The sequence below is a fragment of the Leifsonia sp. HAY1-4F genome, assembly GCF_056755275.1.
On record NZ_JBNDHX010000021.1, the window covers coordinates 1 to 42,994 of the forward strand.

At 69.5% G+C, this 42,994-nt stretch carries 39 protein-coding genes and 1 tRNA gene; 20 read left to right on the top strand and 20 right to left on the bottom strand.

Translation table 11 applies throughout. The features are described 5' to 3' along the window. Positions 1–26: 26 nt before the first annotated feature. The 4 genes from ACPYOG_RS06500 to ACPYOG_RS06515 all read left to right on the top strand — a co-directional run bounded on the left by ACPYOG_RS06500 (position 27) and on the right by ACPYOG_RS06515 (position 2,716). Positions 27–524, top strand: coding sequence for an NfeD family protein (locus ACPYOG_RS06500; protein ID WP_481293431.1), 498 nt, complete (start codon positions 27–29; stop codon positions 522–524). Next, the gene (locus ACPYOG_RS06505; protein WP_481293432.1) at positions 521–1,471 is read left to right on the top strand and encodes an SPFH domain-containing protein; all 951 of its coding nucleotides are present in this window, start codon (positions 521–523) and stop codon (positions 1,469–1,471) included. Before ACPYOG_RS06500 ends, ACPYOG_RS06505 begins: the two co-directional genes overlap by 4 nt. Further along, the gene (locus tag ACPYOG_RS06510; protein WP_481293433.1) at positions 1,468–2,217 is read left to right on the top strand and encodes a glycerophosphodiester phosphodiesterase family protein; all 750 of its coding nucleotides are present in this window, start codon (positions 1,468–1,470) and stop codon (positions 2,215–2,217) included. Before ACPYOG_RS06505 ends, ACPYOG_RS06510 begins: the two co-directional genes overlap by 4 nt. Positions 2,218–2,344: 127 nt before the next feature. Beyond that, on the top strand, positions 2,345–2,716 hold the full coding sequence (locus ACPYOG_RS06515; RefSeq protein ID WP_481293434.1) for an RNA polymerase-binding protein RbpA: 372 nt from the start codon (positions 2,345–2,347) through the stop codon (positions 2,714–2,716). A gap of 39 nt (positions 2,717–2,755) precedes the next feature. On the opposite strand, the gene lnt is transcribed toward ACPYOG_RS06515, so the two are convergent. The 10 genes from lnt to ACPYOG_RS06565 all read right to left on the bottom strand — a co-directional run bounded on the left by lnt (position 2,756) and on the right by ACPYOG_RS06565 (position 13,135). Beyond that, positions 2,756–4,336, bottom strand: a complete 1,581-nt coding sequence (gene lnt / locus ACPYOG_RS06520; protein ID WP_481293435.1) for an apolipoprotein N-acyltransferase — start codon at positions 4,334–4,336, stop codon at positions 2,756–2,758. Positions 4,337–4,412: 76 nt separating this feature from the next. Continuing rightward, the gene (locus tag ACPYOG_RS06525) at positions 4,413–6,845 is read right to left on the bottom strand and encodes a DEAD/DEAH box helicase (protein WP_481293436.1); all 2,433 of its coding nucleotides are present in this window, start codon (positions 6,843–6,845) and stop codon (positions 4,413–4,415) included. 48 nt (positions 6,846–6,893) lie between these two features. Then, positions 6,894–7,646 carry a twin-arginine translocase subunit TatC gene (gene tatC, locus ACPYOG_RS06530; RefSeq protein WP_481293463.1) on the bottom strand — a complete coding sequence of 251 codons (753 nt, stop codon included), beginning with the start codon at positions 7,644–7,646 and terminating at the stop codon, positions 6,894–6,896. A gap of 43 nt (positions 7,647–7,689) precedes the next feature. Next, the gene (gene tatA, locus ACPYOG_RS06535) at positions 7,690–7,911 is read right to left on the bottom strand and encodes a twin-arginine translocase TatA/TatE family subunit (RefSeq protein ID WP_481293437.1); all 222 of its coding nucleotides are present in this window, start codon (positions 7,909–7,911) and stop codon (positions 7,690–7,692) included. A gap of 4 nt (positions 7,912–7,915) precedes the next feature. Continuing rightward, on the bottom strand, positions 7,916–8,275 hold the full coding sequence (locus ACPYOG_RS06540) for a hypothetical protein (RefSeq protein ID WP_481293438.1): 360 nt from the start codon (positions 8,273–8,275) through the stop codon (positions 7,916–7,918). Between the two features lie 41 nt (positions 8,276–8,316). Next, positions 8,317–9,291 carry a helix-turn-helix transcriptional regulator gene (locus ACPYOG_RS06545; protein ID WP_481293439.1) on the bottom strand — a complete coding sequence of 325 codons (975 nt, stop codon included), beginning with the start codon at positions 9,289–9,291 and terminating at the stop codon, positions 8,317–8,319. Beyond that, the gene (locus tag ACPYOG_RS06550; RefSeq protein ID WP_481293440.1) at positions 9,284–10,330 is read right to left on the bottom strand and encodes a helix-turn-helix transcriptional regulator; all 1,047 of its coding nucleotides are present in this window, start codon (positions 10,328–10,330) and stop codon (positions 9,284–9,286) included. Before ACPYOG_RS06550 ends, ACPYOG_RS06545 begins: the two co-directional genes overlap by 8 nt. Positions 10,331–10,351: 21 nt before the next feature. After that, on the bottom strand, positions 10,352–11,296 hold the full coding sequence (locus ACPYOG_RS06555) for an FKBP-type peptidyl-prolyl cis-trans isomerase (protein WP_481293441.1): 945 nt from the start codon (positions 11,294–11,296) through the stop codon (positions 10,352–10,354). 73 nt (positions 11,297–11,369) lie between these two features. Next, a complete protein-coding gene (locus ACPYOG_RS06560) occupies positions 11,370–12,404 on the bottom strand; it encodes a tRNA (adenine-N1)-methyltransferase (protein ID WP_481293442.1) in 1,035 nt (344 codons plus the stop codon). Next, a complete protein-coding gene (locus ACPYOG_RS06565) occupies positions 12,401–13,135 on the bottom strand; it encodes an HAD family hydrolase (protein ID WP_481293443.1) in 735 nt (244 codons plus the stop codon). Before ACPYOG_RS06565 ends, ACPYOG_RS06560 begins: the two co-directional genes overlap by 4 nt. A gap of 88 nt (positions 13,136–13,223) precedes the next feature. Between ACPYOG_RS06565 and ACPYOG_RS06570 the strand changes: the two genes are divergently transcribed. Next, positions 13,224–14,159: a proteasome assembly chaperone family protein gene (locus ACPYOG_RS06570; RefSeq protein ID WP_481293444.1), complete on the top strand. Its 936-nt coding sequence runs from the start codon at positions 13,224–13,226 to the stop codon at positions 14,157–14,159. 43 nt (positions 14,160–14,202) lie between these two features. Here ACPYOG_RS06570 and ACPYOG_RS06575 read toward each other — a convergent pair whose 3' ends face one another. Further along, positions 14,203–15,066: an undecaprenyl-diphosphate phosphatase gene (locus ACPYOG_RS06575; protein ID WP_481293445.1), complete on the bottom strand. Its 864-nt coding sequence runs from the start codon at positions 15,064–15,066 to the stop codon at positions 14,203–14,205. Between the two features lie 49 nt (positions 15,067–15,115). Beyond that, positions 15,116–16,435 (bottom strand): M20/M25/M40 family metallo-hydrolase, encoded by a 1,320-nt coding sequence (locus tag ACPYOG_RS06580; RefSeq protein WP_481293446.1) that lies wholly within the window; start codon positions 16,433–16,435, stop codon positions 15,116–15,118. Between the two features lie 142 nt (positions 16,436–16,577). On the opposite strand from ACPYOG_RS06580, the gene ACPYOG_RS06585 reads away from it, so the two are divergent. From ACPYOG_RS06585 to ACPYOG_RS06620, 8 genes are all read left to right on the top strand, one after another. Further along, positions 16,578–16,662, top strand: a tRNA-Leu gene (locus tag ACPYOG_RS06585). A gap of 80 nt (positions 16,663–16,742) precedes the next feature. After that, positions 16,743–17,693: a cation diffusion facilitator family transporter gene (locus ACPYOG_RS06590; protein WP_481293447.1), complete on the top strand. Its 951-nt coding sequence runs from the start codon at positions 16,743–16,745 to the stop codon at positions 17,691–17,693. A 65-nt stretch (positions 17,694–17,758) separates the two neighbouring features. Then, complete coding sequence (locus tag ACPYOG_RS06595; protein ID WP_481293448.1) at positions 17,759–18,760, top strand: helix-turn-helix transcriptional regulator; 1,002 nt, start codon at positions 17,759–17,761, stop codon at positions 18,758–18,760. Between the two features lie 53 nt (positions 18,761–18,813). Next, the gene (locus tag ACPYOG_RS06600) at positions 18,814–19,911 is read left to right on the top strand and encodes a VIT1/CCC1 transporter family protein (RefSeq protein WP_481293449.1); all 1,098 of its coding nucleotides are present in this window, start codon (positions 18,814–18,816) and stop codon (positions 19,909–19,911) included. Positions 19,912–20,332: 421 nt separating this feature from the next. Next, positions 20,333–21,175: a hypothetical protein gene (locus tag ACPYOG_RS06605; protein ID WP_481293450.1), complete on the top strand. Its 843-nt coding sequence runs from the start codon at positions 20,333–20,335 to the stop codon at positions 21,173–21,175. Then, the gene (locus ACPYOG_RS06610) at positions 21,163–23,253 is read left to right on the top strand and encodes a DUF7927 domain-containing protein (RefSeq protein WP_481293451.1); all 2,091 of its coding nucleotides are present in this window, start codon (positions 21,163–21,165) and stop codon (positions 23,251–23,253) included. The genes ACPYOG_RS06605 and ACPYOG_RS06610 overlap by 13 nt, the downstream gene beginning before the upstream one ends. 75 nt (positions 23,254–23,328) lie before the next feature. Beyond that, positions 23,329–23,619, top strand: coding sequence for a DUF6504 family protein (locus tag ACPYOG_RS06615; protein ID WP_481293452.1), 291 nt, complete (start codon positions 23,329–23,331; stop codon positions 23,617–23,619). Positions 23,620–23,673: 54 nt separating this feature from the next. Continuing rightward, complete coding sequence (locus ACPYOG_RS06620; RefSeq protein WP_481293464.1) at positions 23,674–24,516, top strand: DUF3097 domain-containing protein; 843 nt, start codon at positions 23,674–23,676, stop codon at positions 24,514–24,516. Between the two features lie 29 nt (positions 24,517–24,545). On the opposite strand, the gene ACPYOG_RS06625 is transcribed toward ACPYOG_RS06620, so the two are convergent. Then, the gene (locus ACPYOG_RS06625) at positions 24,546–24,977 is read right to left on the bottom strand and encodes an NUDIX hydrolase (RefSeq protein WP_481293453.1); all 432 of its coding nucleotides are present in this window, start codon (positions 24,975–24,977) and stop codon (positions 24,546–24,548) included. A gap of 91 nt (positions 24,978–25,068) precedes the next feature. Between ACPYOG_RS06625 and ACPYOG_RS06630 the strand changes: the two genes are divergently transcribed. Genes ACPYOG_RS06630 through ACPYOG_RS06640 form a run of 3 tightly spaced genes read left to right on the top strand, consistent with a single transcriptional unit; the run spans position 25,069 to position 30,766 of the window. Beyond that, positions 25,069–25,776, top strand: coding sequence for a hypothetical protein (locus tag ACPYOG_RS06630; RefSeq protein ID WP_090042237.1), 708 nt, complete (start codon positions 25,069–25,071; stop codon positions 25,774–25,776). Then, positions 25,777–27,363, top strand: coding sequence for a DNA polymerase Y family protein (locus ACPYOG_RS06635; RefSeq protein ID WP_481293454.1), 1,587 nt, complete (start codon positions 25,777–25,779; stop codon positions 27,361–27,363). 16 nt (positions 27,364–27,379) lie between these two features. Beyond that, positions 27,380–30,766: an error-prone DNA polymerase gene (locus tag ACPYOG_RS06640; RefSeq protein ID WP_481293455.1), complete on the top strand. Its 3,387-nt coding sequence runs from the start codon at positions 27,380–27,382 to the stop codon at positions 30,764–30,766. Between the two features lie 74 nt (positions 30,767–30,840). On the opposite strand, the gene ACPYOG_RS06645 is transcribed toward ACPYOG_RS06640, so the two are convergent. The 3 genes from ACPYOG_RS06645 to ACPYOG_RS06655 form a co-directional block, all read right to left on the bottom strand. After that, positions 30,841–31,686 carry an AMP nucleosidase gene (locus ACPYOG_RS06645; RefSeq protein WP_481293456.1) on the bottom strand — a complete coding sequence of 282 codons (846 nt, stop codon included), beginning with the start codon at positions 31,684–31,686 and terminating at the stop codon, positions 30,841–30,843. A 36-nt stretch (positions 31,687–31,722) separates the two neighbouring features. After that, on the bottom strand, positions 31,723–32,460 hold the full coding sequence (locus ACPYOG_RS06650) for a VIT1/CCC1 transporter family protein (protein ID WP_481293457.1): 738 nt from the start codon (positions 32,458–32,460) through the stop codon (positions 31,723–31,725). A gap of 134 nt (positions 32,461–32,594) precedes the next feature. Further along, positions 32,595–34,370: a DEAD/DEAH box helicase gene (locus tag ACPYOG_RS06655; protein ID WP_481293465.1), complete on the bottom strand. Its 1,776-nt coding sequence runs from the start codon at positions 34,368–34,370 to the stop codon at positions 32,595–32,597. Between the two features lie 115 nt (positions 34,371–34,485). On the opposite strand from ACPYOG_RS06655, the gene ACPYOG_RS06660 reads away from it, so the two are divergent. After that, positions 34,486–35,274, top strand: coding sequence for an SGNH/GDSL hydrolase family protein (locus ACPYOG_RS06660; RefSeq protein ID WP_481293458.1), 789 nt, complete (start codon positions 34,486–34,488; stop codon positions 35,272–35,274). Positions 35,275–35,288: 14 nt separating this feature from the next. Here the strand turns inward: ACPYOG_RS06660 and ACPYOG_RS06665 are convergent, their stop codons facing one another. Both ACPYOG_RS06665 and ACPYOG_RS06670 read right to left on the bottom strand, forming a co-directional pair. Further along, positions 35,289–36,545: a D-alanyl-D-alanine carboxypeptidase family protein gene (locus ACPYOG_RS06665; protein WP_481293459.1), complete on the bottom strand. Its 1,257-nt coding sequence runs from the start codon at positions 36,543–36,545 to the stop codon at positions 35,289–35,291. Positions 36,546–36,564: 19 nt separating this feature from the next. Continuing rightward, entirely contained in the window at positions 36,565–37,389 is an 825-nt protein-coding gene (locus ACPYOG_RS06670; protein ID WP_481293466.1) for a TrmH family RNA methyltransferase, read from the bottom strand. 164 nt (positions 37,390–37,553) lie between these two features. Here ACPYOG_RS06670 and ACPYOG_RS06675 point away from each other — a divergent pair, with 164 nt between their 5' ends. Next, positions 37,554–38,399, top strand: coding sequence for a Sir2 family NAD-dependent protein deacetylase (locus ACPYOG_RS06675; RefSeq protein ID WP_481293467.1), 846 nt, complete (start codon positions 37,554–37,556; stop codon positions 38,397–38,399). Between the two features lie 40 nt (positions 38,400–38,439). Then, on the top strand, positions 38,440–39,039 hold the full coding sequence (locus tag ACPYOG_RS06680) for a histidine phosphatase family protein (protein WP_090038289.1): 600 nt from the start codon (positions 38,440–38,442) through the stop codon (positions 39,037–39,039). Between the two features lie 41 nt (positions 39,040–39,080). On the opposite strand, the gene ACPYOG_RS06685 is transcribed toward ACPYOG_RS06680, so the two are convergent. Together ACPYOG_RS06685 and ACPYOG_RS06690 are read right to left on the bottom strand one after the other, a co-directional pair. Continuing rightward, a complete protein-coding gene (locus ACPYOG_RS06685; RefSeq protein WP_481293460.1) occupies positions 39,081–40,160 on the bottom strand; it encodes a glycosyltransferase family 4 protein in 1,080 nt (359 codons plus the stop codon). Next, the gene (locus tag ACPYOG_RS06690) at positions 40,157–41,098 is read right to left on the bottom strand and encodes an alpha/beta fold hydrolase (protein WP_481293461.1); all 942 of its coding nucleotides are present in this window, start codon (positions 41,096–41,098) and stop codon (positions 40,157–40,159) included. The genes ACPYOG_RS06685 and ACPYOG_RS06690 overlap by 4 nt, the downstream gene beginning before the upstream one ends. A 199-nt stretch (positions 41,099–41,297) precedes the next feature. On the opposite strand from ACPYOG_RS06690, the gene treS reads away from it, so the two are divergent. Further along, positions 41,298–42,994, top strand: a 1,697-nt coding sequence (treS, locus tag ACPYOG_RS06695) for a maltose alpha-D-glucosyltransferase (RefSeq protein WP_481293462.1), incomplete at its 3' end; no start/stop codon positions are given.

Sequence of the window (42,994 nt, forward strand, 5' to 3'; positions counted from 1 at the left end):
TATCAAGCAGTGAAAGGGGGGACGTCATGGACATCACGTCCTTCGCCTGGATCGTCTGGCTCGTCCTCATCCTGGTCTTCGTGATCGTCGAGATGCTCACGCTCGACTTCGTCTTCCTGATGATCGCCATCGGCAGTGTCGGCGGCCTCGTCTCGGGACTCTTCGGGGCGCCCTGGTGGCTTCAGCTCCTCATCGCCGCCGCACTCTCCGTCATCCTGGTCTTCTTCATCCGGCCACCGCTCCTCCACGCCCTGAAGCGTGGAGGCGACCCCGCCAAGAGCAACGTCGACCGGCTGATCGGGATGGGCGGCGTCGTCGTCTCCACGGTGAGCCGCACCACGGGGCTCGTGAAGCTCCAGGTGGGCGAGACCTGGACCTCGCGTCTCGCGGACACGGGCGACTGGAGCGAGCTGGTGCCGGGCGAGCACGTCATCGTCGTCTCGATCGAGGGGGCGACCGCCGTCGTCGCGCCCGCTCCGGTCTCCGCTGGAACCGACGGCCTCACCGAGAGGATCGCCCCGTGACCCAGACCACCCAACTGGTCGTGACCATCGTGGTCAGCATCATCGTCCTGATCATCGCGATCTTCGTGCTCGTCACGCTGTTCCGCTCGATCCGCATCATCCCGCAGGCCCGTGCCGGCGTCGTGGAGCGGCTCGGCCGCTACCACAAGACCCTCAACCCGGGTCTGAACGTCGTCGTCCCGTTCATCGACAAGGTGCGCCCGCTGCTCGACATGCGCGAGCAGGTCGTGTCGTTCCCCCCGCAGCCGGTGATCACCGAGGACAACCTGGTCGTCTCGATCGACACGGTCGTGTACTTCCAGGTGACGGATGCGCGCGCCGCGACCTACGAGATCGCCAACTACCTCGGTGCCGTCGAGCAGCTCACCACGACCACCCTGCGTAACGTCGTCGGCGGCCTGAACCTCGAGGAGGCGCTGACCAGCCGCGACAACATCAACGGCCAGCTCCGGCTCGTCCTCGATGAGGCGACGGGCAAATGGGGCATCCGCGTCTCCCGCGTCGAGCTCAAGGCGATCGAGCCGCCCCTGTCCATCCAGGACTCGATGGAGAAGCAGATGCGTGCCGAGCGTGACCGTCGAGCGCTCATCCTGACGGCGGAGGGCACGAAGCAGTCCGAGATCCTCAACGCAGAGGGTATGCGGCAGGCCTCGATCCTGCGCGCGGAGGGCGATGCCAAGGCCGCCGTGCTGCGCGCCGAGGGCGAGGCGAAGGCCATCACCACGGTGTTCGGGGCCATCCACCAGGGAAACCCGGACAATCTGCTGCTCGCCTACCAGTACCTGCAGACGCTGCCCAAGCTCGCCGAGGGCGCCTCGAACAAGCTGTGGATCATCCCGAGCGAGCTCACCGAGGCGCTCAAGGGCATCGGTGCCGCCTTCGGGCCGGCAGGGGCGGCGTCCCGTGCTGCCGAGGACAGCGGGTCGGCGCCTTCGCCCGCACCGTGACCTTTCTGGAGGGCGCCGGGACGCGGATCATCGCGCATCGCGGCCTCGCTCTCGACGCGCCCGAGAACACCCTGCTGGCCTTCCTGCGTGCGCTCTCGGTCGGTGCGACGCACCTGGAGACCGACATCCACGCCTCGGCCGACGGTGTAGCGGTGATCGCCCATGACCCCGACCTCGCGCGCGTCGCCGGCCGCGAGGTCCAGGTCGGACAGCTCACGATGCTCGAACTGCGCCGGATCGACCTCGGGCACGGTCAGGGCTTCTGTTCGCTGGCCGAAGCGCTCGACGCCTTCCCCGAGGTACGCTTCAACATCGATGTGAAGGATGCGCGGGCCGCCTCTCCCGCGGTGGATGCGATCCTCGCCGCCCGGGCCGCGGACCGCGTGCTCGTCACCAGCTTCGCGCCCGACCGGCGCAGGGCGGTCGCCGACCGGCTCCCCGGGGTCGCCTCCTCCCCCAGCGTGCGCGAGTTCGTACCTGCCCTGGTCGGCGCGAAGCTCGGCGTGGGGCCCTTGACCCGGCGCGCACTGCGCGGATTCGTCGCCGTCCAGGTCCCGGAGCGACGAGGTCCCGTCCGCATCGTGACGCGCCGGACGGTGGACCGCATCCACACCGCCGGCGCCGAGGTGCACGTATGGACGGTCAACGATCCGGGCGACATGGCCCGCCTGCTGGAGCTCGGCGTCGACGGGATCGTCACCGACCGGTGCGACCTGCTGAAAGAGCTCGTCGACACCCGGCGGTGACGTGACATCCTCGCGTCCGGGGCCTGACTCTGTGAGCCGACTGGGAGAAACACGACCCCGGAAAGAGAATCCCCAGCTTGACGGTTTATAACTGTGAGGATTCGCGCGCACAGAGGAGAACCACACAATGGCAGATCGCAGCTTGCGCGGCATGAGGATCGGCGCCCAAAGCCTACAGAGCGAAGAAGGCGTCGTCTACTCTCCGCGTTCCCGTTACACCTACCTTTGCGCTGCCTGCGGCCAGGAGACCGAGGTTGTCTTCTCGGCTGAGGCAGACGCCCCCCAGACCTGGGAGTGCAAGCACTGCGGCCACGAGGCACGCCTGCTCATCGGCGACGTACCCGTCGAGGTGGACCACTCGGACGTGAAGACGCCGCGCAGCCACTGGGACATGCTGCTCGAGCGCCGCACGCGTGCCGAGCTGGAGGAGCTCCTCGAGGAGCGCCTGCAGTACCTGCGGTCCCGCCGGGGGACGAGCGAGCGCAAGCACAGCGCCTGATCGCAGCGCCCTTCAGGAGGGCATACGCCGAGGCCGTTCTCACCGACGAGGTGGGAACGGCCTTTTCGTGTCCGCAAGCGCGGGGAAACCGCTGTAGCGCCGGCCGCCGAACGCGACGAGCACACCGAACAGGCCGAGACCGGCGACGAGGAGCTCGATACCCCGGCTGAGGAGGGTCGCGGGCGTCGTCGATGTGCCGAGCGGCACATCCGCGACCATGTGTCCCGGCCTGAACGGCGGGATGGAGCTGATGGTGCTGCCGTCGGGCGCGATGATCTGGCTGCTGCCGACCGTGGAGATGTTCACCAGCGCGCGGCCGGATTCGATCGCCCGGAGCCGCGCGATCCCCAGCTGCTGCTGGTTCTCGTCCGTCTCGCCGAAGTCGGCGTTGTTCGTCTGCGCGAGGATGACCTGCGCTCCCCCGTGCATCATGTCGGTGAGCAGCTGATCGTCGACGATGTCGAAGCAGATCGACACACCGGCGCGCACGTTCCCGACGCTGAACACGTTGGACCGCGTCCCCGGGGTGTAGTCGCGTCCGATGAGGTCGATCAGCGCGGGTGCGAAGGGCCGCCAGAACGCCCGGTCGGGCACGTACTCGCCGAACGGCACGGGATGCTTCTTGTCGTAGAAGTCGACGGCACCCTTTCCCGCCTCCCAGGTCAGCGAGGTGTTGTAGAGCCGGTTGTCCCGCTCGGTGATCGTCCCGACGACGAACGGGGCGTGGAACGTTCGGCTGAGCCCATCCAGGATCGCCCCGGTGTCGGGGTCCCGGGTGGGATCCGGCATCGCCGCGCCCTCGGGCCACACGACCATGTCGACCTTCTTCGAGCCGGTCACCTGAGACATCGGGATGCGCAACGTCTCCTTCACCTGCGTGTCGAAGACCGCGCCGAGGGGTGCGTCGTCGAAGTATCCGGCCGGTCCGTTACCCTGCACCGCCGCGATGCGCGTCGTCCCGTGCGTCGTCGCCGGCCAGGCCGGGATCGCGAACACCAGCGCCACGGCGATTCCCGCCAGTAAGGCGCGCGAGCTCGTACGGACCTCCACCGTGGCGAGCAGCTCGAGGAGGAAGGCGACGAGCCACACCATGACGAAGCTCACCCCGGAAATGCCGAGCCACGCCACGAGCGGACCGAGTGGACTCGTCGACTGCGACTCCGCGACGCGCCCCCACGAGAAGCCGCCGTACGGCCAGGTTCCGGTCACATACTCCCGCAGCACCCAGAGGCCGCCGAGGATCACGGGCAGTAGTCCGAGTCGCCCGAGCAAGGTCGGGAATGCGCGCGGCACCCACCGGTAAGCCAACGTCAGGAGGATTCCCCCGACACCCCAGAACAGCGCCTCCAGGGTGGAGAGCGCGATCCACGGAATGGGCCCCAGGTAAAGCGCCGTCCAGGACACGTGGATGAGGTAGAAGACCTCCCCCGCCACCCAGCCCACCAGGAAGGCCGAGCCACCGCGTCGCCCGCGCTGCGCGAGCAGCACCATCCCGATGCCGACGAACGTGAGCGGCCACCAGTCCCGGCTCGGGAATCCGGCGTCGAGCACGGGCCCCGCCGCAGCCGCAACGAGCACCGCGAGCCAGAGCGGGAGCGGGGCTCGCGGGACGATGTGCACGAAGGGAGAGCCTAAAGCATCCACGTGTGGAGCCGGCCCAGGATGCGCCATGGATCCGCGGGACCAGCGGCCGACGTCAGGCGACCGACGAGTACGCCACGATCCCCCGGCGGATGGATTCGAGCGCCTGGCGCGCGACGCGGCCGATGTTCCCGTTCGCGACGAGCGACAGCTGGTCGAGCAGGTCGATCGTCTGCTTCGTCCAGCGCACGAAGTCCCCGGCGGCCATGTCCGCCTCGCTGAGCACCGCATCCAATCCCGAGCCGCGGGACCACATCCACATCGCAAGCGAGATCGCGGTCGACGGCGGCTCGCTGCCCGGCAGGCGGTTCTCCTGCTCCAGGTCCTCCAGGCGGCTCCACAGTGTGATCGTCTTCTCCAGCGCGGGCCGGAACGCTCCACGCGGGAGGTTCCGGTCGGCTGCGAGGCCCTCCTCGCGTCTCGGCTCGAACACCAGGGCACACGCCATGGCCGCGAGTCCCGGGGCGTCGAGGTCCTTCCAGACGTTCCGGCGCAAGCACTCTGCGACGAGGAGGTCCCGCTCGCCGTAGATGCGCTTGAGCGTGCGGCCGTGGACGGTCAGTGCCGTCTCGCCGTCGTCCTGGGTGAGGTAGCCGAGCTCGAGCAGCACGTCGGAGACCCGGTCGAAGACCTTGGCCACGGCTCCCGTCCGCGACTGGATCTGGGAGCGAAGCCGATCGGTGTCGCGCTTCAGCTTCCACCACCGCTCCGCCCACCGTGCGTGCTGCTCCCGCTCGGTGCAGCGGTGACACGGATGGTCTTTCATGCGTTTGCGCAGCCCGGCCAGCTGTCGCTGGCGCTTCTCCCGATCGCTGCTCGATGCCGACTCCATCCGCGAGCCGCCGCGTTCGAGGTCGGTGAGCTCTCGGCGGATGGCGGAGTACTCGCGGAAATCGCCCAGGTGGCACGTCATCGCCTCCTCGTACCCCGCGAGCGACTGCTCCTGCTGCATCGCCTTGCGCGCCAGGTCGACGACCGCCCGGTCCGCCTGGAACTGGGCGAACGACGACTCCAGGATCTCGCGCGTGCGCCCCCGTCCGAACTGGTCGATCAGGTTGACCGCCATGTTGTAGGTCGGCCGGAAGCTGGAGTTGAGCGGGTAGCTGCGGCGGGAGGCGAGCGAGGCGACCGACTGCGGGTCCAGGCCGTCCTCCCACTGGATCACGGAGTGGCCCTCCACGTCGATCCCCCGCCGGCCGGCGCGGCCGGTCAGCTGGGTGTACTCCCCCGGCGTGATCGGGACGCGCGCCTCACCGTTGAACTTCTCCAGCTTCTCCAGCACCACCGTTCGCGCGGGCATGTTGATCCCGAGGGCGAGCGTCTCGGTCGCGAACACGACCTTCACCAGCTTGCGCCGGAAGAGCTCCTCCACGACCTCCTTGAAGGCGGGAAGCAGGCCCGCGTGATGGGCCGCGACCCCGCGCTCCAGACCCTCCAGCCACTCCCAGTAGCCGAGGACGGCGAGGTCCTCATCCAGCAGCGTGCGGCAGCGCTCCTCGACGATGGCGCGGATCTCGTCGCGCTCGTGCTTCTCGGTGAGCCGGACGCCGGCGCGCAGGACCTGCTTCACGGCGGCATCGCAGCCATTGCGGCTGAAGATGAAGAAGATGGCCGGCAGCAGATTGCGCTCCCGCAGCAGAGCCACGAGGTCGGAACGGCTCATCCGATAGCTGTCCGGGCGGCCGCCCTTGGAGTGGTACCGGCCCACATCCCGCATCTGCCGGCTGCTCAGCACGCGGCCGCCGTAGCGGGCCATCTGCACGAGTTCCGGATTCACACGGTTCGTCGCGGCGAGGCCGGACGAGTCGAACAGGTCGATCAGCTTCGAGCGCATCAGGATGTGCTGCTCGAGCGGCACCGGACGCTCCTCCGAGACGACGACGTCCGTGTCGCCGCGGACGGCCTGCAGCCAGTCGCCGAACTCCTCCGCGTTCGACACCGTCGCGCTGAGCGACACCATCCGCACCTCCGACGGCAGATGGATGATGACCTCCTCCCACACGGCGCCACGGAAGCGGTCGGCCAGGTAGTGCACCTCGTCCATCACCACATAGGCGAGGTCGGTCAGCAGGTCGGAGTCCGCATACAGCATGTTGCGCAGGACCTCGGTCGTCATGACGACGATGCGCGCATGCGAGTTGATGTTCGTGTCACCGGTGAGGAGGCCGACCGACTCGGGCCCGTACGCCTCCACGAACTCCTGGAACTTCTGGTTGCTCAGGGCCTTCATCGGCGTCGTGTAGAAGACGTTCGCGTTCGCCTCGCGCATCGCCAGGAAGACCGCGAACTCCGCGACGATGGTCTTGCCGGCTCCCGTGGGCGCGGCGACCAGGACGCTGCGTCCGCGTTCGAGGGCGACGCACGCCTCCCCCTGGAACGGGTCGAGGTCGAACCGGAGACTCTCCCGGAACGTCTCGAGCAGCGGCTGTCGGGCCCGGTCGCGCGAGGCGGCGTACCGCTCCGCCGGCGAGAGCGTCTGGTCGGTCACGCGTCCAGCCTATGCCTGCGCGGTACCTCTCCCCCGAGCGGGCGGAGTCTAGGTGGCGAGGTCGGCCTCCAGCCGCCTCTGGCTCTTCGCCAGTCTCCGGTCGTGCACGAAGGCGACACCATAGGCGGCGAAGTACAGCGCCACCATGGGGATGGCCAGCAGGAACATCGAGAGCACGTCGGCCGCGGGTGTCGCGATCGCCGTGAACAGGGCGATCAGGATGAGCGCCCAGCGCCAGGAGGCGATGATCGACTTCGCGGTCAGCACGCCCACGAAGTTGAGCAGCACCAGGAAGACGGGGAGCACGAAGGCGATGCCGACGGCGATGACCAGCTTGAGGATGAAGTCGAAGTACGTCTTCGCTCCGATGATGGCGGCATCCTGCGCGGGCGCGAAACTGGTCAGCAGATTCACGATGTGCGGCACCAGCATCCAGCCCGCGACTCCGCCCGCGATGAACAACGGGACGGCCGTCAGGAAGAAGCCGAAGGCGTACTTCAGCTCTTTGCGCGTCATGGCCGGCACAAAGAACGCCCACACCTGGTACAGCCAGAAGGGGCTCGACACGATCACGCCGATCGTGATCGCGACCTGCATCTTCAGATCGAATGCGCCCGTGATGCTGTCGTAGTTGAGCATCGCCTCGCGGCCCTGCTGCTTGGCGATGTCGGTGATCGGGCCACGCATCGCGCTGAGGACGTAGTCGCTGAGGACCCAGCCGACGACAGCACCCACGAGGAGCGCGAGAGCGGAACGGAAGAGGCGTTTGCGAAGCTCGATGAAATGCTCGGCGAGCGTCATCCGGCCTTCGCGGTTCTTGCCTCGCTTCGTGGAGGCCACCGGACTAGACGTTGGGCTTCGGGTTGTCGGGCGTGTCGCTCGGAGTCGGCGGGACGGTCTTGTCGCCCTTGTCGCCGTCCTTCTTCATCTCGTCGACCTCGCCCTTGAAGATCCGGACCGACTGGCCGACGCTCTTCGCGAGAGCCGGGAGCTTCGTCGCACCGAAGAGGAGAAGGATGAGAGCAAGGATGATGAGCAGATGCCATCCGGTCAGTCCTGCGAACATGAGATCAGGTCCTTCTCAAAAGGTGGGCGAAGCGAGCGGGAACCGTCGCCGGGTCCACATCGACCAATAGTCTACCGCGCCTGACCCGGGCGTCCCTGCGAGCTTGCCGCGCGATCGCCCGCTCAGCCAAGCGATCCCGGCGCTGTTCGCGCAGCTCTGCGGCGTCGGCGAGCACGGCCGGTTCGAACCTCTCGTGCAGGTCATCGGCCCGGCGGGACAGCACCTCCGCCTTTTCCGCGAGGGCGGCGGCCTCGCGGCCCGCGGCCATCAGCTTCCGGAACAGCCACCAGGCGAAGAACGCGAGCATACCGAGAAGACCGAGCACGAGCACGGTCCAGATCAGCAGCCACGACCACCAGGGCACGGGGACAGCCTACCGGTCGAGGTCAGCAGCCCTCGGTCCCGCTAGCGGTATCGCTCGACACCCGCACGCGCCCAGGCGGCGACCACCTGGCGCGCCTCGGGCGGGTCGAGCACGGTCAGCACGCCGGAGAGGCCCGCCACGAGCCGCTTCAGACCGTGGAAGTGCGCGACCCGGACGCTGGTCCGGATCACGCCGCCGCGCTCACTGCGAGCGGCGCCCTCGGGGATGTAGTCCTCGATGAGAGCGATGGCGGACGCCGACACCTCGACGGTCACCAGCTGGTCCTCCGGTGTGCCCGTGAAGAGCGTCTCGGGCAGCTTCACGTCGCCCGGCCGGTAGGTGATGGGCTCGTCGGTCGCGACGAGATCGTCGATCCGGTCGAGCCGGAAGGTGCGGATCGCCGTCCGGAGGTGGTCCCAGCCGCGCAGGTACCAGTCCTGGTCGACGGACTCGATCCTCAATGGGTCGACGCGGCGTCGTTCCCGCTCCCCGCGTGAGCTGAGGTAGTCGAACTCGACCTGGACTCCGGCGATCACGGCGTCGCGGATGGTCGCGAGCGCCTCATCCGTCTCGGATCGCGCGACCGCGAGCTGGCTGGGAGCGGCGGACGCTCCGCGCGTCAGCTTCGCCATCAGCGAGCCGACGGCATCCCGGTCCGCGTTCTCGGGCAGAGCGGTCAAGTACTGGAGCCCGGCGATCAGGGCAGCTGCCTCGCGGGCGGAGAATCGCGGAGAGTCGTCGATCGCCACCTGGTGGGTGAGGATGATCTGGTCGTTCTCCTCGAAGTCGTCCCAGGCGATGTCGAACAGGTCGCCGGGTTGGTAGGCGTTCGTCTCCCCCGGGATGCCGGAGACGGCGATCAGCCGCACTGCCTCGCGCAACTGCTCCTGCTCGACGCCGAAGTGCTCGGCCGCCTCCGCGACGCTCACCCGGTCGCGATCCATCAGGTACGGCACGAGGGCGAGCAGGAAGGCGAGCTTGTCCTGCGCCTGCATCGGCTTCCGGCGTTCAGCCATCGGACGCCTCCCCCGTGTGCGCCGCCAATGTGGCCTCGAGTCGCCGCAGAACGTGGTCCCGCAGCTCCGGCGGCGAGCTGACGAGCACCTCCGGCCCGAACGAGGCGAGCTGGTCGGCGAGGATGTTGATGTCCGAGAAGTTGACGGTGAGCCGCACGGGCTCACCGTCCGCGCCCGCGGCGACCGCCTCCCCGTAGCGCTTGCCCAGGCGGGTGGCGGCATCCGTCCCCGCCGTCACCTCGATCTCGGCGACGTTCGACTCCCAGATGCGTTCCAGCTCGGCCAGCGCCCGCTCGGCGAACGCTTCGCCGTCCACGCGGTACTTGTCGGGATCGAAGACCCGCGCTGTCAGCTTCACGGCGCCGACGATGCGCGAGAGCAGGAAGGTGCGCGAGCCGCCGGCCTCCTGGTCGATGCCCTGCAGATGCCACCGGCCCTGGTGCTGCACGAGTGAGAGCGGCGCGATGGTGCGCATCCGCGACGCGCTCTCGCCCGGCTTCAGGTAGGGGAACTGGACGATGACGTGCCGCTCGAGCGCCTGCGTCAGCGGATCGAAGGCGCTCTCGCGTACCCGCAGCCGCGGCGCGTACCCGACCACAGGATCGTCGGCCTCCACGCCCAGGGAGCGAAGCTTCATCAGAGCCCGGCGCGACTCCCCCGAGAGCGAGCCCTCGCGCCAGACGGCGGCGGCCAGCCCGAGGAGGGTGAGCTCTTCCGGCGAGAAGCTGACGTCCGCCGGGAGGTCATATGCCCCTTTCGGAATGCGATACCGCAGGAGCTGGTTGTTTCCCGAGGCCTCCGGGGCATCCACCGTCTCCAGCGGCACGCCGAGCTCGCGGATGTCGTCCTTGTCGCGCTCGAACTGCCGTTCCAGACTGCTGTTGTCACCGTGCGGCTCGTAGCGCTGACGGTAGCCCTGCACGGTCGACAGGATCTCGCTCTTCGTCAGGCCGTTCTCGGTCGCCAGAAGGGCGAGGACGAGGCTGAACAGACGCTCCTCGACCGGGACGCGCGCGGGCGAGGACGAGGAGCGGGACACCCGTCCATCCTAGTCCGCGGGTCAGTGGATCCCGAGGATGTCCACCACCCAGGCGGCCGCAGGAACCTGCCCGTCAGCGGGCGTTTCGATCACCAGCTGGGAGCCGACCTTCTGGCCGACGATCTCCTTGAGCATGGACTGCGGGAGCGCCGACTGGCTCTGGCTCTGGATCTGGCTCTGGCCGCTCGCGACGTCCACGCGATCCGGGCCGCCGTTCGTCCAGCTGCTCGTCACGACCTGCTTGCTGTCCCACCCGACGGCGGTGTACTGCAGGACCGCCGTGCTGTCCTTCTTCACGACCGCTCCATCGCCCTGCTTCAGCACCTCGCTGCGCACGGCCGTCGGGGCCTTGCCCGAGGAGGGGATCGTGATGCCCGGCTGCCCGGTGGGCGCGAGCACGACCGTCGGGAAGCCCGAGACCGAGGGGCGCACCGCGCCGTTCGCCGCGTTCAGGGAAGCGGAGAGGATGTCGAGGACGTAGATCTGTGTGCCCGAAGCGGACGTCCCGCCCTGCGACGCGTCCTTCGGGGAGAGGACGACAGCGACCCGCGAGCCGACCGTCGCGCACATCACTCCGCGGCTGATCGCGTCCGATCCCACCGGGAGCGCGCCGGCCTGGTCGCCGTAGCCCGACCCGAGCACGCTTCCCGTCTGGCCGTCGAGCACGGAATAGCCCACCTCGACCTGCTGGCCGATGTGCACGGTGGCGCCGCGGCCCTCCGTCAGCACGGAGCGCTGCGACTTCGTGGCGTCGATCGGAGCGGGAACCGTGACCTTCGGCTTCGCGCCGATCTTGCCCGTCGCCTGCACCAGGTTGGAGGCGGAGCCCGACGACAGAGCCTTGCCGCAGTCGTCGTTCGGATTCCCCGAGCATCCGGTGAGGGCGACGGCCACCAGTCCGGCGGCTCCGATGACGGCGGCGGCTCTGCCGAGTGCGGGTGCACGGCGACCAGTTGCGTGGGGCACGGGTCCTCTTTCGATGCGATCGGTGGGGATGCGGGACAGCCGCAGGCGATGCAGGGCGTCCCGGTCTCTCATGCTATCGGACGGTCGGAGTGCCCTCGTCCGCCTCGGTGGCGGGGGCCGCATCCTCGTCGCGGCCCTTCGCCAGGTCAGCACTCGTGGCCGCCTCGCGCATCCGCTTCCGGAGGCTCTTGGGGCTGGATTCGCGCTCCCCGAGGGCGCCCGGCGTCCAGACCTCGACGTCCGCATCCGAGTAGTCCGACTTGGAGGGGCGTCGCTTGAGCTCGGGCAGCACGGCGCCCGGCGCGAGCCGGCGAGCCGTGATGAGGAAGCCGGTGTGCGCGATCATACGGTGGTCCGGACGGACGGCGAGTCCCTCCACGTGCCAGCCGCGCACCATGGTCTCGTTCGACTGCGGGTGCGTGAAATCGCCGGAGGCGCGAATCGCCTCCGCGACGCGGGACAGCTGGGTGACCGTCGCGACGTAGCAGATGACCACGCCGCCCGGCTTGAGGGCCGCGGTGACCGCATCCAGCGTCTCCCACGGGGCCAGCATGTCGAGCACGACCCGGTCGACGGTTCCCGGCTCGACGGCGGCGGGGAGCGCGTCCTGCAGGTCGCCGACCGTGAGCGTCCAGTTCCCGGGGTCGCCGCCGAGGAATGTCGCGGCGTTGTCGCGGGCGACGTCGGCGAACTCCTCCCGCCGCTCGAACGAGAGCAGCCGGCCCTCCGGACCGATCGCCCGCAGCAGCCACAACGACAGGGCGCCGGAGCCGACGCCCGCCTCCACCACGGTGGCGCCCGGGAAGATGTCGGCCAGCGCCAGGATCTGCGCGGCATCCTTCGGGTAGACGATGGCCGCTCCCCGCGGCATCGACATCACGAAGTCGGTCAGGAGCGGCCGGAGCGCGAGGTGTTCGACGCCGGCGTTGTTCGTCACCACCGACCCGTCGGGGAGGCCGATGATCGCATCATGCGGCAGGACGCCGCGGTGGCTGTGGAACAGTTTGCCCGGCTCGAGCGTGATCGTGTTCATCCGGCCCTTCGGACCGGTCAGCTGCACCCGGTCGCCCGCACGGAACGGGCCGGAACTGCGTCGTGTCTCGTTCATCGGGCAGCCGCCTCTCGGCGTGCGCGCGCAACGGCGACCACGTCGTCCGCGGTGCGGCCGTCCAGCGAGTCCCACAGCACGTGTTCGTCCGACTCGGGCAGCGGGACGATGTGGGGAACCCCGATCGTGGCCGCACCGGACGCCACCGCGGACGCGAGCCCGACCAGCGAGTCCTCGATCGCGACCGCATCCGCCGCCGCGACGCCGAGGAGGGCGGCGGCACGCAGGTACGGCTCGGGGTGGGGCTTCGGCTCCTCCACCTCATCGCCGCTCACGATCACGTCGAACGCGTCGAAGGGGATGTGTGCCACGATCTGCTCCGCCATCCGCCGCATCGACATGGTGACCAGCGCCGTCGGGATGCCGCGTTCGCGCAGCGAGAGGAGCAGCTCCCGCGCGCCCGGACGCCACGGCACACCCTTCTCGTCGAGCTTCACCTGGACCCGGTCGGTCAGCCACTGCACGATCTCATCGGCCGTCATCGCGACCCCGCGGGAACGGAGGATCTCGGCGGAGGTCCACAGGCCGAGCCCGACCAGCAGCATCCCGTCGTCGTGCGTCCACGTGCCGCCGAACGAGCCGACCAGCTCGCGCTCCGACTCCATCCAATAGGGCTCGGTGTCGACCAGCGTGCCATCCATGTCCCAGAGGACGGCAGCGGGCACGGTGGGCGACCCGGCCGACGGTTGATCGGCGGGGGCTTGTTCGCTGCGAGGGAAAGGCGCGGTCACAACGGGCAAGTCTATCGGGAGAGCCGCGGGCCTATTCTTGAGGGATGGCGCCCCGACCGGTCGCCGGGAAGGGACGAGGGACAGCTTCGTGACAGACGGACAGAACATCCTCGGCGGCCGCATCCTCGTGGTGGCCTTCGAAGGCTGGAACGACGCCGGTGAGGCCGCCAGCGGTGCGGTGAAGACCCTCAAGGAGCAGCTCGACGTCGTACCGCTCGCGGAGGTCGATCCGGAGCTCTACTTCGACTTCCAGTTCAACCGGCCCGTGGTCACCGACGACGACGGGCGCCGCCGGCTGATCTGGCCCTCCGCTGTCGTGTACGGGCCCTCGATTCCCGGACACGTCCCGGAAGACCTGGCCGGCGACGCAGAGCTGACGGTCACCGGCGACAACGCCCACAACATCTTCCTGCTGCTGGGCACGGAGCCCTCCCGCAGCTGGCGCAGTTTCACCTCAGAGATCATGGATGTGGCGCTCGCCGCCGACATCGGCGCGATCGTCTTCCTCGGCGCGATGCTCGCCGATGTCCCGCACACCCGGCCGATCTCCGTCTTCGCCTCCAGCGACAACGCGGCTGTGCGGGCCGAGCTCGGCGTGGAGCGGTCGAACTACGAGGGTCCGGTCGGCATCCTGAGCGCGCTCGCCGAGGGGGCGGAGGACGTCGGCATCCCGACGATCATGATCTGGGCGTCGGTGCCCCACTACGTGCACAACGCGCCCAGCCCGAAGGCGGTCCTCGCCCTCATCGACAAGCTGGAGGAGCTCGTCGACGTGACGATTCCCCGCGGAACGCTGGTCGACGAAGCAGCCGCCTGGGAGTCCGGGATCGATGCGCTCGCGGCGGACGACGAAGAAATGGCCTCCTACATCCAGCAGCTGGAGCAGGCACGCGACACCGTCGACTCGCCGGAGGCGAGCGGCGAGGCGATCGCGCAGGAGTTCGAGCGCTACCTGCGCCGCCGCGGCGACGGCCGTGACGGCGGCACCGCCGGCCGCGCCCCCGACGACCCGCGCCGCGGCTGACGCGATCAGGCCTGGCTGACGCGATCAGGCCTGGCTGACGCGATCAGGCCTGGAGGGCTCCGGTCGCCAGCAGGATCATCAGCAGGACGCCGAGCGCGATGCGGTAGATCACGAAGGGCAGGAAGCTACGGCGTGAGATGTAGCCCATGAAGAAGGCGATCACCAGCAGCCCGACCACGAACGCGACCACCGTCGCGGCCGCGGTCTCGGCCGGACCGAATACCTCCGGAGTGCAGGTCCCTGCTGTGGCGAGGGCGTGCGTGCACGGCTCCTTGACCGCTTTGTACAGCTGGTAGAAGCCGCTCCCGAACACGGCCGGCAGCGCCAGCAGGAACGAGTAGCGGGCGGCAGCGCGACGCTGGTAGCCCATGAAGAGCCCCGCCGTGATGGTGCCGCCCGAGCGAGACACGCCCGGGATGAGCGCGAGGGACTGCGCCAGGCCGTAGATGATGCCGTCGCCCCAGGTCAGCTCCCGCAGTCGCTTCCGCTTGGCTCCGACCCGGTCGGCGATTCCGAGCAGGATGCCGAACACGATGAGCGTCGTGGCGACGATCCAGAGTGAGCGGAACACGGTCTCGATCTGGTTCTGGAACAGCAGGCCGAGAACCACGATCGGGATGCTGCCGATGATGACCAGCCACCCCATCCGCGCGTCGGGGTCGTCCCTCGGGATGCGCCCGAACAGCGCCCGGAACCAGTGCCCGATGATGCGCGTGATGTCCCGCCAGAAGTAGAGCACCACGGCGGCCTCGGTGCCGAGCTGGATGATCGCGGTGAACCGGGCGCCCGGGTCGGCGCCGGTTCCGAGCAGCTCCCCGACGATGCGGATGTGCGCCGACGACGAGACGGGAAGGAACTCGGTGAGTCCCTGGACGAGGCCGAGGATCAGTGCGTTGATGAAGGTCATGCGTGGCGTGAGGTCCCGGGTCGAGTGAAACGGAGCGGAGGGCCTGAGGTCAGTAGGCGCGCAGCAGGTCGCCGAGCACGGTCCTCCCGAACACTAGCGCGTCGAGCGGCACGCGCTCATCGACGCCATGGAACATGCCGGGAAAGTCGAGTTCGGCCGGCAGCCGGAGCGGTGCGAAGCCGTAGCCGGTGATCCCGAGCCGGCTGAGCGCCTTGTTGTCCGTGCCGCCGGAGAGCAGGTAGGGCAGGACCGGAGCTCCCGGATCGTGGCGCTGCAGGGTCCCGGTGATCGCGTCCACCAGGCTGCCGCCGAACTCCGCTTCCAGGCCGATGTCGCGGTGCATCACGCGGATCTCGATGTCGTCGCCGATCAGCTCGCGGACGCGCGCAAGCACCGCATCCTCCTCGCCGGGGAGGGTGCGGATGTCGATCAGCGCCTCCGCGGTGTCCGGAATCACGTTGTGCTTGTACCCGGCCTCGAGCAACGTCGGGTTCGTCGTCGTCCGCAGCGTGGCGAGGATGAAGCCGGCCGCCGTTCCGGTGCGGACGATCACCTCGTCCGGTCCCACTTGCTGCGGATCGACGCCGAGTAGGCGGCCGAGTTCGCCGACCAGCCGTGTCGTCGTCGCCGTCAGCTGGATGGGCCACTCCTCTCGGCCGAGCGCGACGACGGCCTCGGCGAGCCGGGTGATCGCGTTGTCCCGGATGAGGCGCGAACCGTGGGCCGCGCGGCCTCGCGCGATCAGCTTGATCCAGACCAGAGACTTCTCGCCGGTCTGGAGCAGGTAGGCGCGACGGCCCGCAAGGTCGATCGAGTAGCCGCCGACCTCGCTGATCGCCTCGGTCGCGCCCGCGAACAGCTCCGGACGGGTGTCGACCAGGTAGTGGGAGCCGCGCCTGCCTCCGTCCTCCTCGTCCGCGAAGAACGCGACGACGAGGTCGCGAGCAGGCCGCTCCCCCGCGTTCAGGATGTCGCCCAGCGCGGTCAGGATCATCGCATCCATGTTCTTCATGTCGACGGCCCCACGGCCCCAGAGCAGGCCGTCCTTGATCTCGCCGCCGAACGGGTCGACCGACCAGTTGCGCGCGTCGGCGGGCACGACATCCAGGTGGCCGTGCACCACGAGCGCGGGCTTCCCTGGATCGCTCCCCTCGACCCGGGCGACGACGCTCGCCCGCCCGGCATCGGACTCGAAGACCTCGGGACGCAGGCCCAGCCCGGCCAGCTTCGCCTCCACGTACTCGGCGGCGTCTGCCTCGCCGTTCGACCGGCCTTCACCGTGGTTCGTGGTGTCGAACCGGATCAGGTCGCGCGCAATGATCGCGGTCTCGTCGAGGTCGGGCTCGGTCGCGAGGAGTCGGTCGGTCATCCCCCCACGCTACCGGCCGCCGCCGACGCCCGGGCCGTGATCCGCCGCCACGCCCGGGGCTCGCCCCGGAGTGATCCGGCACACGGAATCCGTGCTATCGTCTTTCTTCGGCAGCCGGAGCGATTCGGCGGCCCACACCTGAGTCCGGGTGGCGGAAATGGCAGACGCGCTAGCTTGAGGTGCTAGTGCCCGTATAGGGCGTGGGGGTTCAAGTCCCCCCTCGGACACCGAATGCGAAGGCCCTGGTCGAACGACCGGGGCCTTTCGTGTTCCGTCGGTCGCTCCGTGGGCGGACTATGGTGTCGCCATGGCCCGCAGGAAACGCTCGTCGACCTTCTTCACGGTGCTGCTCGCCTTCACGGCCAACCTCCTGGTCGCGATCGCGAAGACCTTCGCGGCCGTGCTCACCGGATCGGCGTCGCTGGTCGCCGAGGCCGCGCACTCGTGGGCGGATGCGGGCAACGAGATCTTCCTCATCCAGGCCGAGCGTGCCGCCGCGAAGCCCCGCGACGACGTGCACCCGGGAGGCTACGGACGCGACGCGTACCTCTGGAGCCTGTTCGCCGCTGTCGGACTGTTCACCGCCGGCGCGGTCGTCTCCATCATGAACGGCGTGTCCTCCCTCGGCTCCCGCAAGGAGGACACGGAGTACTTCGTCGCGTACCTCGTCCTCGCGGTGGCGTTCGTGTTCGAGGGGATCTCGTTCATCCAGTCCTACCGGCAGGCGCACGCGAAGGCGGTCTCGCGCGGCGCGAACACGTTCGCGCACGTTCTCAGCACCTCCAATCCCACCCTCCGCGCCGTGTTCGCGGAGGACGCGGCGGCCCTCATCGGTCTGGTGATCGCCTTCTTCGGCGTGCTGCTGCACGAGCTGACGGGCAACCCGTTCTGGGATGCGCTCGGATCCATCCTGGTCGGCGTGCTGCTGGCGGTGGTCGCGGTGGTCCTCATCCAGCGGAACCGTCGCTTCCTGCTCGGCGAGCCGGGCTCCGACGAGGCCTGGCAGGCGGCGCTCTCGGCGCTGCTGGGACATCCCGAGGTCGAGAAGGTCACGTACCTGCACCTGGAGTACATCGGGCCCGAACGCTTCTATCTGGTGGCGGGGGTGGATCTGGTCGGCAACGAACGGGAATCCGACGTGGCGGCCGATCTGCAGGCGATCGAACGCGAACTCGAGGACTCCGAGTGGGTGACGGAGGCGGTCATCACACTGTCGCGCCCGGGCGCCGAGGCCCTCCGTCCGGCCGACGTCGGCTGAGCGCTGGCAGGGGAACGATCCCATAGCGGCCACTTTCCGTCCGCTAAGCCGTGCACAATGGATCCATGGCAAGTACCGGATCCCGAGCGCTGCAGCTCCTCTCCCTGCTCCAGACCCACCGCTATTGGCCGGGTCACGAGCTCGCCGACCGCCTCGGCATCTCCCCCCGAACCCTCCGACGGGATGTGGAACGCCTCCGCGACCTCGGCTACCCGGTCGACGCGACGCGGGGCGTCGCCGGTGGCTATCAGCTGGCGGCCGGCGCGTCCCTCCCCCCGCTGGTGGTCGATGACGATGAGGCGGTGGCTCTGGCCGTCGGCCTGCGGACCGCCGCGCAGAGCGGGATCTCCGGCGTCGACGAGGCGTCGGTGCGTGCGCTGGCCAAGATCGTGCAGGTGATGCCGCCACGGCTGAGGCGCCGGGTCGACGCCCTCCGGATGACGACGCTCTCCACGACACTCGGACCGGCTCCCTCGGCGGATGCCGGCATCCTGACGGCGCTGGCGCAGGCCTGCCGCGACGAGGAACGGATCGAGTTCGCCTACGTCGCGCGTGACGGGCAGGCGTCGACACGGACCGTCGAACCGCACCGGCTGGTGTCCATCGAGCGCCGCTGGTACCTCGTGGCCTACGACCTGACGCGATTCGACTGGCGCAGCTTCCGGCTCGATCGCATCGCCGAGCCCCGGCCGACCGGGACGCGGTTCCGGCCGCGCGCCCTCCCGGCGGAGGATGCCGCCGCGTACGTGCGCCAGTCGTTGCACAGCGTCGTCGAGCCGGTCGTCGTCGAGGCCGTGGTGGAGGCGCCCCTCGAGCGCGTCCTCGACGTGCTGCAGCGCTGGGCGGACGTCGAGGACCAGGGCGACGGGTCCAGCCGGGTGCGGATCACCGCCGACAGTGCCGAGTGGGCTCTTTTCGGGCTCGCCGCCGTGGATGCGCCGTTCCGCATCCTCGGACCGAAGGAAGCGCTGATCGCCGCCGCCGACTGGGGAGAGCGCTTCACCCGGTCCGCTGCCGCGCTGGTCATCGACGGAGAAGCGGCTGCCCGCGTCACTCTGCCCTCCTGAGCCGGCCGCTGCCCGCTCACCGACGTCGAACAGCCTCTCCTAGACTGGAGACGATGACGACAGCAGCCCGCACCCCGAGCCCCGCCGACATCAAGCGGTGGCGCCGCTATCTGGCCGATGAGCGCGCAGAGGCCTCTGTCTACCGTGACCTCGCCGGACGCCGCCAGGGAGAGGAGCGCGAGATCCTCCTCGCGCTCGCCGAGGCCGAAGGCCGCCACGAGCAGCACTGGGTCGACCTCCTCGGAGATCAGGCGGGCCGACCGCTGCGGGGCGGTCTCCGCACCCGGATGCTGGGCTGGCTGGCCCGGCGATTCGGCTCGGTCTTCGTCCTCGCGCTGGCCCAGCGGGCCGAGGCCCGGTCGCCGTACGCCGGCGATCAGGATGCCACTCCGCAGATGGCAGCCGACGAGCAGGTCCACGAGGAGGTCGTCCGAGCGCTGGCCGCGCGTGGCCGGCAGCGGCTGTCGGGCACGTTCCGAGCCGCCGTCTTCGGAGCGAACGACGGCCTCGTCAGCAACCTCGCACTGGTGCTCGGCGTGAGCGCGAGCGGCGTCCCGAGCCATGTCGTGCTGCTGACAGGCATCTCCGGGCTCTTGGCGGGCGCGCTCTCCATGGGCGCGGGCGAGTACGTGTCCGTGCGGTCGCAGCGCGAACTGCTGGAGGCGTCCGCACCCAATCCCGCCACCGGCTCCGCGCTCCCCCACCTGGATGTGGACGCCAACGAGCTCACGCTGGTCTACCGCGCCCGCGGGATGTCGCCGGAAGAGGCGGCCGAGCACGCGCGCCAGGTGCTCGCCGGACTGCAGGCCGTCACCTCGCCCATCCCGATCCCTTCGGAGCCCGCACAGGACGGCGAGGACGAGCACGAGGCGATCGGGACGGGGTGGAACGCCGCCATCTCGAGCTTCTGCTTCTTCGCGTCGGGTGCGCTCATCCCGATCCTGCCCTTCCTCTTCGGATTGACCGGGACCGCAGCGATCGTGGTGTCCGCCTTCCTGGTGGGCCTGGTGCTGCTGGGGACGGGCGCCATCGTGGGGCTTCTCTCCGGCGCGTCGCCGCTGAAGCGGGCGATCCGGCAGTTGCTGATCGGCTATGGCGCTGCCGCCGCCACGTACCTTCTCGGGCTGCTGTTCGGCGCCACCATCGGCTGACCCGGCCGCCACCCCGCCCGCAACCTCTCCTTCCCGCGCTCCCGCGTTTCGTCGCGCCCACGTTTCGTCGCGCCCACGCGTTTCGTCGCGCCCGCGTTTCGTCGCCGAGGTGTTCGTTGTTGCAGCCGACACGCCGAATGCCGGTGCATCTACGAGCACTTCGGCGGGTGGTCGCCGCTCGGCTGAAGTTCCCATGCCTTGCCTTGGTTATCTGCATTGGATTCCGCGGGGCGAAACGAACAGAGGCGTGGACAGTCCTGATATGTGGAGGACCGCTTGGTCCTGGTAATGGAAACGGGCTGCGTCCACGGAATGGGCGCCGTCCGGCTTGATCACGGCTCGAGGGCGTGGAGGGGAAGTTCTGATCGTGGAGCGTCGTACTGGGCACACCGCCCGCGGAAACCGCCGTCGGGGTATCGCAATGCTGGCGGCGGCCTGCGCCGCAGTCGGTGCACTCGTCGGCATCATCGTCATCCCCCAGCACTTCTCGGATGCGGCGGCCACGGCGGTGTCGACGATCTACACGACCGGAAGCAACGCCTCCAACGGCACCGCTGCCGCCTCCGCCGACGCGCCGAAGGGTGTGGCGACGGGAACCGCGAAGCCGGGCGACCTCCTGAAATGGATCGTCCCGTACCAGAACAACACGGGTGCGAACGCATCGGTGAACCTCAAGGACGACCTCAGCAAAGCAGGCGCGTTCGTCGCCGGCTCGCTCCAGCTTCCTCCGGCACAGAGCGCAGCGGGCGGGGTGACTCCCCAATACACGACCGGAGGGGCATGGACGACCGGCGTACCCCCGGCCTCGGCCACAGGCATCGGATTCACGGCGACGATCGCGCCGCAGGGCACGCAGCAGCTTTCCGTCCCATTCAGCGAGCCTCCGCGCGGCACCATCACGATGACCGGCGGCGATGCCTACAACGTCGTGGTTCGCAACAGCCTCGTCTACGCGGTGTATCACCACAACACCGGCCCGTATGTCTTCTGCGCTCAGGCAAGCGGATCCACATGCCCGGGATGGCCCACCAACAGCAACGTGCAGTCCTGGTCGGCCACCGTGGGCGCGCCGATCGGGACAGGCACGCCCTTCGCGGGCAAGACCCCCAGCAGACGGGCACCTGGCTCGTGGGCGCCAAGCTCTACTGGTACAACGGGCTCACGGACAACTCCAGTGTCGGAATCTCCTGTCTGGACCTTTCTCCCACGACTCCGACCAGTTGCGGATACACCGCACGTGCAGGCGGCGCTGTGGACAACGTGACCTACGGCGCGCAGATCAACGGCACCGGACTGCCGGCGTCCAACGGAAACACCTACAGCGCAGCGGTGCACGCCAGCAGTCAGGCCATCCTTCTCTGCACCACTCCGACGATGGTCGCCTGCGCGGGGGCCACTCTCCGTGGGGCTGGGGTGACCACCTCGACCCACTTCACTTCTTCCGCCTTCGGCGACTACGTGTTCGCCAGCGTGCGACAAGCGTCGACGAACCCCTGGCAGACCTTCTGCTTCAACACGACCACAGGGGCTCTATGCCCCGGATCCTGGCCGATCAATTCATCGCTTCCGACAGCGAACAAGGGAACCCCGTTCGCTCCCATTCTCAGCAAATCCGGCGCTCTGACGGGTATCTGCACCCTCGTGAACGGTATCGGCACCTCGTCGCAGTGCTTGAGCTTGACCGGTGCCTCGGTCTCCAATCCATATGACACAACGGGCGCCGGCTTCCCGATCGGTGCCAATGACTCGGGAGACGCCTACGCCGTCGGGACGAAGGTGTACGTGTCGAACGGCAACCAGGTGATCTGCTTGGACTTCGCGAACTGGGGACTGCTGGGGAGAGTCCCGGCGTGTGCAGGTTTCACGCTTGTCGGCAACGCGCGCAACTACACGGTCCGCGACGCCACGGATATCGGGAGCGGCTGCTTGGTGGCCACAGGAGACGGCGGTCAGATCGTCTTCTTCAACGCGAGCACCGGCGGCACGTGCACGTCGACCCCTCCGGCAACGATGACCGTCACACCCCAGGGCTACTACTGCGGAACGGGCGCGGCATCCTTCAGCCGATGGGGAACCCTCACCCTCCCCGGTCTCGTCAGCATCACCTACGCGAACTCATCCGTCACCCTGCGAGACCAGAACAATGCCGTGATCAGCGGATTCGACAACGTCACTGTGAGTCGGGGCGGATCGCTCAGCCTCGCAGCCATTCCTACAACGGTGACCTCGATCACGGCATCCGTCACGGTCAACGGCGTGACCAATGCGGCGGGGGTCGTCACCGGGCAGATCGCCATCAGCTGGGTGGGCACTCCACCGGAAATGTGTTTCCAGACCAAGGCACCCGCCGTCGCGTGCGATGCGGCAGCCGCTCTGATCGTGTCCAACCAGGCGACCGCAGTGACGACCTCTACTGCGGGCAGCGACGCTCCGGCCGGGAACACGACAGGGGTGGCCCAATTCACCGACCGGGCTGATCCGTCCCAGTGCGGACTAGCCGTCAAGAAAGTGTCCGCCGTGCAATCGGCGCACTCAGGAGACAAGGTCGCGTACACGATCACGGTGAAGAACACCGGAACGCAGTCGTACACGAACGCAACCTTCTCCGACGATCTGACGGATGTGTTGAAGGATGCCCGGTACAACGGCGATCAGTCCGCCTCGACCGGGACGGCATCCTGGTCGACTCCAGTACTGTCCTGGGCGGGCGGCCTGGCGCCGGCGGCGGTGGCGACGATCACGTACTCGGTGACTGTGAACAATCCGGATGCCGGTGACCACACGCTGGTCAACACAGTGGTGTCCCCGACGACCGGAAGCAACTGCCTCCTCGGCTCGAAAGACCCGCTCTGCACGGTGACCGTAGAGGTGACGGTCTCCGACGTGCTGTGGCGCAAGACCGATGCGACGGCCGCCAAGAACATCCTCCCGGGCGCAGCGTGGACCTTCACACCGGTGGATGGGGCCGGCAAGCCGGCGGGACCGGCGATCACCGTGACGGACTGTGTGGCCGAATCGGCGTCCTCGTGCACCGGCGCCGATCTGGACCAGCTCGGTGGATCCTTCCGGATCACCAATCTGGGCCCCGGCACGTACCAATTGCGGGAGACCCAGGCGCCGGTCGGATTCATGGTGGCACCCAACCCGATCACGGTGACCATCCTCGCCGCCTCGACCACGGTGACCCTCGCGGACGTCCAGAACAAGCAGTTGCCCGTGCCGCTGATCCCCCTCACCGGTGGCCTCGGCACGGATGTGCTGACGTTCACCGGCGCCGGGCTGCTGACTGCGATGCTGTGCCTGGCGGCGGTCCACCTGATCCGACGGCGGCGTTCGGCGTGAGGATGGGATTGCCGGCCGGCGGCCGGTGGCTATACTTGTTCTTCGAACATCTGTTCGACAGGCGAGGTGAACAGCATGACCGAGATCGACGAGGCGGTCGCCGTGTGGACGACCGACGAGGGCATCCCCACGCGGCTGGTGTGGCGCTCCACTCGCTACCGGGTGTCCGACACTCCCACGGTGTGGGCGGAGGTGTGCGCTTGGTGGCGGCCATTCGGCGAGCATCGTTACACGACCGGCAGCCTTCCACGCGAGATCGGCGGCTGGCGCTTCCAGGGCACCAGCGAGGACGGCATTGCGCACATGTTCGATGTCCGGCACGACACGGTCGACCGGTCCTGGCGGCTGGTGCGGGTCTTCGACTGAGCGCAGCGTGCCTTCCGGCTTTCCCGCACGCCGTCGCATAGCCTCCATCGGGTGATGGACGATCGCTACGGAACGGATGTGCTCGCCACCGGCTGGAAGAACGCCGGCCGCAAAGTCGTGCCCACCGTCGAGGCCGTGAAGGAGCTGGTGGTCGAGGATGCGACGACCGGGTTCTGCGGGGCGATCACCCGGCTGGAAGCGCAGACCGTCGAGCTCGAGGACTACTTCGGGAAGAAGCGGGTGTTCCCACTGACCGGCTCGTTCCTGATCGACGGTGAACCGGTCCGGCTCGTAGTGCCGTCACGCGCACCCCAGGGGCCGACGCGCACCGCCTCCGGATCGCTCGCGGTCGGCGACCAGAAGGCGCGAGTCGCCCGCGCGAGCCGCATCTTCGTGGAGGGTCGTCACGACGCCGAGCTCGTCGAGCGCGTCTGGGGCGACGACCTCCGCGTCGAGGGAGTCGTCGTCGAGTATCTGGAGGGTGTCGACGACCTGGACGCGATCGTCGCCGAGTTCCGCCCGGACCGCGGCCGTCGCATCGGCGTGCTGGTGGACCATCTCGTGGCCGGATCCAAGGAGAGCCGCATCGCGGATCAGGTGTCGCGCGGCCCGTATGGCGCGCACGTGCTCGTCGTCGGGCATCCCTTCGTCGACATCTGGCAGGCGGTCAAGCCCTCGCGGGTGGGCCTCGCGGAGTGGCCGCGCATCCCGAGATCCGTCCCCTGGAAGCACGGGATCTGCGACGCGCTCGGGCTGCCGCATGCGACGCAGGCCGACATCGCGCGTGCCTGGAAGCGCATCCTGGGCCAGGTTCGCTCCTATTCCGACCTCGAGCCCGAGTTGCTCGGCCGGGTGGAGCAGCTGATCGACTTCGTGACGGAACCGCAGGGGCGGTAGGGGCGGTAGAGGTCGGGACCGGTAGGGCGTCACCAGCCGTATTCGGTGTACGTCTCGCCGCGCAGAAGCGCTTCGATCCCATTACGGATGACGGGGATGACATCCTCGGGCAGCGCCTGCGCTTCGGCCCACACCAGTTCTGATGCCTTGTCCGGCTCGCCGACGATCGGCTGGACGCCGGCGGGGAGGTCCGCGGTGAAGAAGAAGTCGATGTAGGTATCGCCGTCGGCGCGGCCGTGCTGCACCAGCGCGAGGCGCACGCGCGCGGGATCGAGGACGAGGCCGGTCTCCTCGCGTGCTTCACGCAGCACGGCCGCGGTGGCGGACTCCCCCGGCTCGATGTGTCCGGCGGGGAGGGACAGCTCGCCGTCACGGTAGCCCGTCCCGCAGCGGCGCTGCAGCAGGATGCGGCCGCCGTCGAAGAGGCAGAGGTAGACCGCGGCGGGGTAGGTGGCGCGCACGTCTCCATTGTGGGTCGTGGAGGCGGCGGGAGTTCTCCACAACACAGGATTTTCAGTTGCACCATTCGAACATGTGTTCGAAAATGGAAGCATGACCCTGGCAGCCCCTCACCTCAGCGAACCGGTCGTCGACCGCGCGCAGGTGCATGAGCTGCAGACCCGGATCCGGCAGATGCAGGCCACCAAGCTCGAGAGCCGCACGCTGCAGACGCATCCCGCACTCTTCCCGCTGCTGCCGGGTGGTGCGCTCAAAGCCGGTGCAGCGTACTCGGTGCGGGGGTCGACCACACTGCTGATGGCCATGCTGGCCGGCCCGAGTGCCGCCGGGGCCTGGTGCGGTGTGGTCGGGATGCCCGATTTCGGCGCAGAGGCGGCCGGACGCTTCGGCATCGACCTCGAGAGGCTCGTGCTGGTGCCGCATCCCGGCGACGACTGGCTGACCGTCACCGCGGCGGTCGTCGACGTGCTCAGCGTGGTCGTCGTCTCCCCGCCGTCCCGCGCGAAAGACGGCGATGTCGCCCGGCTCACCGCCCGCCTCCGGCAGCGCGAGGCGACCCTGATCGTGGCCGGCGACTGGCCACAGGTGGAGGCGACCCTCACCGTCGCGCGCAGCGGGTGGGACGGTCTCGGCACGGGCAACGGCTACCTCTCCTCACGGAGGGTGACGGTCGAGGCCGCGCCGCGCGGGGGCACCGGTCCGCGCCGCACCGCCGAGCTGTGGCTGCCTGCCCCGGATGAGCAGTTCCGGGCAGAGAGCTTCGGCGCCGCCGGCCCCACCCGGCTCGAGGCGGTGAGCTAGATGACCGGGAGTGGAGGTCATCCGAGGGCCGTCACCCGCGCGATCGTGCTGTGGTGTCCCGACTGGCCGGTCATCGCAGCACAGCAGTCACTCGCGCTGGCCGCCGACCTGCCGCTGGCGCTGGTGGAGAAGGGGATGGTGTTCGCCTGCTCGTCCGCGGCCCGCGCCGATGGCGTCAAGCGTGGCCTGCGGATGCGTGAGGCGCAGGCACGCTGCCCGCAACTGGAGGTGGTGCCCTACGACCCGGTGCTGGATGCGCGCGCGTTCGAACCGGTGCTCGCCGCGATCGAGGAGATCACACCCGGCGTGCAGCCGGTGCGTCCCGGCACCTGCGTGCTGCGCGCGCGGGGGCCGGCGCGCTACTACGGCGGCGAGGAGGAAGCGGCCGCCGAGCTGCTGCGGTGCCTGGAGGCGCTGGGGCTGCCGGATCCGCGGGTCGGCATCGCCGATGGACCCTTCGCGGCGGAGCAGGCCGCCCGCTCCACCGGCCTCGCCCGCGTGCGCGTCATCCCGTCCGGCGGCTCCCCCGCGTTCCTGGCGCCACTCTCCGTCGCCCAGCTGGGTCTGACCCAGCCGGGTCTGGCCGAGCTGACACCGCTGCTGCGCCGGCTCGGCCTGCACACGCTCGGAGACATCGCCGCGCTGTCCCGCATCGACATGCGGGAGCGGTTCGGTGAACGCGGCGAGCACGCGCACACCCTCGCCAGCGGGCTGGATGGCACAGCGGTGGTGCCGCGGACGCCGCCGAAGCAGCTCGACCGGGCCATCGAGTTCGAGCCTCCCCTCGATCGGGTCGACCAGGTGACCTTCGCCGTGCGCGGCACCGCGGAGCAGTTCGTCGCGGGCCTCACCAAGGCGGGACTGGTGTGCACGTCGCTGCGGGTGGAGGTGACCGACGAGTCCGGCCGGGTCAGCGAGCGCACCTGGTTGCATCCGCGGCTGTTCTCGGCGCCCGACGTCGTCGACCGGGTGCGCTGGCAGTTGCAGGGTGCCGGCGCGATCGACTCGGGGCTCTCGTCGCCGATCTCCCGGGTGGTGCTCGAACCCGAGGCGGTCGACGACATCGGCCACCACGAAGACGGCCTGTGGGGCGGCGGCGCCGATGAGCGCATCCATCACGGCCTCACCCGGGTGCAGAGCATGCTCGGGCACGATGCCGTCGTCACGGCCACGATCGGCGGCGGGCGCGCGCCTGCCGAGCGGCAGGTGCTGGTGCCGTGGGGCGACCGTCCGGTTGGTCACGCGCGAGCCGACCGTCCCTGGCCGGGGTCGTTGCCCGCCCCGGCGCCGTCGACGGTCTTCGAGGTGCCGCGACCCGTCGCCGTGCTGACGGAGGAGGGCGCCGCGGTCGAGGTGACCGACCGTGGCGACGTCACAGCGCCGATCGCCCGCTTCTCCCCCACGGGAAAGGCGGCGGATGCGCGTCCGGTCGACTCCTGGGCGGGTCCGTGGCCGGTTCGCGAGCGGTGGTGGGACGCCTCCCTCTCCCGCGCGATGCACCGCTTCCAGCTGGTCGACGCCGACGGGACCGCTTGGCTGCTCGCCCTCGCCGGCTCCGGCTGGTTCGCAGAGGCACGGTACGACTGATGGGCGGGTGGGGCTGATGGGATGGAACAACCCGCCGATTCCCTGGGCCGAGTTCGAGCGCAGGCTCTCCGGACGGCGCACCGGGCAGCAGGCCGATGAGCGGCCGTCGTCGCGGAAGCGGGCGAAGTATGTGCCGCAGCCGATCTCGGACGCTCCGGAGGATGCTGTCCCCTACGCCGAGCTGCACACGCACAGCAACTTCAGCTTCCTCGACGGCGCCTCCTCGCCGGAGGAGCTGCTGGAGGAGGCGACCCGGCTCACCCTGCACGCGCTCGCGCTCACCGACCACGACGGCCTGTACGGCGTCGTGCACCTGGCTGAGGCGGCCGAGGCCTACGACCGGGTGAAGACCGTGTTCGGCGCCGAGCTGTCGCTCTCGCTGACCAAACCGCAGAACGGCGAACCCGATCCGGAGGGCAGCCACCTGGTCGTGCTCGCCCGACGGCAGGAGGGCTACCACCGTCTGGCCGCAGCGATCACCGCCGGGCAGCTGGCCGGCGAAGAGAAGGGCCGGCCGGCCTACCGCCTCGACGAGCTCGCCGAGCAGGCGGCCGGCGAGTGGATGGTGCTGACCGGGTGCCGCAAGGGCGACGTCCGGCAGGCACTCGCCGAGCACGGTGAACGGGCGGCGGAGCGCGAGGTGGCACGGCTCGCCGAGCTGTTCGGGCACGACAACGTGCTCGTCGAGCTGATCGACCAGGGCGGTCCGCGCGATTCGACCGACAATGACATCCTCACCCGCATCGCCGCCCGGCTGCGGCTTCCGACGGTCGCGACCAACAACGCCCACTACGCCGGCCCTGCGCAGTATCCGCTCGCCACCGCTGTCGCCGCGGTGCGCGCCCGGCGCAGCCTCGACGAGCTCGACGGCTGGCTGCCCGCCGCGGGCGCCGCCCACCTCCGCAGCGGCGCCGAGATGGCCCGCCGCTTCGCCCGCTACCCCGGAGCCGTCGAACGGACGGTCGACGTGGCCGACGATCTGGCCTTCCGCCTCCGCAGCGCCCGGCCCCGCCTGCCGAGACAGGAGGTGCCGGACGGCCACACCCCGATGAGCTGGCTCCGGGAGCTGACCTGGCGCGGCGCGGCCGAGCGCTATCCCGACCTCGACCGCAATCCGGCCAAAAGGGAGCGCATCGAGCGCGAACTGGACGTGATCGAGGCGAAGGACTTCCCCGGGTACTTCCTCATCGTCCACGACATCGTGCAGTACGCGCGGGGCCAGGGCATCCTCTGCCAGGGCCGCGGCTCCGCCGCCAACTCGGCGGTCTGCTACCTGCTCGGGATCACCGCCGTTGACTCCATCAAGTACGGGCTGCCGTTCGAGCGCTTCCTCTCCAGCATGCGCGAGGAGGAGCCCGACATCGACGTCGACTTCGACTCCGACCGGCGTGAGGAGGTCATCCAGTACGTCTACCGGAAGTACGGCAGGCACAACGCGGCCCAGGTCGCGAATGTGATCACCTACCGCCCCAAGAATGCGGTGCGCGACATGGCGAAGGCGCTCGGCTATTCGACCGGGCAGCAGGACGCCTGGAGCAAGCAGATCGACTCGTGGGGCTCTGTGCAGACCAGCGATGACCACGATATCCCGGACGACGTGGTGGGTCTCGCACAGCAGGTGCTGAAGTTCCCGCGGCACCTCGGCATCCACTCGGGCGGGATGGTGCTCACCGACCGGCCCGTCGGCGAGGTCTGCCCGATCGAGCACGCCCGCATGGAGAACCGCACGGTGCTGCAGTGGGACAAAGACGACTGCGCGTGGATGGGCCTGGTCAAGTTCGATCTGCTGGGCCTCGGGATGCTCTCGGCGCTCGACTACTCGATGCGCACCATCGAGGCGTCGCTCGGCGAGGCGTGGACGCTCGACAGCATCCCGAAGGAGGAGCAGGGCGTGTACGACATGCTCTGCCGGGCCGACTCGATCGGCGTGTTCCAGGTCGAGAGCCGCGCGCAGATCGGCACATTGCCGCGCCTGCAGCCGCGCTGCTTCTACGACCTCGTGATCGAGATCGCGCTGATCCGTCCCGGTCCCATCCAGGGCGGCGCGGTGCATCCATACATCCGTCGCAAGCTCGGGAAGGAGACCGTCACCTACCTGCATCCGGCACTGGAGCCCGTGCTGGAGCGGACCCTGGGCGTCCCCCTGTTCCAGGAGCAGCTGATGCAGATGGCGGTCGCGGTCGGCGACTGCACGGCGGAAGACGCCGACCTGCTGCGCCGCGCGATGGGCTCCAAGCGCGGAGTGGAGAAGATCGAGGCGCTCAAGGCGAAGCTGTACGCCGGGATGGAGCACAACGGCATCACCGGGGATGACGCCGACGCGATCTACGCGAAGATCGAGGCCTTCGCGAACTTCGGCTTCGCGGAGAGCCACGCCATCAGCTTCGCCCTGCTGGTGTACGTCAGCTCGTGGATGAAGCTGCACTACCCGGGGGCGTTCCTCGCCGCGCTGCTGCGCGCCCAGCCGATGGGCTTCTACTCGCCGCGCACGCTCACCGCCGATGCGCGCAGGCACGGCGTCGTGGTGCACCGGCCGGACATCCAGCGATCGGGCGTGTTCCCGCTGCTGGAGCCGCTGGACGAGGCCCATCCCGGTCCGACCGGCTCCGATCCGTGCCTGCAGGCCGAGCAGCCGCCGATCGATCCGTTCGACCGCGCCGTCCGCCTCGACTTCGCCGCCCACCGCCGCGACGCCGGGCATGCCGTCCGGCTGGGACTCGCCGGTGTCACCTCCCTCGGCGAGAAGCTCGCCGAGCGCATCGTCGCCGAGCGGGAGGCGTACGGCCCGTACCGCGACCTCGGCGACCTCGTCCGGCGCACGGGCCTGAACACCGGCCAGTTGGAGGCGCTCGCCGCGGCCGGTGCATTCGAGGGCTTCGACCTGAGCAGACGGCAGGCGATCTGGGAGGCCGGCAACGCCGCGCAGGAGCGCCCGGAGTTCCTCGCCGGCACGGCGATCACCGTGCAGCCGCCGCTGCTGCCGATGCTCTCCCCCGCGGAGCAGCTCGCCAGCGACCTGTGGGCGACCGGGATCTCGACCGACGACCATCCCATCCGGTTCCTGCGTCCGGCGCTCGCCTCCCGCGGCGTGCGTCCTGCGGACACCCTCGCCGAGGGCGAGTCCGGCCGCCGGATCGAGGTCGGCGGGGTGGTCACGCACCGCCAACGACCGGCGACGGCGGCCGGCGTGACCTTCCTGAACATCGAGGACGAGACCGGCATGGTCAACGTGGTGTGCCCGGTCGGCGTGTGGAACCGTTACCGCCGCGTGGCCCGGCAGGCGCCGGCGATGATCGTCCGCGGCATCCTGGAACGCAGCGAGGAGGGTGTGGTCAACGTGGTGGCCGACCGGCTCGAGGCGCTCGACACGGGCATCCGCACCGTCTCCCGGGACTTCCGTTGAGCCCCCGCGCATTCGTCACGAATGTCGTGTTCCGCCGAGCCCGACGCAACATTCGTCACGAATGCCGCGGGCGGTCAGTCGTCCTCGAACCGGAGGTGCCGCACGCTGCGACCGTTGCGGCGCACCAGGCGCAACGCCTCGACCCCGATGCGGATGTGGACCTCGACGAAGTCGCGCGTCACTCCCCGATCGCTCTCCGTGGTCTTCACACCCTCCGGCGTCATCGGCTGATCGGAGACCAGCAGAAGCGCCCCGCTCGGGATGCGGTTGGCGAAGCCGGCCGCGAACACCGTCGCCGTCTCCATGTCCACCGCCATGCACCGCGTCCGCTTCAAGTACTCCTTGAAGGTGTCGTCGTGCTCCCAGACCCTGCGGTTGGTCGTGTAGACCGTCCCCGTCCAGTAGTCCTGCTGAAAGTCACGGATGGTGGAGGACACGGCTCGCTGCAACTGGAAGGCCGGCAGAGCGGGCACCTCCGGCGGCAGATAGTCGTTCGACGTGCCCTCGCCCCGGATCGCCGCGATGGGGAGCACGAGGTCGCCGAGCTGGCTCTTCCGTTTCACCCCGCCGCACTTTCCGAGGAACAGCGCCGCCTTCGGCGCCACCGCAGACAGCAGATCCATGATCGTCGCGGCATTCGGGCTGCCCATCCCGAAATCCACCATCGTGATGCCGTCGGCCGTCGCGTTCGGCATCGATCGGTCGAGACCGCGCACCTCGGCGCCGTACCACTCGGCGAACCGCTGGACGTAGTCCCCGAAGTTCGTCAGCAGGATGTGGTCGCCGAACTCCTCGAGCGGCGTTCCGGTGTAGCGGGGCAGCCACTCCCGGACGATCTCGGCCTTGTTCCGCAGCGAGGCGTGCGGGGGCACCATCACCGGCGTCACCGCCGTGTCCACCGTGTTCTCTGCATCGACCACGCTTCGTGTCCTCTCGCCTCTGCCGGTCTGCCGGCCCTAGCCCCCGATGCGTGTGCCGAGCAGGCTGCCCACCAGGAACGTCGCGGCCAGCGCAAGGGCGCCGCCCACCACCACTCGTACCATGGCACGAACTCGGGAGCTGCCGCCGATCCACGCCGCGATGTATCCCGTGACCGCAAGCGCGATCAGCACGGCCACGAACGTGACCGGGATCCGCACGTCGGCCGGCAGGAGGATGGTGAGCATCGGCAGCACCGCGCCGCACGTGAACGCCACGGCCGAGGCGAGCGCGGCGTGCCAGGGGCTGACCACGTCGTCCTGGTCGATGCCGAGCTCGGCGGAGAGATGTGCGGCCAGAGCGTCGTGCTCGGTGAGCTCGATGGCCACCTGCCGAGCGGTCGCGGCCGAGAGTCCGCGTTGCTCGTACAGGCCGGTCAGCTCGTCGAGCTCCTCCTCCGGCATCTCGGCCAGCTCGCGACGCTCCTTCGCGATCAGCGAGCGCTCGCTGTCCCGCTGGCTGCTGACGGACACGTACTCGCCGAGCGCCATCGAGATCGCCCCACCCACCAGGGCGGCGAGCCCCGCGGTGACGATCGCGGCGACGGAGGCGGTGGCTCCCGCGACGCCGACCACGACCGCCGCGACGGAGACGATGCCGTCGTTCGCACCGAGGACGCCCGCGCGCAACCAGTTCAGGCGCTGCGCCAGTCCCGAACGGTGCGGCTCATCCGGATGCTGCTCCGGTGCCGCTCCGTCTGCCATCGCTTCGCTCATGTGCCCGACCCCATCTTCAGCTCGTCTGCCCGGTCTTCGTCCGCTCGACCTTCGTCCGCTCGACCCCTCGACCTCGGCCTCGTGGCCCCAGCCTAGGAAAGTCCGCAGGCCGCCGCCACGAAGGTTCGGCGACCCTAATGAGCGCCCAGCCGTTTCCGCAGGAAGTCGATCCGGGACTGCAACTGGGTCACGCTCGCCTGCGCGACCGCGGGCCCTCCGCACACCCGCCGCAGTTCGGCATGGATGAGCCCGTGCGGCTCCCCGGAATTCTTGGAGTACAGCCCGACCAGGCTGTTCAGCAGCTGCCGTTGCTCCTTCAGCGTGCGATGCAGAGGCGCGGGCGGGTGTCCGTCCGCCGTTGCGGGCCGCGACGAGTGACGGCGGGCCTGCCGCTGCTGCCGCTGCAGAAGCAGCTCGTGCACCTGCTCGGGTTCAAGGATTCCCGGGAGGCCGATGAAGTCCAGCTCCTCGTCGGTCCCCGGCTCGGCGAACCCGCCGAACTCCTTGCCGTCGTAGACGACCCGGTCGAAGTTCGCCTCCGATCCGAGGGCCTCGAACGCGAACTGCTCGGTCAACGCCTCCGACGCCCGCTCGTCCCGGTTCGCCTCGGCGACCATCGCATCCTCGGGGTTCCACAGGTCGCCCTCGGCGTTCTCGTCGGTGACGCGGTCGAGCGCGTGGTCGCGCTCCAGCTCCATCGCGTTGGCGAGCGCCATCAGGTTCGGAACGTTCGGCAGGAACACCGACGCCGTCTCGCCGCGCCGCCGGGCGCGCACGAAACGGCCGATCGCCTGCGCGAAGTACAGCGGGGTGGATGCGCTGGTCGCGTACACCCCGACGGCCAGCCGGGGCACGTCGACACCCTCCGACACCATCCGCACCGCGACCATCCAGCGGGACTCGCTCTTCGCGAACTCCTCGATCCGGTCGCTCGCCTCCTTCTCGTCGGAGAGCACCACGGTCACCGGCTCGCCGCTGAGCTGCTGCAGCAGGTCGGCGTACGCCCGCGCCGTGTAGTGGTCGGTCGCGATCACCAGGCCACCCGCGTCCGGGATGGAGTTGCGCACCTCGGTGAGGCGGCGGTCGGCCGCGGACAGCACCGCCGGGATCCACTCGCCGCGCGGATCGAGCGCGGTGCGCCACGCCTGCGCGGTGATGTCTTTCGTGTTGCCCTCGCCGAGCCGCGCCTCCATCTCGTCGCCGGTCTTGGTCCGCCAGCGCATGTGGCCGGCGTAGACCATGAAGATCACGGGGCGGACGACGCCGTCCTCGAGCGCGCGCCCGTAGCCGTAGTTGTAGTCGGTGACCGAGGTGCGGATGCCCTGGCGGTCGGGCAGATAGGTCACGAACGGGATGGGCGCCGTATCCGAGCGGAACGGTGTCCCGGTGAGCGAGAGCCGGCGCGTGGCGCGCTCGAACGCGTCGCGGATCCCGTCGCCCCAGCTCAGCGCGTCGCCGCCGTGATGCACCTCGTCGAGGATCACGAGGGTCTTGCGCGCCTCCGTGATGTCCTTGTGCAGGCTCGGGCGCATCGCCACCTGCGCGTAGGTGACGGCGACGCCCCGGTAGTGCCGGGCGTACCGCCCCTCGGAGTTCTTGAAGTCGGGATCGAGGTGCAGCCCGACCCGCGCCGCCGCCTCCGCCCACTGGCGCTTGAGGTGCTCGGTCGGGGCGACCACAGTGACGCGCTCGACGACACGTCGCGAGAGGAGCTCGGTCGCCAGTCGAAGGGCGAAGGTCGTCTTGCCGGCACCAGGGGTGGCCGCCGCGAGGAAGTCGCGCGGTTCGTGAACGAAGTACGCGTCGAGGGCTTCCGCCTGCCAAGCACGCAGCTTGCCCGCAGTCCCCCACGCCGCGCGCTCCGGGAACGATGGCGACAGATGCTCGGCGGCGAAGCTTCCGGCGTGCACGCCGGGTCGCTCGGACTCCTCGAAGGGCTCATCCGGAATGAGTGCTGCTGACGTCTCCACTTGGATCGAATCTACCCGAGACCGCTGACAGAGTCGTTCGATGCAGAATGGGGGCATGGCCGCTGCACAGCATCCCTGGTCCCGCTACGTCGCCCTCGGGGACTCGTTCACCGAGGGGATCGGCGACCCGGAGCCCGGCAGCCCGGGCGGCCACCGCGGCTGGGCCGACCGTGTCGCCGAGGTGCTCAGCAGACAGACCGACGACTTCGCGTATGCGAACCTGGCCGTCCGCGGCAAGCTCATCAAGCAGATCCTCGACGAGCAAGTGGAGGCGGCGGTCGCCCTCCGCCCGGACCTGATCACCATCTCGGCGGGAGGCAACGACGTCATCCGCCCGGGCACCGACCCCGACCAGATCGCCCTGCTCTTCGACGAGGCCGTCTCGCGGCTCAGGGCGGACGGGGCGACCATCGTCGTCTTCACCGGTGTGGATGTGGGCTTCTCGCCCGTGTTCCGCGGCATCCGCGGCAAGGTGGCGATCTACAACGAGAACGTCCGCGCTGTCGCCGCGCGCTACGACTGCATCGTGGCGGACCAGTGGGCGCTGACCGAGATCCAGGACCAGCGGATGTGGGCGCCCGACCGCCTGCACCTGGCACCGCTCGGACACCACACGGTCGCGCGCATGGTCCTCGCCGCGCTGAACGTGGAGAACGACCTCCAGCCGCTCGAGCCGGAGCCGCTCCCGCCGCGGACCTGGCGCCAGGCCCGCTCCGAGGACCTCTCGTGGGCTCGCGAGTTCCTGGTCCCCTGGGTGATCCGCCGCATCCGGCATCAATCGTCGGGCGACCACGTCACGCCGAAGCGCCCCGACCCCGGTCCGTTCTTGCTCGACCGCGACTGACGCCGCCGGCCCGGCTAGGTGCCCAGGCCACCGGGGTGCGCGAGCCGCCACCCGAAGCCCGGGTCCGGCACATCGCGGGCGAGAGCGAGCGGCACCGTCTCCGTCTTCCCGTTCAAGGTGAAGGTGCCCTCGCCGAGGACGTCGCCTTTGAAGCCCGACGACAGCGGCCGCGTCTGCAGATCGACCTGGATGGGCGTGTCCGACCACACCAGGAACGTCTTCGTCTCGGTCGCGATGAGCTTCGACGACACGCCCCAGGCGGTCGTGTAGGTCCCGAACGCCTGGCCCTTCTCGACCGGCGTCACCGGGTGGAAGCCGTTCTTCATGCTGGTGAGCAACGCCTGCACCCCGGCCCAGAGCTCGTCGTGGCTGGAGGCGCCGAGCACCACACCGAGCACCCGGACCTTCGAGGTCCCGACCGGTACCTGGGCCGAGAACAGCAGACAGTACCCGGCCTGGTCGGTGTTCCCAGTCTTGATCCCATCCATCCCGTCGAAGCCGAGGAGGGCGTTGGTGTTGTCCTGCGCGCCGGCGCCGGGCAAGGTCGCGTTCTTCATCGCGACGATCGACGACAGCGCCGGTGACGCGAGCACGAGCTTCCCGATCCCGATCAGGTCCTTCGTCGTGCTGACGTTGCCCGGGTCGAGCCCGTCCGGCGTGACGACCTTGGTTCCCGTGAAGCCTTCGTGTGCGAGCCAGCCGTTCGCCGCCTTCAGGTACGCGTCGGTGGACCCGAACGCCCAGTTGGCGAGCGAGATGGCGTAGTTGTTGGCCGAGGGCAGCAGCATCGCCTCGAGCGCCTGCTTCTCGGTGAGCGAGGTCCCCGCGACCACCGGCGCCCAGGACCCGCCGGCTGCGATGACGCCGTTCCAGATGTCCACATCCCGCCGGGTGAAGGCGATGTCCGGACCCTGGTCGCCGCCGTTCAGCGGCTTCTTCTCGAGCACGACCAGCGCGGTGATCGTCTTGGTGATGCTCGCGATCGGCACGCTCGCCGTGCTCCCGTGCGAGGCGGACGCGCCCGGATAGTCGGGCGCCACGATCGCGGCAGAGCCGTATCCGGGCCAGGCGAGCTGAGCCGCGGGCTGCACCAGCGTCTTCTCGTGGGCGACCGCCGCCGCGGTCGCGGGAACCGGGGCCACCAGTGAGGTGACGACGTACCCGAACGCCATCAGCAGGGCGATCACGATGCCGAAGACGACGAACCGCCGCCGGCGGTACACCTTCCGCGAGACACGGCGCGGCGGATCGGCGAGGACTTGCTGGGACACCCTCGGATAGTAGCCGGGACTAGCGATGCGCCGGCTGAGAACGCGCGCGGAGCGCCCACAACGCCACGGCCGACGCCGAGGCGACGTTGAGCGAGTCGACGCCGTGCAGCATCGGGATGGTCAGCACGGTGTCCGCGGCATGGAGCGCACGCCGGGTGAGCCCGTCGCCCTCCGCGCCGAAGACCATGGCCACGCGGTCCGGCGGGTCGGCGGCGTACTCGTCGAGCGTGACGGCGTCGTCCGCGAGGGCGAGGGCCGCGATCGCGAACCCGGCCTCATGCAGCAGCGGCTCGGCCGCATCCCACTCCGGCAGCCGGGTCCACGGCACCTGCAGCACCGTGCCCATGCTCACCCGGACGCTCCGCCGGTAGAGCGGATCGGCGCAGCGCGGCGTGACGAGGACCGCGTCCGCTCCGAGGCCGGCGACCGAGCGGAAGATCGCGCCGACGTTCGTGTGGTCGACGATGTCCTCCAGGATCACCACCCGCCGCGCATCCCGGAGCAGATCGGCCGGGTCGGGCAGCACCGGCCGGTGCATCGCGGCCAGTGCGCCACGATGGAGGTGATAGCCGGTGAGCCGCTCCAGCACCGCCGCGTCGCCGACGAAGACGGGGACGTCGGGATACTCGGCCAGCAGTGGCTCGACGTCGGCGAGCCACTGCTCCTGCACCAGCACGGACCGGGGCCGGTGGCCCGCCGCCAGCGCCCGCGTGATCACCTTCGTCGACTCGGCGATGTACAGCCCGCCCGCCGGCTCCGTGACGCGCCGCAGCGCGACATCGGTCAGGCGGGAGTAGTCGGCGAGGCCATCGGCGTCGAGGTCCTGGATGCGGTGCACGAGCATATGCACCAGCCTGCCAGCACCGGCAGCCCCGTGGTGCACATCGAGCCGCCACATCCGGCCGCATCCGGCCGCCGCATCCAGCCACATCCGGCCGCCGCATCCAGCCGCCCGAAACAAATCGGAAAACTGGGGTGTTTAGACTGCGAGAGGATCTGGAGGTGCCTGTGACCACGCTGACGACCGCGCTGCCGCCGGAATTGGCGCGCGGCATCGACCAGGCCGTCGAGCTCCTCTCGGGCCGCAGCTTCGCTGTGCTGACCGGGGCCGGCGTCTCCACCGACTCCGGAATCCCGGATTACCGCGGTGAGGGCGCCCCGCAGCGCACACCGATGACGTTCCAGCAGTTCCTCTCCGACGACCGCTTCCGCAAGCGCTACTGGGCCGGCAGTCACCTGGGCTACCGGCGCTTCGCGGCCGCGCGACCCAACGACGGCCACCGCGCCCTCGCCCGCCTCGAGGCGACCGGTGGTGCGAACGGCGTCATCACCCAGAACGTGGATGGGCTGCACAAGCAGGCGGGATCGCGCCGGGTCGTCGACTTGCACGGGGCGATGGACCGGGTCCTCTGCCTGGTCTGCGGCCAGATCTTCGCCCGCGAGGCGATCACGGCGCGCATCGACGCCGCGAATCCGTGGCTCGAGGCGGAGGGCGCGGTCGAGATCGCGCCGGACGGCGACGCGATCGTGAGCGACATCGACGCGTTCACCGTCCCCGACTGCACCGTCTGCGGCGGGCACCTGAAGCCGGACGTCGTGTTCTTCGGGGAGTTCGTCCCCGCCGAGAAGTACCGCGAGGCCAGCGCGCTGGTCCGCTCGGCCGAAGCCCTGCTCATCGCCGGGTCGTCACTCGTCGTCAACTCCGGCATCCGGCTGCTGGAGGAGGCACGTCGCCGTCGGCTGCCGATCGTCATCGTCAACCGCGGCCAGACGAAGGGCGACGGTCGCGCAACCCTTAAACTGGACGGCGGGACGACGGAGACGCTGGTCGAGCTCGCCGAGCGGCTGGCCTGACCGGCACGAGGGATCCGCGTCCGACAGCGAAAGGACGCGTGTGACCTTCATCTCTCTCGTTCGGCACGGTGAGACCGACTGGAACCGCGCCAAGCGCATCCAAGGCTCCAGCGACATCCCGCTGAACGGCACCGGACGGGCCCAGGCCGAGACGACGGGACGCGCGCTCGCCGGCGGCCGCTTCGACGCGATCTATGCGAGCCCGCTCTCGCGTGCACTGGAGACCGCGCAGATCATCGCCGCGCATGTCGGCCTCGACGAGCCGGCCACGCTGCCTGCGGTCGCCGAGCGCAACTACGGCGACGCCGAGGGACTGACCGGCGAGCAGATTCTCGCCCGCTGGCCCGAGGGGACCGTCGTGCCGGGGCGTGAGTCGAGGGATGAGGTGGTCGCCCGAGCGCTTCCCGCCCTGCGTGAGCTCGGCGAGCAGCACCCCGGCGAGAACGTCATCGTGGTGAGCCACGGCGGCGTCATCTCGTCACTCGTGCGCCATGTGACCGATCACGCGCTGCCGGCGCCGGGCGAGCTGATCCCCAACGGCTCCGTCCACCGCTTCGTGTACGACGACGGCGAGCTGACGCTCGACCGCTTCAACCTCGGCCCGGAGGACCGCGACCTCTTCACCGCGTCCGTGATGTGACGCCCGTCCGTCATGAGACGCCCGCCTGCCAGGGATACGCGTCAGCGCCGGCGGGACGCGACCTCGGTGAGGACCGCGAGCAGCCGTTCGGCCGAGCCCTCCCAGGTGTACCGCTGGGCCTGCGCGCGCGAAGCGGCCGAGTGCGCCGCCCACGTGCCGTCCTGCTCCAGTTGCCGCACCCGCGCGGCGACCTGCTCGGGCGCATCCGCGTCGAAGAACAGTGCCGCATCCCCGCCGATCTCCCGGAAGATCGGGATGTCGCTGACGACGACCGGCGTTCCGAGCGTCATGGCCTCCAGCAGCGGGATGCCGAACCCTTCGTCGTGCGAGGCGGACACCAGTGCGGTCGCAGCGGCAAGGGTCTCCGCGTAGTCCGCATCGCTGGCGCCGTCGTGGAACACGAGCCTCGCGCCGGGCGCGAGCTCCGACAGCCGTCGCCGTTCGGCATCGGACACGCGACTCATCAAGTGGAGAGTGTGGTCCGGCAGCAGCGCGGCCGCACGGACCAGGGTGTCGACGTTCTTGTACGGCATGAACGAGCCCATGTAGACGAGGCTCTTCGTCTCCGGCGCCGTCCGCTCCGCGCGCCCGGGAGCGAGCGCCGGCATGTCCGCCGCATTCGGGACGACGTGCACCGGCCGTTTCGTCAGGTCGTGCTCCGCGATCAGCGCCTTCGTCGTCTCCGAGACGGTGACGACCGCGTCGGAGCGGTTCAGCAGCATGCGCTGCGGCCACCACGCCAGGTGGTACAGCCGCCACAGCCCCCGGACGAACGCGGGCAGATCGCGCGGAGGGGTCGGGTGGCGGTAGTAGATGAGGTCGTGCACGGTCAGCACCAGGCGGTACTTCCGCCCGAAACCGCCCATCGTCTGCATGGGAGTGAACACCACGTCCGGCTGCAGCCTGTTGACGACGCGCGCGACCCACGGCTCTCCGACGGAGGTCGGGGACGGGACGATCTCCCACGGCAGGTCGGGCAGCAGGTCGAGCTGGCGATGGTCGTTGATCAGCATCGTGACGGGATGGAGTTTCCCCAGGGCCCCGACGAGGCCGGCCGTGTAGCGGCTGATGCCGTCGTGCCGGCCGATCCGGGTGTAACGGCAGTCGAAGAGGATCCTCACGAGCGCTCCCCCAGGAAGCGCTCGATCGCGCGGGCCGCATCCACCGGCGTCTCGTAGTGGATGAGGTGCCCGACCTTCGGGATGACGACCAGCTCCGCCTGCGGGAAGAGCCTCTGCAGCCGGTACTCCGCGGCGACCGGCGTGATGTCGTCTTTCTCGGCCGCCACAAGCAGGGTCGACTCCGGGATGCGCGCCGCATACTCGCTCACATCGTGCGACACCGAGGCGCGGAACGCCTCCAGGACGACCTGCCGGTCGCTGAACGCCGAGAAGTACCGGTCGTGCTGGTCGTGGATCCAGCGCCGTAGCGCCGCATCCTTCGTCTTCGCCATGGTGATGCTCATCACCCGGACGATGAGGCGGTTCCGGAGCAGGGCGAAGCCGAGTCGTTCGGGGAGGACCGCGGCGAGCCAGTAGTAGAAGATCGCGAGCCGCGTGAACACGCCGCGCGGACCCTCGAGCGCGGGCTGCCCGATGGGGTTCACGAGGACGACGGCGTCCGGCCGGGCGCCACCGCCCGTGCCTGCGTCGTCGCCCGCCACCGCGTCTTCGCCCGCGTGCGCAGCGAGCGAACCCGCGACCACGATCGACCCGAACGAGTGCCCCAGCAGCACGACGCGCCCGCCGAGATCGAGCGCTGCGACGAACTCCTGCAGCCACCTCCCGTACCCGTGGATGTCGTGCGCCGCCTCCGTCATCGGCGTCGACGCGCCGAACCCGGGGAGGTCGGGCGACACCATCCGTACGCCGTCGAGCTGGGCGACGACCGGCTCCAGGCCGTGGTGGTCGCCGCGGAAGCCGTGGACGAGCACCAGCGTCGTCGCCGCATCCCGCTCGCCGTAGTCCCAGTACCGGGTGGTCGAGCCGAGGATGCCGACCTCCTCCTCGCGCACAGGCACGCGCTCCAGGGCGTCGGCGTAGGGTGAGGTGACAGTCATCGCGTCCAGTCTAGGCAGGACTGGACAGGCGACCGTCCGCACGTCCTAGACTTCTCTGGTTGCAATCGCTTGCACCGCAGTGCGGCGGCTTGCGAACATCCCCGCACCACCGCTCGACCATCGGCCTGCACCACTCGCTCCACCACCCTGCCGCCCCGGCCTCGTCCGTCTCCCCCGGACCCCCGCCAGAAGGAGAACCGTGAGTTTCACCGCGCCCATCACGCTGCCCGGGCTCGCCCTCGACCCCCAGTGGTACCGCCGTTCGGTGTTCTACGAGGTCATGGTGCGCTCGTTCGTCGACAGCAACGGAGACGGGTCCGGCGACATCAGCGGGCTCACCTCGAAACTCGACTACCTGCAGTGGCTCGGCATCGATGCGCTCTGGCTCCCGCCGTTCTTCCAGTCGCCGCTGCGCGACGGCGGCTACGACGTGTCGGACTTCACCTCGATCCTGCCGGAGTTCGGCACGATCGACGAGTTCCGCGAGCTCGTCACCAAGGCGCACGAGCGCAACATGCGCATCATCATCGACCTGCCGATCAACCACACCTCGGACCAGCACGAGTGGTTCCAGCAGTCGCGGTCCGACCCCGACGGTCCCTACGGCGACTTCTACGTCTGGAACGACACGGACGACAAGTGGCCGGACATCCGCATCATCTTCGTCGACACCGAGGACTCCAACTGGGCCTTCGACGAGGCCCGCCGGCAGTTCTACTTCCACCGGTTCTTCTCGCACCAGCCCGACCTCAACTTCGAGAACCCCGCCGTCCACGAGGCGATGTACGCCATCGTGAAGTTCTGGCTGGACCTCGGCGTCGACGGCTTCCGCCTGGATGCCATCCCGTACCTCTACGAGTCCGACGAGGGGAACGGCGAGGGCGAGCCGAAGACCCACGAGTTCATCATCAAGCTGCGCGAATGGGTGGACCGGGAGTACCCCGGCCGCATCATGATCGCCGAGGCGAACCAGTGGCCGCGCGAGGTCGCCGCGTTCTTCGGCAGCGAGGAGGAGCCGGAGTGCCACATGGCGTTCGACTTCCCCGTCATGCCGCGCATCTTCTACGCGCTGCGTTCCCAGCAGGCCGGGGAGCTCGTCCGGGTGCTGTCGGAGACGACCGACGTCCCCGAAGGCGCCGCGTGGGGCGTCTTCCTGCGGAATCACGACGAGCTGACGCTCGAGATGGTGAGCGAGGAGTACCGCCAGGCGATGTACGGCTGGTACGCCTACGACCCGCGGATGCGCGCCAACATCGGCATCCGCCGGCGCCTCGCCCCGCTGCTCGACAACTCGCGGGCCGAGCTGGAGCTGGCGCACGCCCTCCTCTTCTCGCTGCCCGGCAGTCCGTTCCTCTACTACGGCGACGAGATCGGGATGGGCGACAACATCTGGCTGCCCGACCGCGACAGCTCGCGCACACCGATGCAGTGGACGCCGGACCGCAACGCCGGCTTCTCCAGCGCCGACCCCGGCAAGCTGTTCCTGCCGATCGTCCAGTCGCTGGTGTTCCACTACAACCAGGTCAACGTGGAGGCGCAGCTCGCCCAGTCCCGGTCGCTCCTGCACTGGATCCGCAACGTCATCCACGTGCGGAAGGCGCATCCCGTGTTCGGCCTGGGCGACATCCGGGTGCTGCCGACCGACCACGAGTCGGTCCTCGCGTTCGTGCGCTCCTATGCGGGCAGCGGGACGCACTTCGGTGACCAGCCGGAGGACGTGCTGTGCGTGTTCTCGTTCGCGCACAATCCCGTCTCGGTCACCCTGGAGGCGCCCGAGTTCGCGGGGCGCGCGCTCTACGACCTGTTCGGCGGGGCGGAGTTCCCGACGGTCGCCGACGACGGCCGATTCACCCTGACCCCTGTCTCTTATACACATCTGACGCTGCCGACGACGGA

Bases quoted from the DNA above. Each gene is read 5' to 3' on its own strand.
- ACPYOG_RS06670 (WP_481293466.1), bottom strand. From the start codon at position 37,389: ATGCTCGTGCACCGCATCCAGGACCTCGACGCCGATGGCCTCGCCGAC.
- ACPYOG_RS06635 (WP_481293454.1), top strand. From the start codon at position 25,777: ATGACCGGGAGTGGAGGTCATCCGAGGGCCGTCACCCGCGCGATCGTG.
- ACPYOG_RS06640 (WP_481293455.1), top strand. From the start codon at position 27,380: ATGGGATGGAACAACCCGCCGATTCCCTGGGCCGAGTTCGAGCGCAGG.
- ACPYOG_RS06630 (WP_090042237.1), top strand. From the start codon at position 25,069: ATGACCCTGGCAGCCCCTCACCTCAGCGAACCGGTCGTCGACCGCGCG.
- ACPYOG_RS06560 (WP_481293442.1), bottom strand. From the start codon at position 12,404: ATGAACGAGACACGACGCAGTTCCGGCCCGTTCCGTGCGGGCGACCGG.
- ACPYOG_RS06580 (WP_481293446.1), bottom strand. From the start codon at position 16,435: ATGACCGACCGACTCCTCGCGACCGAGCCCGACCTCGACGAGACCGCG.
- ACPYOG_RS06660 (WP_481293458.1), top strand. From the start codon at position 34,486: ATGGCCGCTGCACAGCATCCCTGGTCCCGCTACGTCGCCCTCGGGGAC.
- ACPYOG_RS06600 (WP_481293449.1), top strand. From the start codon at position 18,814: ATGACGACAGCAGCCCGCACCCCGAGCCCCGCCGACATCAAGCGGTGG.
- ACPYOG_RS06620 (WP_481293464.1), top strand. From the start codon at position 23,674: ATGGACGATCGCTACGGAACGGATGTGCTCGCCACCGGCTGGAAGAAC.
- ACPYOG_RS06650 (WP_481293457.1), bottom strand. From the start codon at position 32,460: ATGAGCGAAGCGATGGCAGACGGAGCGGCACCGGAGCAGCATCCGGAT.
- ACPYOG_RS06500 (WP_481293431.1), top strand. From the start codon at position 27: ATGGACATCACGTCCTTCGCCTGGATCGTCTGGCTCGTCCTCATCCTG.
- tatA (WP_481293437.1), bottom strand. From the start codon at position 7,911: ATGTTCGCAGGACTGACCGGATGGCATCTGCTCATCATCCTTGCTCTC.
- ACPYOG_RS06595 (WP_481293448.1), top strand. From the start codon at position 17,759: ATGGCAAGTACCGGATCCCGAGCGCTGCAGCTCCTCTCCCTGCTCCAG.
- ACPYOG_RS06605 (WP_481293450.1), top strand. From the start codon at position 20,333: ATGCTGGCGGCGGCCTGCGCCGCAGTCGGTGCACTCGTCGGCATCATC.
- ACPYOG_RS06615 (WP_481293452.1), top strand. From the start codon at position 23,329: ATGACCGAGATCGACGAGGCGGTCGCCGTGTGGACGACCGACGAGGGC.
- ACPYOG_RS06575 (WP_481293445.1), bottom strand. From the start codon at position 15,066: ATGACCTTCATCAACGCACTGATCCTCGGCCTCGTCCAGGGACTCACC.
- ACPYOG_RS06515 (WP_481293434.1), top strand. From the start codon at position 2,345: ATGGCAGATCGCAGCTTGCGCGGCATGAGGATCGGCGCCCAAAGCCTA.
- ACPYOG_RS06690 (WP_481293461.1), bottom strand. From the start codon at position 41,098: ATGACTGTCACCTCACCCTACGCCGACGCCCTGGAGCGCGTGCCTGTG.
- ACPYOG_RS06590 (WP_481293447.1), top strand. From the start codon at position 16,743: ATGGCCCGCAGGAAACGCTCGTCGACCTTCTTCACGGTGCTGCTCGCC.
- tatC (WP_481293463.1), bottom strand. From the start codon at position 7,646: ATGACGCTCGCCGAGCATTTCATCGAGCTTCGCAAACGCCTCTTCCGT.
- ACPYOG_RS06545 (WP_481293439.1), bottom strand. From the start codon at position 9,291: ATGGCTGAACGCCGGAAGCCGATGCAGGCGCAGGACAAGCTCGCCTTC.